This window comes from Clostridium sp. AF34-10BH (genome assembly GCF_003478095.1).
Classification (GTDB): domain Bacteria; phylum Bacillota; class Clostridia; order Lachnospirales; family Lachnospiraceae; genus Acetatifactor; species Acetatifactor acetigignens.
In genome coordinates this window covers 1-57,671 of sequence record NZ_QUEC01000023.1, presented here as the reverse complement: position 1 = coordinate 57,671, position 57,671 = coordinate 1, and the positions used below count along the sequence as shown (strand labels likewise).

General features: G+C 47.1%; 52 protein-coding genes (1 of these 52 running past the window's edge). 48 read left to right on the top strand and 4 right to left on the bottom strand.

The annotated features are described in order from the left end of the window. Nucleotides 1–329: the 3' portion of a stage II sporulation protein M gene (locus tag DWZ61_RS14250; RefSeq protein ID WP_181968708.1), read on the top strand. It extends 271 nt beyond the left edge of the window; only the last 329 of its 600 coding nucleotides appear in the window; its start codon lies off the left edge, out of view; it ends in the stop codon at nucleotides 327–329. 44 nt (nucleotides 330–373) lie between these two features. On the opposite strand, the gene DWZ61_RS14245 is transcribed toward DWZ61_RS14250, so the two are convergent. After that, the gene (locus DWZ61_RS14245; protein WP_117466302.1) at nucleotides 374–1,402 is read right to left on the bottom strand and encodes a 3-deoxy-7-phosphoheptulonate synthase; all 1,029 of its coding nucleotides are present in this window, start codon (nucleotides 1,400–1,402) and stop codon (nucleotides 374–376) included. Nucleotides 1,403–1,639: 237 nt separating this feature from the next. On the opposite strand from DWZ61_RS14245, the gene DWZ61_RS14240 reads away from it, so the two are divergent. Continuing rightward, nucleotides 1,640–3,187 (top strand): Na+/H+ antiporter NhaC family protein, encoded by a 1,548-nt coding sequence (locus DWZ61_RS14240; protein WP_022313226.1) that lies wholly within the window; start codon nucleotides 1,640–1,642, stop codon nucleotides 3,185–3,187. Between the two features lie 43 nt (nucleotides 3,188–3,230). Next, nucleotides 3,231–4,346, top strand: coding sequence for a UDP-galactopyranose mutase (glf, locus tag DWZ61_RS14235; protein WP_118539262.1), 1,116 nt, complete (start codon nucleotides 3,231–3,233; stop codon nucleotides 4,344–4,346). Between the two features lie 99 nt (nucleotides 4,347–4,445). Here the strand turns inward: glf and DWZ61_RS14230 are convergent, their stop codons facing one another. Together DWZ61_RS14230 and DWZ61_RS14225 are read right to left on the bottom strand one after the other, a co-directional pair. Beyond that, nucleotides 4,446–5,129, bottom strand: a complete 684-nt coding sequence (locus tag DWZ61_RS14230; protein ID WP_118504555.1) for a phosphatase PAP2 family protein — start codon at nucleotides 5,127–5,129, stop codon at nucleotides 4,446–4,448. Nucleotides 5,130–5,259: 130 nt separating this feature from the next. Beyond that, the gene (locus DWZ61_RS14225; RefSeq protein ID WP_118504553.1) at nucleotides 5,260–6,219 is read right to left on the bottom strand and encodes a diacylglycerol kinase family protein; all 960 of its coding nucleotides are present in this window, start codon (nucleotides 6,217–6,219) and stop codon (nucleotides 5,260–5,262) included. A gap of 362 nt (nucleotides 6,220–6,581) precedes the next feature. Here DWZ61_RS14225 and glyA point away from each other — a divergent pair, with 362 nt between their 5' ends. The 5 genes from glyA (at nucleotide 6,582) to DWZ61_RS14200 (ending at nucleotide 12,873) form a co-directional block, all read left to right on the top strand. Next, a complete protein-coding gene (glyA, locus tag DWZ61_RS14220) occupies nucleotides 6,582–7,820 on the top strand; it encodes a serine hydroxymethyltransferase (RefSeq protein WP_118504551.1) in 1,239 nt (412 codons plus the stop codon). Between the two features lie 137 nt (nucleotides 7,821–7,957). Next, nucleotides 7,958–9,625: a sulfatase-like hydrolase/transferase gene (locus tag DWZ61_RS14215; RefSeq protein WP_118539260.1), complete on the top strand. Its 1,668-nt coding sequence runs from the start codon at nucleotides 7,958–7,960 to the stop codon at nucleotides 9,623–9,625. Between the two features lie 145 nt (nucleotides 9,626–9,770). Beyond that, nucleotides 9,771–10,214: an ACT domain-containing protein gene (locus DWZ61_RS14210; protein WP_022313220.1), complete on the top strand. Its 444-nt coding sequence runs from the start codon at nucleotides 9,771–9,773 to the stop codon at nucleotides 10,212–10,214. A gap of 85 nt (nucleotides 10,215–10,299) precedes the next feature. Next, nucleotides 10,300–11,511 (top strand): homoserine dehydrogenase, encoded by a 1,212-nt coding sequence (locus tag DWZ61_RS14205; protein WP_118539258.1) that lies wholly within the window; start codon nucleotides 10,300–10,302, stop codon nucleotides 11,509–11,511. Between the two features lie 42 nt (nucleotides 11,512–11,553). After that, nucleotides 11,554–12,873, top strand: a complete 1,320-nt coding sequence (locus DWZ61_RS14200; protein ID WP_117466294.1) for an aspartate kinase — start codon at nucleotides 11,554–11,556, stop codon at nucleotides 12,871–12,873. A 42-nt stretch (nucleotides 12,874–12,915) separates the two neighbouring features. Here the strand turns inward: DWZ61_RS14200 and DWZ61_RS14195 are convergent, their stop codons facing one another. Then, nucleotides 12,916–13,467, bottom strand: a complete 552-nt coding sequence (locus DWZ61_RS14195) for a TetR/AcrR family transcriptional regulator C-terminal domain-containing protein (RefSeq protein WP_022313217.1) — start codon at nucleotides 13,465–13,467, stop codon at nucleotides 12,916–12,918. A gap of 241 nt (nucleotides 13,468–13,708) precedes the next feature. Between DWZ61_RS14195 and DWZ61_RS14190 the strand changes: the two genes are divergently transcribed. From DWZ61_RS14190 to DWZ61_RS14000, 40 genes are all read left to right on the top strand, one after another. Continuing rightward, the gene (locus DWZ61_RS14190) at nucleotides 13,709–14,284 is read left to right on the top strand and encodes a manganese efflux pump (RefSeq protein WP_118539256.1); all 576 of its coding nucleotides are present in this window, start codon (nucleotides 13,709–13,711) and stop codon (nucleotides 14,282–14,284) included. 46 nt (nucleotides 14,285–14,330) lie between these two features. After that, nucleotides 14,331–15,695, top strand: coding sequence for a radical SAM protein (locus DWZ61_RS14185; RefSeq protein ID WP_118539254.1), 1,365 nt, complete (start codon nucleotides 14,331–14,333; stop codon nucleotides 15,693–15,695). 154 nt (nucleotides 15,696–15,849) lie between these two features. Beyond that, entirely contained in the window at nucleotides 15,850–16,242 is a 393-nt protein-coding gene (locus DWZ61_RS14180) for a hypothetical protein (protein ID WP_118504541.1), read from the top strand. A 74-nt stretch (nucleotides 16,243–16,316) separates the two neighbouring features. Then, nucleotides 16,317–17,174, top strand: a complete 858-nt coding sequence (locus DWZ61_RS14175; RefSeq protein ID WP_118539252.1) for a DUF5685 family protein — start codon at nucleotides 16,317–16,319, stop codon at nucleotides 17,172–17,174. Then, nucleotides 17,164–17,907: a J domain-containing protein gene (locus DWZ61_RS14170; RefSeq protein ID WP_118539250.1), complete on the top strand. Its 744-nt coding sequence runs from the start codon at nucleotides 17,164–17,166 to the stop codon at nucleotides 17,905–17,907. The genes DWZ61_RS14175 and DWZ61_RS14170 overlap by 11 nt, the downstream gene beginning before the upstream one ends. Before the next feature lie 207 nt (nucleotides 17,908–18,114). Then, entirely contained in the window at nucleotides 18,115–20,241 is a 2,127-nt protein-coding gene (gene nrdD, locus DWZ61_RS14165) for an anaerobic ribonucleoside-triphosphate reductase (protein ID WP_118539248.1), read from the top strand. A 32-nt stretch (nucleotides 20,242–20,273) separates the two neighbouring features. Continuing rightward, on the top strand, nucleotides 20,274–20,795 hold the full coding sequence (nrdG, locus tag DWZ61_RS14160; protein WP_022313209.1) for an anaerobic ribonucleoside-triphosphate reductase activating protein: 522 nt from the start codon (nucleotides 20,274–20,276) through the stop codon (nucleotides 20,793–20,795). Nucleotides 20,796–20,864: 69 nt separating this feature from the next. Then, a complete protein-coding gene (locus tag DWZ61_RS14155; RefSeq protein ID WP_118539246.1) occupies nucleotides 20,865–23,279 on the top strand; it encodes an HD domain-containing phosphohydrolase in 2,415 nt (804 codons plus the stop codon). A gap of 388 nt (nucleotides 23,280–23,667) precedes the next feature. Then, nucleotides 23,668–24,171: an SEC-C metal-binding domain-containing protein gene (locus DWZ61_RS14150; RefSeq protein WP_022313207.1), complete on the top strand. Its 504-nt coding sequence runs from the start codon at nucleotides 23,668–23,670 to the stop codon at nucleotides 24,169–24,171. A gap of 96 nt (nucleotides 24,172–24,267) precedes the next feature. Beyond that, the gene (locus DWZ61_RS14145) at nucleotides 24,268–24,870 is read left to right on the top strand and encodes a DUF308 domain-containing protein (RefSeq protein ID WP_117466285.1); all 603 of its coding nucleotides are present in this window, start codon (nucleotides 24,268–24,270) and stop codon (nucleotides 24,868–24,870) included. A gap of 31 nt (nucleotides 24,871–24,901) precedes the next feature. Continuing rightward, entirely contained in the window at nucleotides 24,902–25,336 is a 435-nt protein-coding gene (locus DWZ61_RS14140) for a CBS domain-containing protein (protein WP_117466284.1), read from the top strand. A 31-nt stretch (nucleotides 25,337–25,367) separates the two neighbouring features. Continuing rightward, a complete protein-coding gene (locus DWZ61_RS14135; protein ID WP_118539244.1) occupies nucleotides 25,368–25,892 on the top strand; it encodes an adenine phosphoribosyltransferase in 525 nt (174 codons plus the stop codon). A 35-nt stretch (nucleotides 25,893–25,927) separates the two neighbouring features. After that, nucleotides 25,928–28,246 carry a bifunctional (p)ppGpp synthetase/guanosine-3',5'-bis(diphosphate) 3'-pyrophosphohydrolase gene (locus DWZ61_RS14130; protein WP_118539242.1) on the top strand — a complete coding sequence of 773 codons (2,319 nt, stop codon included), beginning with the start codon at nucleotides 25,928–25,930 and terminating at the stop codon, nucleotides 28,244–28,246. Between the two features lie 56 nt (nucleotides 28,247–28,302). Continuing rightward, the gene (locus DWZ61_RS14125; protein ID WP_118539240.1) at nucleotides 28,303–28,968 is read left to right on the top strand and encodes an MBL fold metallo-hydrolase; all 666 of its coding nucleotides are present in this window, start codon (nucleotides 28,303–28,305) and stop codon (nucleotides 28,966–28,968) included. A gap of 68 nt (nucleotides 28,969–29,036) precedes the next feature. Next, a complete protein-coding gene (gene hemZ, locus DWZ61_RS14120) occupies nucleotides 29,037–30,482 on the top strand; it encodes a coproporphyrinogen dehydrogenase HemZ (RefSeq protein WP_118539238.1) in 1,446 nt (481 codons plus the stop codon). A 165-nt stretch (nucleotides 30,483–30,647) separates the two neighbouring features. Next, nucleotides 30,648–31,388, top strand: coding sequence for a LytTR family DNA-binding domain-containing protein (locus tag DWZ61_RS14115; RefSeq protein WP_117466280.1), 741 nt, complete (start codon nucleotides 30,648–30,650; stop codon nucleotides 31,386–31,388). After that, complete coding sequence (locus DWZ61_RS14110; protein ID WP_172594721.1) at nucleotides 31,385–32,674, top strand: sensor histidine kinase; 1,290 nt, start codon at nucleotides 31,385–31,387, stop codon at nucleotides 32,672–32,674. The genes DWZ61_RS14115 and DWZ61_RS14110 overlap by 4 nt, the downstream gene beginning before the upstream one ends. 182 nt (nucleotides 32,675–32,856) lie before the next feature. Then, complete coding sequence (locus tag DWZ61_RS14105) at nucleotides 32,857–33,015, top strand: cyclic lactone autoinducer peptide (RefSeq protein ID WP_117466278.1); 159 nt, start codon at nucleotides 32,857–32,859, stop codon at nucleotides 33,013–33,015. A gap of 3 nt (nucleotides 33,016–33,018) precedes the next feature. Next, the gene (locus DWZ61_RS14100) at nucleotides 33,019–33,606 is read left to right on the top strand and encodes an accessory gene regulator B family protein (protein ID WP_117466277.1); all 588 of its coding nucleotides are present in this window, start codon (nucleotides 33,019–33,021) and stop codon (nucleotides 33,604–33,606) included. Beyond that, nucleotides 33,593–33,763 (top strand): hypothetical protein, encoded by a 171-nt coding sequence (locus tag DWZ61_RS19780; protein ID WP_182427095.1) that lies wholly within the window; start codon nucleotides 33,593–33,595, stop codon nucleotides 33,761–33,763. The genes DWZ61_RS14100 and DWZ61_RS19780 overlap by 14 nt, the downstream gene beginning before the upstream one ends. 30 nt (nucleotides 33,764–33,793) lie before the next feature. Then, nucleotides 33,794–35,788 (top strand): vWA domain-containing protein, encoded by a 1,995-nt coding sequence (locus DWZ61_RS14095; RefSeq protein WP_118539234.1) that lies wholly within the window; start codon nucleotides 33,794–33,796, stop codon nucleotides 35,786–35,788. A gap of 114 nt (nucleotides 35,789–35,902) precedes the next feature. After that, the gene (locus tag DWZ61_RS14090; protein ID WP_117466275.1) at nucleotides 35,903–38,071 is read left to right on the top strand and encodes a transcriptional regulator; all 2,169 of its coding nucleotides are present in this window, start codon (nucleotides 35,903–35,905) and stop codon (nucleotides 38,069–38,071) included. A 42-nt stretch (nucleotides 38,072–38,113) separates the two neighbouring features. After that, the gene (locus DWZ61_RS14085; RefSeq protein ID WP_117466274.1) at nucleotides 38,114–38,542 is read left to right on the top strand and encodes a membrane-associated protease 1; all 429 of its coding nucleotides are present in this window, start codon (nucleotides 38,114–38,116) and stop codon (nucleotides 38,540–38,542) included. Between the two features lie 58 nt (nucleotides 38,543–38,600). Next, nucleotides 38,601–39,029 carry a membrane-associated protease 1 gene (locus DWZ61_RS14080; protein WP_117466273.1) on the top strand — a complete coding sequence of 143 codons (429 nt, stop codon included), beginning with the start codon at nucleotides 38,601–38,603 and terminating at the stop codon, nucleotides 39,027–39,029. A gap of 100 nt (nucleotides 39,030–39,129) precedes the next feature. Then, nucleotides 39,130–39,603 (top strand): DnaJ domain-containing protein, encoded by a 474-nt coding sequence (locus tag DWZ61_RS14075; protein WP_118504522.1) that lies wholly within the window; start codon nucleotides 39,130–39,132, stop codon nucleotides 39,601–39,603. After that, entirely contained in the window at nucleotides 39,572–40,138 is a 567-nt protein-coding gene (locus tag DWZ61_RS14070; protein ID WP_117466271.1) for an FHA domain-containing protein, read from the top strand. Before DWZ61_RS14075 ends, DWZ61_RS14070 begins: the two co-directional genes overlap by 32 nt. Nucleotides 40,139–40,176: 38 nt before the next feature. Continuing rightward, nucleotides 40,177–40,674: an FHA domain-containing protein gene (locus DWZ61_RS14065; RefSeq protein WP_117466270.1), complete on the top strand. Its 498-nt coding sequence runs from the start codon at nucleotides 40,177–40,179 to the stop codon at nucleotides 40,672–40,674. Then, entirely contained in the window at nucleotides 40,671–41,513 is an 843-nt protein-coding gene (locus DWZ61_RS14060; RefSeq protein WP_243026427.1) for a protein phosphatase 2C domain-containing protein, read from the top strand. Before DWZ61_RS14065 ends, DWZ61_RS14060 begins: the two co-directional genes overlap by 4 nt. Continuing rightward, nucleotides 41,514–43,163 carry a hypothetical protein gene (locus DWZ61_RS14055; RefSeq protein WP_118539232.1) on the top strand — a complete coding sequence of 550 codons (1,650 nt, stop codon included), beginning with the start codon at nucleotides 41,514–41,516 and terminating at the stop codon, nucleotides 43,161–43,163. 22 nt (nucleotides 43,164–43,185) lie between these two features. Further along, complete coding sequence (locus DWZ61_RS14050; protein WP_243026426.1) at nucleotides 43,186–45,693, top strand: hypothetical protein; 2,508 nt, start codon at nucleotides 43,186–43,188, stop codon at nucleotides 45,691–45,693. A gap of 9 nt (nucleotides 45,694–45,702) precedes the next feature. After that, nucleotides 45,703–47,019, top strand: coding sequence for a hypothetical protein (locus DWZ61_RS14045; protein ID WP_118539230.1), 1,317 nt, complete (start codon nucleotides 45,703–45,705; stop codon nucleotides 47,017–47,019). Then, nucleotides 47,016–47,726 carry a hypothetical protein gene (locus DWZ61_RS14040; RefSeq protein WP_117466267.1) on the top strand — a complete coding sequence of 237 codons (711 nt, stop codon included), beginning with the start codon at nucleotides 47,016–47,018 and terminating at the stop codon, nucleotides 47,724–47,726. Before DWZ61_RS14045 ends, DWZ61_RS14040 begins: the two co-directional genes overlap by 4 nt. 11 nt (nucleotides 47,727–47,737) lie before the next feature. Continuing rightward, nucleotides 47,738–48,511, top strand: a complete 774-nt coding sequence (locus DWZ61_RS14035) for a hypothetical protein (protein ID WP_118539228.1) — start codon at nucleotides 47,738–47,740, stop codon at nucleotides 48,509–48,511. A 28-nt stretch (nucleotides 48,512–48,539) separates the two neighbouring features. After that, nucleotides 48,540–49,154, top strand: a complete 615-nt coding sequence (locus tag DWZ61_RS14030; RefSeq protein WP_118539226.1) for a hypothetical protein — start codon at nucleotides 48,540–48,542, stop codon at nucleotides 49,152–49,154. A 17-nt stretch (nucleotides 49,155–49,171) separates the two neighbouring features. Beyond that, nucleotides 49,172–50,566 (top strand): contractile injection system protein, VgrG/Pvc8 family, encoded by a 1,395-nt coding sequence (locus DWZ61_RS14025; protein ID WP_118504509.1) that lies wholly within the window; start codon nucleotides 49,172–49,174, stop codon nucleotides 50,564–50,566. 12 nt (nucleotides 50,567–50,578) lie between these two features. Next, nucleotides 50,579–51,979: a phage late control D family protein gene (locus DWZ61_RS14020; RefSeq protein WP_118539224.1), complete on the top strand. Its 1,401-nt coding sequence runs from the start codon at nucleotides 50,579–50,581 to the stop codon at nucleotides 51,977–51,979. 21 nt (nucleotides 51,980–52,000) lie between these two features. Continuing rightward, nucleotides 52,001–52,972 (top strand): pentapeptide repeat-containing protein, encoded by a 972-nt coding sequence (locus tag DWZ61_RS14015; protein WP_118539222.1) that lies wholly within the window; start codon nucleotides 52,001–52,003, stop codon nucleotides 52,970–52,972. Beyond that, on the top strand, nucleotides 52,969–53,490 hold the full coding sequence (locus DWZ61_RS14010) for a DUF1629 domain-containing protein (protein ID WP_117466261.1): 522 nt from the start codon (nucleotides 52,969–52,971) through the stop codon (nucleotides 53,488–53,490). Before DWZ61_RS14015 ends, DWZ61_RS14010 begins: the two co-directional genes overlap by 4 nt. Then, nucleotides 53,491–54,363 carry a DUF4280 domain-containing protein gene (locus DWZ61_RS14005; protein ID WP_118539220.1) on the top strand — a complete coding sequence of 291 codons (873 nt, stop codon included), beginning with the start codon at nucleotides 53,491–53,493 and terminating at the stop codon, nucleotides 54,361–54,363. A 12-nt stretch (nucleotides 54,364–54,375) separates the two neighbouring features. Next, a partial coding sequence (locus DWZ61_RS14000; RefSeq protein ID WP_147354719.1) for a DUF6531 domain-containing protein occupies nucleotides 54,376–57,671 on the top strand: 3,296 nt, incomplete at its 3' end.

Here is a 57,671-nt window from a genome sequence, read left to right as displayed (position 1 = left end):
GAGGAGTCACCGTAAAATACGGATTCTCTGTGGGCTTTTTTCTGAGTACGGCAGTGTTTAGGTATGGAATCAAGGGGATCCTTCTGGGGATCGTGAGCATCTTTCCCCATTATCTGTGTTACCTGCCGGCTATGATCCTGTTACTCAGATGGTGTGAAGATATGCACCGGAGTATTTATTTTTACAATAACACAACCGGGCAGGGAAAAAAATCCCTGCCCGGCAGATTGGGAAAACTGGCGCTCATATGGATCGCACTGGTCTTCGGATGTTTATTGGAATGTTTTGTGAATCCTGCGTTATTAAAAGGATTCCTGCAGTTTTTTTGAAACTGTTTTAACGATTCAGCACCCCATTTGCAAAATCGTTCTTTTTATTCGTACTCAGCGATATCGTAGATCAGACGCTCACTGTCTTCCCAGCCCAGACAGGGATCGGTGATGGACTTGCCGTAGCAGCCGGCACCCACCTTCTGGTTGCCTTCCTCGATGTAGCTCTCGATCATGACGCCCTTGACCAGCTTGTGCAGATCGGGGCTGAGTTTACGGCTGTGCATGACTTCTTTGGTGATTCGGATCTGTTCCCTGAACTGCTTGTTGGAGTTGGAATGGTTCGCATCGATCACGCAGGCAGGATTCTTCAGATCCATTTTTTCATACATATCCCACAGACGGATCAGATCCTCGTAATGGTAGTTGGGGATATTGGCACCGTGCTTGTTGGTAGCACCGCGCAGTACGGTGTGTGCCAGATCGTTGCCGTGGGTATTCACCTCCCATCCGGTATAGATGAAGGAGTGGGGGTGCTGTGCCGCATATACGGAGTTCAGCATTACGGAGAAATCTCCGCTGGTAGGATTCTTCATACCGGCAGCTACATCGAAGCCGCTGACGGTCAGACGATGCTGCTGATCCTCTACGGAACGGGCACCGATGGCCACATAGGAGAGGATATCGGATACATAACCCCAGTTCTCCGGGTATAACATTTCATCTGCGGCAGTGAGACCGGTCTCTTTGATAGCGCGGATGTGCATTTTACGCATGGCCATCAGACCTGCCAGGAAATCCGGTTTCTTCTCGGGATCGGGCTGGCTGGTGATACCCTTGTAGCCTTCGCCGGTGGTGCGGGGCTTGTTGGTGTAGATTCTGGGCACCAGGATCAGCTTGTCCTTAACTTTCTCATTCACTTTGGCAAGACGATTGACGTAATCACATACGGAATCTTCGTTATCGGCGGAGCAGGGCCCGATAATCACCAGAAACTTATTGCTTTTGCCGGTGAGAACGTCACGGATCTCTGCGTCTCTTGCTTCCTTGATCCTGACTAATTCTGCCGGAAGGGGCAGCTCCTTGCGGATCTCCGCAGGAGTGGGCAGTTTTTTGATAAATTCGAAACTCATGGTATTCCATCGTGCGCAGGGCACGTCCTTTCTGCTAAATGTCATTGCTCATTATAGCCCAGATCGTGCGAGGATGCAAGAGAATTTAGCGATTTAAAGCGAAAAAGAGAAATGGAACGGATAAATTGCTGTGCTAAAGCGTTAATTTGGAAAATTATATTGACAGGTATACGGGTTTGCCATAAAGTAAAAATGTATCTGAAATGTTACAAAAAAAGTACGAGAGAGGGCAAAATTATGTACGGAACAATTTGGGCATTGCTGCCGCCTGTGGTGGCAATCGTATTGGCACTGATCACAAAAGAAGTATATTCGTCACTGTTTATCGGCATTGTTACGGGAGCTTTGATTTATACCGGATTTTCTCCTATTGCAACGCTGGATACGGTGATCAATGAAGGATTTATCAATTCCGTGGCGGATGCATGGAATATCGGTATTTTCATGTTCCTGATCCTGTTGGGCACCATGGTGGCACTGATGAACAAGGCAGGAGGCTCTGCAGCTTTCGGCGAATGGGCGAAAAAGCATGTAAAGACCAGAGCGGGAGCGCTGCTTTCCACCTTTTTATTAGGTGTTCTGATTTTCGTGGATGACTATTTTAACTGTCTGACTGTAGGCTCTGTTATGATGCCGGTAACAGACGGACATAAGATTTCCCGAGCAAAGCTGGCATACATTATTGATGCCACCGCAGCACCCATCTGTATGATCGCACCGATCTCTTCCTGGGCGGCCGCAGTATCCGGTATGGTGGATGAAGGTGTTTATTCCGGTATTGAACTGTTCGTAAGAGCTATTCCTTATAACTATTATTCTCTGTTGACCATCGTATTCGTCATCGGTATGGCGCTGATGGGCTTCGACTACGGCCCCATGGTAAAGCATGAGCGCAATGCCAGAGAAAAGGGTGACCTGTTCACCGAGGGAGAGCGCGTGGTCAATGCAGACAATGCACCCAAAGGTTCCACCAGAGGCAAGGTCTACGATCTGTTGATCCCGGTAATCGTACTGATTGTCTGCTGTGTCATCGGCATGATCTATGTCGGCGGCTTCTTTGAAGGCGTGGGCTTTATCGATGCATTCAGCGCAACGGATGCTTCCGTGGGACTTCCCTGGGGATCTTTGATTGCATTATTATTTGCCATTGTATACTATATGTGCAGAAGACTGGTATCCTTCAAGGAGGCCATGAACTGTCTGACGCAGGGCTTCATTGCCATGGTACCTGCAATGCTGATCCTGACCTTTGCTGTTACCCTGAAGACCATGACCGGTCTGCTGGGTGCGGATGTCTATGTGGCTGGTCTGATGCAGGGAGCATCAGCAGGGCTTACCAATATGCTTCCGGCCATCATTTTCCTTGTAGCATGTTTCTTAGCCTTTGCTTCCGGTACCAGCTGGGGAACCTTCGGTATTCTGATCCCTATCGTTACCGGCGTATTTACCGATCCCACGACCGGAGCTATTGTACCCGGAGCCGAGCATCTGATCATCATCGGCGTGGCTGCATGTCTGGCAGGTGCCGTTATGGGTGACCATTGCTCCCCCATCTCCGATACGACCATTATGGCTTCTGCGGGAGCGCAGTGTAATCATATCAACCATGTATCCACCCAGGTGCCTTATGTGCTGACTGTGGCGGCAATCTCTTTTGTGACTTATATCATTGCCGGTTTTGTACAGAATGTGGTGATCTGTCTGGTGATCGGTATTCTGCTGACACTGGCTACGCTGGTGGTTCTGAAACGTGTCTTCGGTGAGAAGGCTGTCGTACGGAAATAACGTAGGCGCAGGAACGCGACTGTGAGAAAGGAAATATATAGAAATGAAATACGACTATCTGGTGGTCGGCTCCGGATTGTACGGAGCGGTGTTCGCAAAAGAAGCGACTGACAGAGGGAAAAAGGTTCTGGTCATCGATAAACGCCCTAATGTGGCGGGAAACATTTATACGGAAACCGTGGAAGGAATTCATGTCCATAAATACGGTGCCCATATTTTTCACACCAATGATACAAAGGTGTGGAAATACATTACGCGATTTGCGGAGTTCAACCGTTTCACCAATTCTCCGGTGGCCAATTATCACGGAGAGTTGTACTCACTGCCTTTTAACATGTACACTTTTAATAAAATGTGGGGCGTGGTGACTCCCGAAGAAGCTGCGGCCAAGATTGAAGAGCAGCGGCAAACTGCCGGGATCACGGAACCGAAAAATCTGGAGGAACAGGCCATCTCTCTGGTGGGTAAGGATATTTTTGAAAAACTGGTAAAGGGCTACACCGAGAAGCAGTGGGGACGTGACTGTAAAGATCTTCCGGCCTTCATTATCAAACGTCTGCCGGTGCGTCTGACTTTTGACAACAACTATTTCAATGCGTTGTATCAGGGCATTCCCATTGGCGGTTACACGAAGCTGGTGGAACATCTGTTAGAGGGCATTGAGGTACGCCTGAACACAGATTATCTGGAGCAGAAAGAGGAACTGGATAAACTGGCAGAGACTGTTGTCTATACCGGCCCCATCGATGCCTATTTCGGCTACTCTCTGGGAACACTGGAATATCGTTCCGTCAGGTTCGAGACAGAGGTGCTGGATATTCCCAACTTCCAGGGAAATGCTGCGGTGAATTACACGGATCGTGAGACTCCCTGGACCCGGATCATCGAGCACAAATGGTTCGAGTTTGGCAAGGACGAACAGGGACAGGATCTCCCGAAGACGGTCATCAGCAGAGAGTACAGTTCCGAATGGAAGCCGGGAGATGAGCCTTATTATCCAGTCAATGATGAAAAGAACGGCGCTTTGTATGCAGAGTATAAAAGGCTGGCAGATACGGAAAAGAACGTGATCTTCGGCGGAAGACTGGCGGAATACCGCTACTATGATATGGATGCGGTCATTGCCTCGGCATTGAAGAAGAGCGAAGAAGTATTGTAATGTAACAGATCATAAATGAGGGCAAAAGAAATGCAGTGGCGTGGGTAACGTCACTGCATTTTTATAGCTGCGCCGTCGGCGCACGTTTTGAAACAACCTTTAGCCGATCTGCGGTTTTGCTTTTCTCTTATTGCGGAACTCTCTGACAGCGATCAGCAGATCATAACGATATACCAGCGTGTACATCACAGCCGCCATGACGAAAGCAGTAAGCACATCAAATACGGAATGCTGTTTGATGAACATGGTTGCCATAATAATGGAGACAGCCAGGATCAGGGAACCGATGCGGATGCCCTTTTTCTTCTCAAAGCATTTGCTGCGGATAATGGCAAAGTGTGCACCCAGAGAATTATATACATGAATGCTGGGCCACAGGTTGGTAGGAGTGTCTGTTCGATACAGAGCGGCTACCATACGGGTGAAGATATTGTCTCTCGGCATAACAGCGGGACGAAGGTGCTGTCCGTTGGGCCACAGGGTGGATACGATCAGGAAAATCGTCATGCCCGTGAAGAGGAAGATACAGGTGCGGTAATAATCCTCTTTGTTCTTGAAAAAGAAATAAATGACCACAGCCGATACATAGGCAAACCACAAAAAGTAAGGGATGACGAACACTTCACAAAAAGGAATATAATCATCCGCCGCCATATGTATGATCCGGTAATGTCCGGTAGTATTTTTCTCCAGCCAGGCGAACCAGGTCATGTAAATAATGCCATATATAATAAGAGGAATGGCATGTTTATATTTCAAATAGAAGATCCGTAATTTTTCCATAAAAACCTCATTTCTCTAAAAACCTATGTTCCAAAATCAATTTTAGTATAGCTATCGGAACAAAAAAATCAAGGCTTTTTTGGAATACTTAAGCATTCTTAAGAAAATCTTTAGAGTGTGTTAAATCTGTTTAAGGTGTGATCATCCGGATGGCACCGGGGAGACATTCCACCCGGAAACCGCGGCTCTTTCTTGTCACTTCTCCGTCTGTATGCACCCACAGAGGAGCGGAAGCTGTTATGGACATCTGTGTGGCGGTATGGGCATTGATGCCTTTGACAAAATAATGTTTGCCGAAAAAGGCAGTGGGCAGGGCCAGCAGAACCAATCCCTTGGAAATATTGCCTACGGAACAGAGATCCAATACCCCGTCATGATCGACAGCGGGAGGGCAGAACATGAAACCGCCGCCCTCGTAACGGTGACTCATACAGGTCACGAACAGAAAACGGGGGAGTTCTACGGATTCCTTTTTGTCATGTACCTTGTCCTCCAGTGTCAGCGTGCAGGAGACCTTGCGGGCAGTGATCAGCTGTTTTAAGGCGATACCCAGATAGGTCAGCTTTCCTAAGCCGATCCGGTTCATGGTATCCTTGATCCGGGAACTCATGGCTTCCGCACAGACAGCGGCATCAAAGCCGATCCCGCAGCTGACGGCAAAAAGCCTGGATTCTTCCGGCTGGTCTTCGTCCAGATAGGTCAGTCTCCCCAGATCCATGGCTCTGGGAGTATTATTATGAAGGATCAGATTGAGAGCAGCCTTTGGATCCTTGGAAATTCCCAGATCTCGGGCCAGATCATTGCTGGAGCCGGTGGGAATGTAGCCGAGGATGACTTTGGAAGGATCTGCAATGCCCTGAAGGGCCTCGTTTATCGTGCCGTCACCCCCCAGAACGATGAGCGTTAAGTCAGGCTCTGCAGCATGCTCTGCGGTGATCTGTGCGGCCAGCTGTCGGACTTCTCCGGCTTTCCCGGAAAAATAGGTCTGATATTCGGTATTGCCTGCTTTCAGAGCCGGCTCCACCTGTTCGGCCCAGATCTTTGCCCCTCTTCCGGAGCGGGAGGCGGGATTGATAATAATATGATACATGAGGATTCCTCATCTTTCGTAGGGTTATATTAAAATGATGTCGGGGTCAAAAGCCCCCGACTTAGATACCTACGGATTGCTTCGTGCTACGCACTACCACAATCCTACCCAATATTCGCATATCGTGGGATTATCATCCCATTTTTATGCTCATATCGGGGCGGGTCCCAAGGTCTTTCACCCACTTATGAGCAAGCTCATGTGGGCTTAGACCTTTTGACCCTGGTATCATTAAAATTTATTCTAACACACCAGGGGGCTTCTGCCAACATTGTTCATTTTCTATCTTTGCAAATAAAAGGTTCTATGCTATACTAAACCATAAGTTTAGCGAATTAACGTAACATAAGGAGGAATGAGGCATGTATTCATTGGATGAAGTAAAAAAAGTAGATCCCGAAGTGGCACAGGCCATTATTGACGAGGAGAATCGTCAGAACAGTCACATCGAGCTGATCGCATCTGAAAACTGGGTAAGTAAGGCTGTTATGGCAGCTATGGGAAGTCCACTGACCAATAAATATGCGGAAGGATATCCCGGCAAGAGATATTACGGTGGTTGTGAGTGCGTGGATGTCATCGAGAATCTGGCGATCGAACGTGCCAAGAAGCTGTTTGGATGTGATTATGCCAATGTACAGCCCCATTCCGGAGCACAGGCAAATATGGCAGTGCAGTTCGCTGTGCTGAAGCCCGGCGATACCATTATGGGTATGAATCTGGATCACGGCGGACATCTGACCCATGGTTCACCCGTTAATATGTCCGGCAAATATTTCCATGTAGTACCTTACGGTGTGGATGACAACGGTTTCCTGGATTATGACAGAATGAGAGAGCTGGCCCTGGAATGCAGACCCAAGATGATCATTGCAGGTGCTTCTGCATATGCACGCACCATTGATTTCAAAAAGTTCCGTGAAGTAGCGGATGAAGTCGGTGCGGTACTGATGGTAGATATGGCACATATCGCAGGCCTTGTGGCAGCAGGCCTTCATCCAAGTCCCATTCCCTATGCGGATGTAGTGACCACCACCACCCACAAGACACTGCGCGGACCCAGAGGCGGTATGATCCTCTGCAACAAGGAAGCCAACGAGAAATTCAATTTTAATAAAGCTATTTTCCCCGGCATTCAGGGTGGCCCGCTGATGCATGTCATCGCAGCCAAGGCTGTCTGCTTCGAGGAAGCATTAAGCGACGACTTTAAGGTATATCAGAAGAACATTGTGGACAACGCACAGGCATTGTGCAAGGGCCTGATGAGCCGTGACATCAAGATTGTCTCCGGCGGTACCGACAATCATCTGATGCTGGTAGACCTGACCCCTTACGGTCTGACCGGTAAGGCAGTGGAGAAGCTGTTGGATGCAGCTCATATCACCGCCAACAAGAACACCATCCCCAACGATCCCCAGTCTCCGTTCGTGACCAGTGGTATCCGTCTGGGAACCCCTGCGGTAACTTCCAGAGGTCTGAACACCGAGGATATGGATCAGGTGGCAGAGGCCATTGCCATGGTCATCAAGGGCGGCGAGGAACAGGTTCCCGCAGCCAGAGCCATCGTTCAGAAATTAACAGATAAATATCCTCTGATCTAGGCAGAAGCTGTTTGCAAAGGTCAGCCCGTACATGCAAATGTGCAGGCTGGCCTTTATTTATGTTGGAGTTGAGTTTATACAGGCGTCGTGTTAAAATGTTGGACGGAATACAAAAGAACAGCAGATAGAGGGAACAGATGAAAAAAGAGAAATGGAAAACCTTTGTGACGGACAGGTGGAAGGTGGCAGCGCCGGGACTGCTGGCAGCTTTTGCTGTCTGTTTTATTTTTTTTATTTATGCACCGTTGGAATTGTATGTTACGAACCAGACAGAATTCTGGTTTGATTTTTATAAGATATTAAAAGCGGTTCTGCAGAATTTTGCACTTTTTTTTGGACTGAATGTGTTGGGAATCCTTTTGGCAGCCTGTATCTCCAAAGTTTTTTGCCGGTTCGTTACGGCAGCGGAACTGGTGGTTTTGCTTACTTTATATGTGCAGGGCAATTTTCTGGTGAATCATATGCCGCCTTTCGACGGCACGGAAATCGTATGGGAGGACTACCGGGGAGAAAATATAAAGACAGCGATAGTGTGTATTCTCATAGCGGCAGCGGTCGTGACCATGGCAAAGCTGCTTGGTGCAAAGAGATTTCAGGGAATCTGTATGGCTGTGAGTGCGGGACTTTCGGGAATCCTCATGATAACGCTTGTGACGATGACTGTGACCACAGGGGCTTACCGGGAGAGAACCACTTATTATGCACTGGAGAACGGACAGTACCGTCTGTCACAGGATCAGAATTTCCTGGTATTGCTGTTGGATGCGGTGGATGCGAAGACTTTTGAAGAAGTGATGGATTCGGATCCGGCCTATACAGAGACATTTGCTGATTTTACTTATTATCCGGATATGGTGGGAGCATATCCCTGGACGGCGTTTTCTGTTCCGTATATCTTATCGGGCAAATGGTATGAAGGAGAAGAATATTATCTGGATTACGCGGCGGCAGCTGTGGATGAATCAGGATTGTTCCGGGAACTGTCTGAGAGGGATTATGACATCGCATTGTATGAGTCTGATCCGTGGGTGACTTCGTATACCTATCAGTTTTCCAATATGGTGGAACTGCAGCATGAGGCATATGTCTGGAAGTATTTCAGGCGGGCAATCTGCAAGCTGGGCGGCATCCGCTACGCACCGTTTTTCCTAAAGGAATACTGTTATCGGGCCATTGTACAGACGCAGGGGCAGCACAATGCCTTTGTGGACGAGAGCAATCCTCTGTATACCTGGGATCTCAAAGAATTTGCCACACATATGCAGGAAGAAGAGGTGACGTATCAGGAGGGAAAGTGTTTCCGGTATTATCATTTGCAGGGAGGGCATGTTCCTTTCCTGTATGATGCGGATCTGAATGCGGTAGGAGATTCTTCGTATACGGAGACGCTGGAGGCCAATATCAGGGTGATCGGTCAGTTTCTTGATAAGCTGAAACAGTCAGATCTGTATGACAATTCGGTTATTATCGTTATGGCAGATCATGGCTTTGATCCTCAGAATGAGGTCTCGGCATATGACAGACAGAATCCTCTGTTCCTGGTAAAAGGTGTGGGAGAGAGCCATCCGTTACAGACATCGCTTGTTCCTGCAGCTTACGAGGATCTTCAGGATGCATATGTGAAACTGATGGACGGAGCGGCGGGAGATGCGATTTTCCCATATCAGGAGGGAGAAAAAAGAGAACGCCGGTACATTTTTTATGAGAATACAGAACACGTCATGTATGAATGGTTACAGACGGGACCGGCATGGGATTTTAACGCATATCGGGAGACGGGGAACAAATATCCCCGCAAGAATTAGAGACAACCCCTGTTTTGAACTTTTTGGAATTTACAGCAAAAGGTTAAAAATGGGGGTTGTCTTTCATACTTTACTGTGCTAGAATATCCCTCAGTGAAAAACAAGTGTCCGCACTACAGATACGAACCGGAAGAAAGGATAACATATGGGAGAAACGACCAAGTATTTTGTGGTGAAGCAGAAGGCGATCCCCGAAGTACTGTTAAAGGTAGTGGAAGCAAAGCGGCTTCTGGAGTCAGAGAAGGTTCTGACCATACAGGAAGCGGTTGATGCGGTAGGTATCAGCCGCAGTTCTTTTTATAAGTACAAAGATGATATATTTCCCTTTCATGACAATTCCCAGGGAACGACCATCACTCTTACCTTTCAGATGGATGATGAACCGGGGATATTGTCGGATGTGCTGAAGATCATCGCAGAGTACCGGGCCAATATCCTGACGATCCATCAGAGTATTCCCATCAACGGAATCGCTTCTCTGACATTGAGTATTCAGGTATTGCAGACCACGGGGGACATTTCCCGGATGATCGAGCAGCTGGAGGGACAGCCCAGTGTACATCATGTAAAAATACTGGCAAAAGAATAAAATTTTTCACACGCAAATTTGTGCCTGCGCAAGGTACGAAAGTACCTGAAAGTTTGCAGGCTATGAGAAAGGCAAGGGTTATGATATGATCAACGTTGCAGTATTAGGCTACGGCACCGTGGGCAGCGGTGTGGTGGAAGTTATCGAGAAAAACAAGGACATGGTGAACAAGAAGTCCGCACAGGAACTGAAGGTAAAATACATCCTGGATCTGAGAGATTTCCCCGGAGATCCTTACGAGGACAAAGTCATTCATGATTTCAATACGATCTTACATGATGACAGTGTGACCATTGTCTGTGAGACCATGGGCGGTGTCGGAGCCGCTTATCAGTTCACGAAGCAGGCTCTGGAACGGGGCAAGAGCGTCTGCACCTCCAACAAGGAGCTGGTAGCCAAGCACGGTCCCGAACTGCTGCAGATCGCCAGAGAACATAATTGCAACTATCTGTTCGAAGCCAGTGTGGGCGGCGGTATTCCCATTATCCGTCCGTTGAATTATTCCCTGACAGCAGAGAAGATTGAGGCTATCAACGGTATCTTAAACGGTACTACGAATTATATCTTAAGTAAAATGGAAAAAGAGGGTGCGGACTTTGCTGCGGTTCTGAAGGAAGCGCAGGACAAAGGCTATGCGGAGCGCAATCCGGAAGCGGATGTGGAAGGTTATGATGCCTGCCGTAAGATTGCAATTCTGTCTTCCCTGATGTTCAGTAAAAATGTGGATTCCGAGAAGGTTCCCACCGAAGGTATCACTAAGATCACAGCAGCGGATTTCGAATATGCCAATGCCACAGATCATACCATCAAGCTATTGGGCAGAAGCAGGGCCATTGATGATAATACCGCAGAGGTTATGGTAGCACCGTTTTTACTTTCCAAAGAACATCCGCTTGCCATGGTACATGGTGTATTCAATGCTGTATTTGTCACCGGCAACATGCTGGGAGATTCCATGTATTACGGACGGGGCGCAGGTAAGCTTCCCACCGCCAGCGCGGTAGTATCGGATGTCATCGACTGTGCAAGACATCAGGGCAAGGTGATCATGTGCTTCTGGGACAAAGAGGAAGTAAAGCTGGCAGACATCGGCGAGGCCGAGAGAAGTTTCTTCATCCGGGCAAAGGCCGGAGCGGAAGATGCGGTTACAGCAGCGTTCCCCGGAGGCCGGGTGGTACATCTTAAGGACCGGAAGGAAGACTTCGGATACTTCACACAGAGTATGAAGGAAAAAGATTTTCAGGCAAAATACGAGGCACTGGGCGAGCACATGCTCGGCAGGATCCGTCTGGTATAAAAAGGATATACTATTATTAGATAGAGTTGAGGAGAAAATGTTATGTCAAAAGTAGTGAAATTCGGTGGAAGTTCTCTGGCGAGCGCAGAGCAGTTCAAAAAAGTAGGAAACATCATCCGGGCAGATAAGGAGAGAAAATATGTGGTACCTTCCGCACCGGGGAAAAGATTTTCCGATGACACCAAGGTAACGGATATGTTGTATGCCTGCTATGATCTGGCAGATCAGGGCAAGAGCTTCAAGGCAGAGCTGGATGCTATCAAAGCCCGTTATCAGGAGATCATCGACGGACTGCAGCTGGATCTGGATCTTGTCGATGAGTTCAAGACTATTGAGAAGAACTTTAAGGCAAAGGCCGGCAGCAATTACGCGGCTTCCCGTGGTGAATATCTGAACGGTATTATCATGGCAAATTATCTGGGCTATGATTTCATTGATGCGGCAACCGTCATCTTCTTCGATGAGAACGGCGAATTTGACGCAGCAAAGACCAATGAAGTACTGCGTGCCAGACTGGCAGAGAGCAAGGAAGCAGTTGTACCCGGCTTCTACGGTGCCATGCCCGACGGAACGGTGAAGACTTTCTCCAGAGGCGGTTCCGACATCACCGGTTCCATCGTGGCCAAGGCTGCCAAAGCGGATGTCTATGAGAACTGGACCGATGTATCCGGTTTCCTGATTGCGGATCCCCGCATCATTGATCATCCCGAGGCTATTGAGACTATCACCTATCGTGAACTTCGCGAGCTGGCCTATATGGGTGCTACCGTTCTTCATGAGGATGCCATTTTCCCGGTACGTCAGGAAGGTATCCCTATCAATATCCGCAATACAAACGCTCCCGAGGACAATGGTACCTGGATCGTGGGAAGCACCTGTCAGAAGTCCAAATACGTGATCACCGGTATCGCCGGCAAGAAGGGCTTCTGCTCCGTCAATATTGAAAAAGATATGATGAACTCCGAGATCGGTTTCGGCAGAAAGGTATTGCAGGCATTTGAAGAAAATGGTATTTCTTTCGAGCATGTTCCCTCCGGCATTGATACCATGACGGTATTCGTACATCAGGATGAGTTCATGCACAAGGAACAGAAGGTAGTGGCAGGCATCCATAGACTGGCCAATCCCGACGCCATTGACATCGAATCCGACCTGGCATTGATCGCTGTCGTAGGCCGTGGCATGAAGTCCACCCGCGGCACTGCAGGCAGAATCTTCTCCGCACTGGCACACAAAAATATCAATGTCAAGATGATCGACCAGGGATCTTCCGAGCTGAACATCATCATCGGTGTGGCAAATGAAGATTTTGAGACTGCAATTCAGGCAATCTATGATATCTTTGTGATCACAAGATTATAAGTTTATCAGATATAAAAAGACAGGTCAGTTCGCCCTGTCTTTTTATGGTTCCGGATATTGGATCATATCCAGTATCGGAGTTCGTATAATATATTGGTAGGCCTCAAAAATTTTCTCCGCAGGGACTTCTTTCGGAGAGGAGAGCCATAACTTTAGAATTTCAATTAATAAGAGGGCATTATAATGTGCCAGTGACTGCGGTGTGATAAGTTCGCAGGGCATTTTCCTCATAGGATGTCTGGACAGAATCCGGAAAAAGGTCTGTTCACAGTAGTGTGAAAAAAATTCTCCGAAGCAATTCTGGCCTGTGGTTTCAAAAAGTCGATGATAATATTCCTTATTTTTTTCAAAACAGATAAACATCAGCTTGATGGCTTCCTGTTCCATATCGTTTTCGATCATGACTTCGACTTTGCTGCCGATGTCCTGGTCGAACAGAAACTCAATCACTTCGTATTTATCCTGAAAATAGTTATAGAAAGTAGGGCGGATCACATGTGCACCATCCGTGATCATTTTGATGGAAATCTTCTGAAAAGGCATGGTAAGCACAAGAGAACGAAAACTGTCTGCCAATAATTCTTTTGTCTTCATCACAGGACTCCTTTTCCTATAAAAGAACCGGGATAGAAATATTATAACCAAAAAACTTTCTTTTCTCAACTTTAAACGACACTTTTGCCAAAATGTCGCGGAATATTTACAGTTATCGAAAAAATGTAAGAGCAGGAAAAACGCTGTGCAAGGGTTGTATCTTACCATATGCCGGAAAATTGTTTAAAGTAAAAAATGAAAAGAGATAAAAACATTATAACGGGAGAAAGGGGTTGCATGGATGGCATGGTATGAAATTTTCATTGTATCGGTGGGACTATCCCTGGATGTCTTTACCTATGCATTATACAAAGGCGCTATGCTTTCCAGACTGGACAAAAAGCAGATCCTGAAAATGATCCTGCTGTTCACAGGATGGCAGAGCGGTGCAATGCTTTTAGGAAGCCTGATTTCGGAACTTCCGTACATTGCAATGAACTATCAGCGGACAGAAAGACTGTTCAGGGCGGCATCGGCAGTTATTTTTTTCCTGATCGGGATATGGCTGATCGTCCGGGCACTACATATGCGGGACCCGCTGGAACGAAGGGAAGATGCCTTCGCCTGGAGACAGCTATGCATTTGGGCCATACTTACCAGTGTGGACAGTTTTCTGACGGGAATTGGCATGGGCTTTTTAGACACCAGAGTAACGGTGCAGATCATTCAGCTGGCAATTATGGCTGCGCTAGCGGTCATCGCCGGCATCTATGCGGGATATCGGATCGGGTGTCATGGAAGAAACCGTGTACTGATCAGTGGAGCGCTGATCTTCCTGCTTGCCGGCGTGGATGTATTGTTTCGATATTACATCTGAAATACCGTGATTCATAGAATAAATAGACAAAAGTGAGGTAAATCGTATGGCAGACGCAAAACACAAAGTTGAGAGAGCTGCATTTGGCGCAGCAATCGACGGAATTCTGAAGTATGTGAATAAGGACGAAACAGACAGAGAAAAGGCATTCTTAAAGCTGGTAGATCTGTCGGAAAAATTTATGGGAGATACCTTCCGCAAGGAAAGCTATGATGCGGCAAGACGTATGATCCAGGATCCGGACAGCAAATGGATGCAGTATGTGAACCGGATCTTAAACGAAGTGGATCCCCATGTCATCAAAATGTCCGCACTGGACTATGGTTTTGAGGCGGCGTTCTGCGGTAAAAAAGAGATCAACGAGATGCGTGTGAAACATCAGTGCAATATCCCCTGGCTGATCCTGGTGGATCCCACCAGTGCCTGCAACCTGCATTGTACCGGCTGCTGGGCGGCAGAGTACGGCAATCGTCTGAACTTAAGCTTTGAAGATATGGATCGCATCGTTACCCAGGGTAAGGAACTTGGTATCTATCTGTATTTCTTCACCGGTGGCGAACCTCTGGTCAGAAAGGATGACATCATCCGTCTGTGCGAGAAACACGATGACTGTGGCTTCCATGCATTTACCAACGGCACGCTGATCGATGAAAAATTCTGCCAGGAGATGAAGCGGGTAGGCAACTTCTCCGTAGCTATCAGTCTGGAAGGCTTCGACGAAGTGAACGACTTACGCCGCGGCAAGGGCGTGTTTGATAAAGTAATGCATGCCATGGATCTGATGAAGCAGTACGGTCTGATCTTCGGAACTTCCATCTGCTATACCAGCAAGAACTATAAAGTAGTCACCAGTGATGAATTCCTGGATATGATCATTGAAAAAGGTGCCAGATTCAGCTGGTATTTCCATTATATGCCCGTAGGCAATGATGCATCTACCGAATTGCTCTTAGATCCGGACCAGAGAGAATATATGTATCACCGTATTCGTGAAATCCGTGCCATGAAGGGCGGAAAACCTATCTTTGCCTTCGATTTCCAGAACGATGGAGAATATGTGGGCGGATGTATCGCAGGCGGCAGAAACTACTGCCATATCAATCCAAACGGCGATGTGGAGCCCTGTGTATTCATCCATTATTCCGGTGCCAATATCAAGGAAGTAGATCTGCTGACTGCGTTGAAGCAGCCACTGTTTATGGCATACCGTGCGAACCAGCCTTTCAACTGCAATCACTTAAAGCCCTGCCCGATGCTGGAAAATCCGGAAATCTTACAGCATATGGTGCATGAGACCGGAGCACATTCCACTGATTTACAGTCACCGGAGTCTGTGGAGCATCTGTGCGGAAAGTGCGCAGAATACGCGAAAAACTGGGATGAACGGGCCCAGGAACTGTGGAATAAATAATAGTTCTTTTACAAAAGTTTATACTTAGTTAATTGCTTTTTGCCTTTCGGCATACCATAATGTAGGTAACATTCAGAGGAGACTTCGCGAAGGAGACTCTGAAAGATTTGGATAATGTGTCCCCTGTATTGTGGCGGACGAAAGGTGGTACTTCATGAAAGAGAAGTTACAGCGTTTCATGTGGGGGCGTTATGGCAACGACCGCTTCAATCAGTTTTTGATGATTGTGGCTCTGGTCTGCCTGGCGCTCTCTTTTTTTGGTCTGAGAATATTTTATGTGCTGGCTCTGGCCCTGTTAGTCTATGCGTATTACCGGATGTTTTCTAAAGATCTGAGTAAGAGGAGTGCCGAGAACCAGTGGTATCTGAAGAAAGAAATGAAGGTTCGCGGATGGTGGCAGCGAAAGAAAAAGGCTATTGCCGGTCGTAAGGAGTACAAGATCTGTAAATGCCCGAAATGCGGACAGAAGCTTCGGGTGCCCAGACATAAGGGGAAGATCGCAATCCGGTGCAGAAAATGCGGTGAAGAATTTATCCGCAAGACCTGACGGGAAAATCCTGTGGCAGGATCACGGGAAATGAAAATTGGAATACAGAAATATAGGAAAGGGTGGTGAGCCAGATGTTCGGATATATTGTGATCAATCAGTCGGAAATGAAATTTAAGGAGTATGATGTTTATCGATCCTATTATTGCGGATTGTGTCAGAGCCTGAAGGAACGTTACGGTGTCCTGGGGCAGCTTTCTCTGAATTACGATATGACTTTTATCCTGATGCTGCTCACCGGCTTATATGAACCGGAGGAGCAGGAGGCCCAGTGCAGATGTGTGGCCCATCCTTTGGAAAAACATCCCACAAGAAGAAATCTGTTTACGGATTATGTGGCAGATATGACGGTACTTTTTTCCTGCTATAAAGCGGAGGACGACTGGGAGGATGAGCATAGTCTGAAGGGACTGGTGTACAGTTATCTGTTGGGAAGAAAATTCCGTAAAAAACCGTTATTATATCAGGAAAAAGTAAGAAATATCTCACTGGCCATGCAGGATTTTGCGGATGCGGAAAAGCAGGGCAATGCGGATATTGATACCATGGCGGGATTGTTTGGCAGAGTCATGGCACAGATTGTATCCTGTCGTGAGGATGAGTGGAAGGACAATCTGGAGAGACTTGGATTTTTCCTGGGAAAATTCATTTATCTGTTGGATGCCTATGAGGATATCGAGCAGGACCTCAAAAAAGGAACCTATAATCCGTTAAAGAAACGGTATGAGGAACCGGGCTTTGAGGAGGAATGCCGGCAGATCCTGACCATGATGATGTCGGAGTGCTGTAAGGAGTTCGAACAGCTTCCTATTTTACAGAATGTGGATATTCTGCGGAATATTCTGTATTCCGGTGTATGGTGCCGTTATGAGATCGTGCGGAAGAAACGGATGAAAGACAGTGCAAAAGAGGTAACGGGAAATGACTTATGATCCATACAGTGTTCTGGGAGTGAGCAGAGATGCCTCCGAGGAGGAAATAAAAAAAGCATATAAGGCACTGAGCCGGAAATACCATCCCGATGCCAATATCAACAATCCCAATAGGGATCAGGCGGAAGAAAAGTTCAAGGAGATCCAGGCAGCCTACCAGCAGATCATGAAGGAGCGGACCGAAGGCTACAGTTACGGTGGCGGATATGGCAGGCAGAGCTATGGTGGTAGCGGAAGCGGCTACGGTGGAAGCCAGGGATATGGCGGCTACGGTCAGGGATTTGGAGACTTCTGGCAGCAGGCAGGCTGGCAACAGCAGACTTCTGGCTATGAAGAAGAGCCCAGACTGCGGGCAGCCGGTAATTATCTCAGAAACGGCTATTACAGAGAGGCCAGAAATACGTTGGACGGCATGGGAGAACATGAGAAGACGGCCAGATGGTATTACTACAGTGCCGTGGCACACATGGGCCTTGGAAATAATGTAGCGGCGCTGGAACATGCAAACAAGGCGGTGGCGCTGGATCCCCAGAATATGGAATACCAGATGCTCCTGCAGAGACTACAGAGCGGGGGACAGTGGTATGAGAGCAGACAGGCAGCCTATGGCTATCCCCATGTGGGTGGCAACGACCTGTGCCTGAAAATTTGTCTGGCCAATCTGTTCTGCAACCTTTGCTGTGGCGGTGGCGGTTTATGCTTCGGCGGTTATGGTGGAAGAGGAATGTTTTAAAAAAGATACTTGCTTTTTCCATGTATCCTCACTATAATATTAGATACAAGATGTAGATACGAAATTGCTTGAAAAACACAAAATCTAGTGAGACACTATGATTTGCAGAAAAAGTCGTGTCGGGAACTTGCTTCCGATGCGGCTTTTCTTTCGGCTTATGCAGAAATTCGTATCTTATGGGAATGATATAAAGTGAGGGAAACAGCAATGAAGATTCAGAAGAGAGACGGCAGAGTAGTGCCTTATGAAGAGGAGAAGATCCGGGAAGCAATCCATAAGGCCAACAATGAAGTGGAGGAGCGGTATCGTGCCAGTGAGGGACTGATCGAGGAGATTCTGGAGGATGTACAGCAGGAGGGCAGACAGACCCAGACCGTGGAGCATATCCAGGATATGATCGAAGAGCATCTGGTAGAGCACAATAAATATACTCTGGCAAAGAAGTATATTGTATACCGTTACCAGAGAAGTCTGCTCAGAAAGTCCAATACTACGGATGAATCTATTTTAAAACTGATCCGGAATGAGAATAAGGAGCTGGCGGAGGAAAATTCCAACAAGAATACCCGTCTGGCTTCCACTCAGAGAGACTATATTGCGGGCGAAGTGTCCCGTGACGTTACCAGACGTCTGCTTTTGCCGGAGCATATTGCCATGGCGCACGACAACGGTGTGCTGCATTTCCATGATGCGGATTATTTCATCCAGCCGATCTTCAACTGTTGTCTGATCAATATCAAGGACATGCTGGACAACGGCACTTCCATCAACGGCAAGATGATCGAGTCTCCCAAGAGCTTTCAGGTGGCATGTACCGTGACCACCCAGATCATTGCGGCAGTGGCCAGCAACCAGTACGGCGGCCAGAGCGTCAATATCAAGCATCTGGGGAAATATCTGCGTAAGAGTAAGGAAAAATTTGCAAAACAGCTGGAGGAAGAATTCGGGGATACCCTGGATCAGGCAGCCAAGGACAAGATCGTGCAGATGCGCCTGCATGACGAACTGAAATCCGGTGTGCAGACCATCCAGTATCAGATCAATACTCTGATGACCACCAACGGACAGTCTCCTTTTGTCACACTTTTCCTGCATATCGATGAGAATGACGAATATGTGGAAGAGACCGTGCAGATCATCATGGAGATCCTGCGTCAGCGGATCGAGGGGACCAAGAATGAGAAGGGTGTCTATGTGACTCCTGCTTTCCCGAAGCTGGTCTATGTATTGGATGAAAACAACTGCTTAAAGGGCGGAAAATATGACTATGTGACAAAACTGGCCGCACAGTGCTCTGCCAAGAGAATGTATCCCGACTATATCTCCGCGAAGAAGATGCGTGAGAATTACGAGGGAAATGTATTTTCCTGCATGGGCTGTCGTTCTTTTCTGTCTCCCTGGAAGGATGAAAACGGAGAGTACAAGTGGGAAGGACGCTTCAATCAGGGCGTTGTCAGCATCAATCTTCCGCAGATCGGTATTCTGGCAAAAGGAAATGAAGAGAAATTCTGGAAACTGCTGGACGAGCGTCTGGAACTGTGTTATGAAGCATTGATGTGCCGTCACAAGGCACTGGAAGGTGTGGTATCCGATGTGAGCCCCATCCACTGGCAATACGGAGCCATCGCCCGTCTAAAGAAGGGCGAGACCATCGACAAATACTTGCACAATGGTTATTCCACCATGTCTCTGGGATATATCGGACTGTATGAGACCACGTATCTGATGAAAGGATGCAGCCAGACCGTGGAACCCGGCAAGGAATTCGCCCTGCGTGTCATGGATTATATGAAGGATCGCTGCGCAAAATGGAAAGAGGAGACCGGTATTGCATTCAGCCTCTACGGAACTCCTGCTGAGACACTGTGTTATCGTTTCGCAAGGATCGACCGGGAAAAATACGGTGATATTTCCAATGTCACCGATAAGGGATATTACACAAATTCCTATCATGTGGATGTCCGGGAGAAGATCGACGCTTTCACCAAGTTCAAGATCGAGAGTGAGTTCCAGAATAAGTCGTTGGGCGGAGCTATCTCTTACGTGGAAGTACCGAACCTGACCAATAATGTGGAAGCCATCGAGGAAGTCATCCGTTTTATTTACGATAATATCCAGTACGGTGAGTTCAACACCAAATCCGATTATTGCCACGTCTGTGGCTATGATGGTGAGATCATGATCAATGATAATATGGAATGGGAGTGCCCTCAGTGTCACAACAAGGATCATGCGAAAATGAATGTCACCAGAAGAACCTGCGGTTATCTGGGAGAGAACTTCTGGAATGCCGGCAAGACCAAGGAGATCAAGGCAAGAGTTCTTCATCTGTAATATGCAGATAGTAAAAGGGAAGGAAATGTCCTATGAATTATGCGACGATCAAGAAAACGGACGTGGCAAACGGTCCCGGCGTGAGAGTATCGCTGTTTGTCAGCGGTTGTACCCATCATTGCAAGGGATGCTTTAACAGTGTGGCCTGGGATTTTCAGTACGGACAGGCTTACACGCTGGAAACAGAACAGGAGATTTTACAGGCACTGGCCCCGGACTATATCCGGGGCTTAAGCTTGCTGGGCGGCGAACCTATGGAACCGCAGAACCGTGCAACGGTGCTTTCTCTGGTAAAGAAAGTAAGGGAAATTTATCCCCGGAAGACGATCTGGTGCTATACCGGCTATGATTTTGATAAGGATCTTCTGGCCTGGATGGAAGCGGGAGATCCGGTGATCACGAAACTTTTACCGCTTCTGGATGTTATCGTGGACGGAGAATACAAGGAAGAGTGCCGTAATTTACGTCTACCTTTTCGCGGATCAGAGAATCAGAGGATTTTGGACGTACCATTGTCTTTAAAGGAAAAATGTGGTATAATTTTACATACATAAGAGGATTCGGGTCGAAAAAGGGATATCGGTTCGAAAATAAAAACAAAAGTGTGAGGGAGTAATACAAGTATGGAGAGCTTTCTGGATATGACATTAGATAGAAATCTCTACATCGGTGTTCCGGTGGGAGCCTTTTTGTGCTCCCTTTTTCTGTTATTCTGCTTTTTCAATACCATGAAGAGCCGGACAGTTCGTAGTCTGAGGGCAGTGCTGACTTCCTGCCTGGTGTGGACCGGTGGGGCGATTCTCATGCGGCTACAGGTATTTCCGGGAATTCGTTTCTGGCATAATTTTGCACTGTTTGGTCTGCTGGTGATTCCAGTGTTTATGTATGCATTTCTATTTGCTTTTCTGGAAATTACGGAGCATGATGCGCTGATCTATATCTATGGAGTCCTGACGACAGCTCTGGTTCTGGGCAATGCCTGGAGTGGTGCGATCCTGCCGGCACCGGAAGTGATGACCCGTGCCGATGGAACTTATGTCTATATGTATCATGCAACATCCGGAATCTGGGTGTTGACGGTATTGGAGGTCTCGGTATTGGTCTATGCCACTTATCTGGCTCATTGCAAGATCGGTGGAGACCTACAGCTGCGTAAAAAACTACAGCCGCTGTTGCTGGGAACCCTGTTTGTTTTGATGGGAAATCTGCTCTGCCTGATTCCGGGAAGCGTCTTTCCGTATGATATGCTGGGCGGCGTTGGTATGGCGGTGTGCATGGTCTATATCATGTACAAGCAGTATCTGTTTGATTTTTCCTATCGTGTAACGGTAGGTGCAGTATATTTTCTGGCAGTTGTGGTGGCATCCCTGCCGTTGGTCATCCTGTCTCATAATCTGGAAAATGTGCTGGGAAGTCTGGAGCGGGCGGTAACGCAGAAACTGCTGATCTATATCGTTCTGCAATGTGCCTGGACGGTGCTGGTGGTAGCTTTTGCCAGAAAGCGTCTGGAGGATATCCTGAACCAGAAGCTGAAGCATATGCTGGAGGGACTGCGGAAATTCCAGGACAGAGCGGCATCCATTTTAAACCGTAAGGAATTGTTTGCCAATATGCATGACATTCTGGATGATGCAATTCCGGGCTGGGAATCCAGAATCTTTGAGAAGAATATAAATGATGACGGTTACCATGAGGTGGTACAGAGCGGACATATCCCGCTGGGCGAAGATGAGGTGGAGAGAGTCTGTGGCATCGTAGAGCAGGAAGAGACAAAAGAGACACCGGAGATCGCCCTGTTAAAATATGATAATATGGTCTGTGGATTTGTATATATGGAGCGTCTGCGGGAGAGTAAGCTCAATTACCGCGAGGCGGACTGCATCCGGCAGATGGCAAATATTGCTTCCGGCAGTCTGAAAAACATTGATGCTTATGAAAAGGTATATCAGGTATCCATTCATGACGAACTGACCGGCCTGTATAACCGCAGCTATTGTGGAGTGTATCTGCGCCGCGATGGTGCCTTGGGAGAAGAACGGGGCTTTTTATACATGGACATGGATAATTTTAAGTTATACAATGACCTGTACGGAGAACAGACCGGCGACCGGATTCTGCAATGGTGCGCGAAGAGATTTTTGGATAATGTGGAGAACGGAGAGGTATTCCGGGTAGGATCCAATGAGTTTCTGGTCTCGGTGCCGGAGACCGGAAAGGACGCACTGGTGGAGCTGGCGGAGAAGCTGACCCGGGCAGTACAGGAGAATGCTACAAATAAACCACAGGTCATGCAGCCCATTACATTCAGCGTTGGTGTGGCATGGTATCCCGGTCTGGCAGCGGATGCGCTGGAATTGTTCCAGCAGTCCAAGCGGGCGGCCTTTTATGCGAAGCGTAATGGTAAGGACCGGATCCAGGTATATGAAGGCGGTATCAATGAGGAGAGCCAGGATAAGGAGACCGGTTACGAGCAGGTGGCGCCTACGGTGTATGCACTGGTGGCGGCTATTGATGCGAAGGATTCCTTTACTTTCCAGCACTCCACCAATGTATCCCAGTATGCGGTATTGCTGGCCCAGAAGCTGGGCTTGTCCAGAAACGATATCCAGACCGTAAAGGTGGCAGGCCTTTTGCATGATATCGGTAAGATCGGTATCCCGGAGAGCATCCTGAAAAAGGCTGGAAAGCTTACGAATGAAGAATATGAGATCATGAAGAGCCATGTGGAGAAATCCATCGAAATGATCCACTATCTGCCGAATATGAACTATGTGATCCCCGCAGTCGTTTCCCATCACGAGAGATATGACGGCAAGGGTTATCCCAGAGGAATCAAGGGAGAAGAGATTCCGTTTCTTGGCAGGATCCTGGCGGTGTGCGACAGCTTTGATGCCATGATCTCCAAGAGAGCATATAAGGAGCCCCTGAGTGTGGAATACGCTATGGGGGAACTGGAGAAAAATAAAGGAACCCAGTTTGATCCGGAGGTGGCAGATGCTTTTATTGAACTGATCAAAGAAGGAAAAGTTCCCCTGTAGGAACTGATAGCAAAAAAAGAGGCACCCACGGGTGCCTCTTTTCAAAAGGGGAGGATTAAGTATTATCGTATCTTTCGTAAGATCAAAGGAGGGGATCCGATGATAGTAGTAGTCTGTCCCGGATTTGTGGGTTTATACATCCCCGATTGATATTTTTTTGTTGTTTTTGAGGACGAGTTGTTATATACTATGATTAATAATTCTGCCAATAGGTGAACTGCCTGACTGCTTGCAGGCAAGGCAGTTCACCTATTGAGCGGATAAACAGACATGAGCATGGAGGACGCCAGTCCGAAATGCGAATGGATGTGACGATTTCGAGAGCCCGAAGGGCGGAGAAATCGTATTATTAAATATTTAATTATTATGTAAGGATGGTATTACAATTATGAATTTAATGGAACAGTGGAGATCAGTAGCATATAATGAGGCAACCGGCAAAGAGAAGCTGCAGCAACTCTGGGCAGCTTATTTCCAGGAGGAGAAGGAAATCTACGCACAGCTTCTGAAGAATCCCGATGAAGTAGTAAAGGGTACCGTGAAGGAACTGGCTGACAAGTTCAAAGTATCTCTGATGACCATGACCGGATTCCTGGATGGCATCAACGACAGCCTGGTAGAGCAGAACCCTATTGATGATCTGGAAGAGGATACTCAGGTAAACTTAGGCTTCGATAAGGCTCTTCTGTACAAGAACATGGTAGCAGCAGAAGCCGACTGGCTGTACAATCTGGAAGAGTGGAACGATATCTTTGACGAAGAGACCCGTAAGGAACTCTACAAAGAGCAGAAGTCTTCCACTACCATTGTGAAGGAGCAGAAGGTTTATCCCAATGATCCCTGTCCCTGCGGAAGCGGCAAGAAGTACAAGAAGTGCTGCGGCAGAAAGTAAATTGAACATAAAGGGGGTTTTCCGCAGGTTTGCAGAGAGCCCCTTTTTCGTTTTCCCTGAGTTTAACATTGTTTTACAGGAAAGGAAGGGTTACATATGAAAATGCTGAAAGAATTGAAATGGGAAGCAATTCTTACCGGTGTGCTGTATATTCTCTTAGGAATCGTGGCACTGGTGATCCCGGAGACCATGCAGAAGACACTGGGGTATCTGATCGGTATCGTATTGATCGTGGCAGGACTGGTATCTATTATCTGCTATCTGCTCAGGGATGCCAGAGAGAACTATTATCACAATGAGTTTGTATTCGGTATTCTCGGAATCGTGTTGGGAGCAGTAGTCCTGTACAAGGTAGAGATCGTCATCTCCCTGATTCCCTTTATTCTGGGAGTACTGGTTCTGTGTAGCGGATGCAGCAAACTGCAGGATGCCATTGACCTGAAAAGACTGGATTACGGCAGCTGGCTGGGACTTCTTATTGTGGCGGCAATCAACATCATTCTCGGAGTGGTACTGATCTACAATCCGTTCAAAGCAGCGATTCTGTTGTTCCGTGTTCTGGGAGTGGTACTGATCCTCAGTGGTGCCGGCGATTGCTTTTCTACGATTTATTTTGCGCGCAAGCTCCGGAGATTCAAACAGGAGCAGGATGCCTTGGACAGTACCTTCGAAGAGGTCGACCCTAAGGAGCAAAATTAACGGACACAAAAGAACAGGCAGGAGGAACATTGTGAATATTGCATCTTTTTTGTCCCCGAAGGAGGAGGTTACTTTTCTTCGGGACGATATGACTATCAGACAGGGGCTGGAGAAGATGAAACGCTACGGTTACACAGCGGTACCGGTGATCGATGCCGAGGACCGGTATGTGGGCGTAGTCAGTGAGGGAGATTTTCTGTGGAATATCTTGAACCACAACAGTGAGCTGGATACTATTACCATGAAGAGTCTGGAAAAGCTGTCCGTGAGGGATATCATACAGAGTGGCAAGATCCGGCCGGTATGTATCGATACCAACATGGAAGAACTGCTGGGACAGGCACAGATGCAGAACTTTGTACCGGTGATCGATGACAGAAATGTATTTATCGGCATTATTACCCGAAGCGAGATCATCAAATATTTTATCAAGAAACAGATTGAAATAGCAGAAAAACAGATATAATTCGTTAAAAAAGAGAAAGGTGTGTAGAAACATGAAAAAGTTGGAAGAATATGTAAGGAGCATTCCCGATTTCCCGGAGAAGGGTATCATTTTCCGTGATGTCACAAGTGTACTGCAGGATGCGGACGGACTGCACCTGGCGATCGATACCATGCAGGAGAAGATCAAGGATCTGGATTATGATGTGGTAGTAGGTCCCGAGTCCCGCGGATTTATCTTTGGAACACCGATCGCATACAATAATCATAAGCCCTTTGTATTGATCCGTAAAAAGGGAAAGCTTCCCAGAGAGACCGTATCTGCCACGTATGATCTGGAATATGGTTCCGCTACCATCGAGATGCACAAGGACAGTATCAAGCCCGGTCAGAAAGTTCTGATCGTGGATGACCTGATCGCTACCGGAGGTACCACCGAGGCTATGATCAGACTGATCGAGTCTCTGGGCGGTGAAGTAGCCGGCGTGGTAGTGCTGATCGAACTGGCAGGACTGAAAGGCCGTGAGCGCATTAACAAATATCGTCTGGAGTCAGCCATCTGCTACGAGGGAAAATAAGACATCGATAAAAATAATATGGAGCTGTTTCGTCTATGACAGAAGAGAAGAACGAAGTCATTTTTGATGATGACAAGATAAGTAAATCAGAAGAATTCGTGAATCCGGAGGAATTATATCAGGAGCTTATTCAATGTGTGCAAAAATATCATCCCAGTGATGATATTTCCATGATCGAGAAGGCCTATAAGGTCGCCAGCGAGGCTCACAAAAATCAGTTCCGGAAGTCCGGAGAACCTTATATCATCCATCCATTGAATGTGGCAATCATTCTGGCGGATCTGAAGCTGGATAAAGAGACCATCGTGGCAGGTATCCTGCACGATGTGGTGGAAGATACCGTGATGACGGAGGAGGATCTTAGGAGAGAATTCGGTGATGATGTTGCACTTCTGGTAGACGGAGTGACCAAACTGGAGAAAATTCCGCTGTCCGGCAGCAACGGAGAACAGTCAGATGCCAAGCTGGAGATGCAGGCAGAGAATCTGCGTAAGATGTTCCTCGCCATGGCGAAGGATATCCGCGTCATTATGATCAAACTGGCGGATCGTCTGCACAATATGCGTACCTTAAAATACAAGACGCCGGAGAGCCAGCAGAGGATTGCCAAGGAGACGCTGGAGATCTATTGTCCCATTGCCCAGCGACTTGGTATCAGCAAACTGAAGATCGAACTGGATGACTTGTCACTGAAGTATCTGGAGCCGGATATCTATTATGATCTGGTGGATAAGATCGCTGTCCGTAAGAGCGTCCGTGAAAAATATATCCAGGGTATTGTGGATGAAGTCAGTGAACATATTAAGAATGCCGGCATCGAAGCCAAAGTCGATGGCCGTGTAAAGCATTTTTTCAGTATTTATAAGAAGATGAAGAACCAGCACAAGACGCTGGATCAGATCTATGATCTCTTCGCTGTGCGTATCATCGTGGAGACGGTGAAGGACTGTTATGCGGCACTGGGTGTGATCCATGAAATGTATAAACCCATTCCGGGGCGCTTCAAGGATTATATTGCCATGCCCAAAGCAAATATGTACCAGTCTCTGCATACCACATTGATTGGCAGTAACGGACAGCCTTTCGAGATCCAGATCAGGACCTTCGAGATGCACCGCGTGGCGGAATACGGTATTGCCGCCCACTGGAAATACAAGGAGGCTTCCGACGGCAAGAAGCCGGAGGTACAGGAAGAAGAGAAGCTGGTATGGCTGCGACAGATCCTGGAGTGGCAGCGGGACATGTCGGATAACAAGGAATTCATGAATCTGCTGAAGAACGATCTGGATCTGTTCTCCGACAGCGTATACTGCTTTACGCCTACCGGTGAGGTCAAGAACCTTCCGGCAGGATCTACCCCGATTGACTTTGCTTACAGCATTCATTCCGCCGTGGGTAATAAGATGGTGGGAGCGAGAGTCAACGGGAAGCTTGTGACCATTGATTATAAGATCAACAACGGAGACCGGATCGAGATCATCACTTCGCAGAACTCCAAGGGTCCCAGCCGTGACTGGCTGAATGTGGTAAAAAGTACCCAGGCCAAGAACAAGATTAACCAGTGGTTCAAGAATGAGTTAAAGGAAGACAATATTTTAAAGGGCAAGGATCTGCTTTCCGGCTACTGCAAAGCCAGAGGCATCAACCTTGCCAGCCTGCAGAAGCAGGAGTATATGGATGCCATTATGCGCAAGTATGGATTCCGGGACTGGGATTCTGTGCTGGCGGCTATAGGACACGGTGCTCTGAAAGAAGGGCAGATCGTCAACAAGATGCAGGAGCTGTACGACCGTGACCATAAGAAAGAGATGACCAACGAGGAAGTTCTGGCAAGCATTGCGGAGAACAATGCGGCAAATGCGCAAAGTGGTGCGAACAAGCCTGTCCTCATGAAGTCCAAGAGCGGTATCGTGGTAAAGGGTATCGCGGATCTGTCGGTGCGTTTTTCCAAGTGCTGTTCTCCTGTGCCGGGGGATGAGATCGTGGGTTATGTGACCCGTGGAAGAGGTATCTCTATTCACCGTACCGACTGTATCAACATCATCAATCTGCCGGAGATGGAGAGGGCGAGACTGATCGATGCGGAATGGCAGCCGGAGGAGGCACATGCGGAGAAATATCTGGCGGAGATCAAGATCTATGCCAACAACCGTAACGGACTGTTAGCGGATATTTCCAAGGCGCTGACGGAGAAAAATATTGATATCATGTCCATGAACACCAGAACCAACAGACAGGGACTGGCAACGCTGCAGACGACCTTTGAGATCAGCGGCAGAGAGGAACTGAACCGTATCATTGACAAGATCCGGGGCATCGAGAGCGTCATTGACATCGAGAGAACCACAGGCTGATAAGGTGATGTCAGGAAAACGGCGGAACCTGTCGGGAAACAGAAAGTGAGATTATTATGAGCAATATCCGTATCGGACATATGACGCTGGGAATCTATCAGACCAACTGTTACTTTGTATACAGAGAGAACAGTGATAAAGTGCTGGTATTCGACCCCGCGGATCATGGAGAGAAAATTGAGGCGGCACTTGGGCAGCACGGACTACATACAGCAGCGATCCTTCTGACCCATGGACATTTCGACCATATCGGTGGCTGTGAGGAATTGAAGGCGGCAGCGGATGCCTATGCCGGGGAGCATGGAGAGAACCCCGTGAAAATATATGCCGGGGAGGCGGAGAAAAAGTTTCTTTTGGATACGAAGAGCAACCTGTCGAAAGATATGGGACGCCCGGTAACGGTCACCGCGGATGTGTATCTGAAGGATGGCGAGGAACTGGATCTGGATGGCATCCGGATCAAAGTTCTGGCAACGCCCGGACATACTGCAGGCGGTGTCAGCTATTATTTCCCAGAGGGAGGGTTCTTAATCTGCGGGGATACCCTGTTCCAGGAATCCGTGGGCAGAACCGATTTCCCCACCGGCAGTATGAGTACGCTGGTGCGTTCGGTGAAGGAGAAGCTGTTTACTCTGCCGGAGGATACGGTAGTCTATCCGGGACACGGCGACAGCACCACCATCGGACATGAGAAGAAATATAATCCGTTTTGCGTTGATTAAATCAAAAAGTATTCGGGCACAGAAAGAGTTATCTCTGTGCCTGTATTTATGTAAATGAGGAAAATACAATGAAAGTAGTGAAATTATCCCATCCTAACTATGAATATGATGTACATTCTCTGGTGAAGGCTTTTTATGCGGAGGACCAGGTCACGGTCATCACCCCGGAGACAAAACCGGAGAAGCTGGCAGAGCTGGAACCGCAGGTCAGTCTGGAAATCGAACTGGGGGACACCGGGGCGAAGATCCGTGTGGGAGAAGAGATTTTTTTGTGGGAGGCAGCATCGGAGGCAATCGCGGATGGCTATAAGAACGGTCTGAAACGTTTCCTGTACCGCACCTTAAGCAAGGTGACCGGGCAGAAACTCCCATGGGGAAACCTTACCGGCATCCGTCCCACGAAGATCGCCTACGGTATGCTGGATGAGGGCAGAAGTGATGCAGAGATTCTGGATTTCATGGAGCAGAGCCATTACGTCAGCGAAGAGAAGGCACTTTTGGGAATCGATATTGCGAAGAGAGAGCGGGATCTGTTAAAAGAGATTCATTATGAGGGCGGCTACAGTCTGTACATCGGGATTCCGTTCTGCCCTACAACCTGTCTCTATTGCTCCTTTACCTCTTATCCGATCGCTGCATTCCGCAGGCAGGTGGACGCCTATGTGGACGCTGTGATCAAAGAGATGGATTATGTGGCGGAGAACTTTCAGGACAAGGTACTGGATACCGTCTATATCGGCGGTGGTACGCCCACCACACTGGAACCGGAGCAGCTGGACCGTCTGATCACGGCATTAAAGTCCAAGTTTGATTTCTCTACCGTGAAGGAATTCACTGTGGAAGCCGGTCGTGCCGACAGCATCACCAGAGAGAAGCTGGAGGTACTGTACCGTCATCAGGTCAGCCGCATCTCTGTGAATCCCCAGACCATGAAGCAGGAGACACTGGATATCATCGGCAGAAAAGCCAGTGTGGAACAAGTGCTTACGGCATATAATCTGGCAAGAGAAGTCGGCTTCGACAATATCAATATGGATCTGATCCTGGGACTGCCGGGAGAACTGGAGGCGGATGTACAGCGCACCATCGAAAAGATCGTGGAGCTGGCCCCGGACAGCCTGACCGTTCATTCCCTGGCCATCAAGCGGGCATCCCGCCTGAACCAGTGGATCCAGGAGAACGGTGTCTCCATGCTCCACAACACAGACGAGACCATGAAGATCGCGGCGGCGGGAGCGGAAAAGCTGGGAATGAAGCCCTATTACCTCTACCGCCAGAAGAACATGTCCGGCAACTTCGAGAACACCGGCTACGCCCGCCCCGGAAAATACGGCCTGTATAACATCCTCATCATGGAGGAGAAACAGACCATCGTGGCTTTGGGAGCCGGAAGCATCACCAAGAGAGTCTTCCCCGACGGAAGAATCGAGCGGTGTGACAATGTGAAGGATGTGGGACTGTATATTGAGAAGATTGATGAGATGATCAAGAGGAAGAGGGAATTGTTTACGTAAAACAGGGGAAATCGTTTGTATAGTAATAATATCAAAAAAATAAGAATAGTTGCTGATGTTGCCAGTGTTTTTGCGGAAAGTCTTGAAAGGAGGAAACTATATTGGGCTGAACAGTTGCATACTGGCATCGTATTATAGCATGCGAAGGAGAAAGGGGAATTCTCAATGTTAAGAGTTGCTATATGTGAGGATGTTTTATCTGAGTTGCAGAAGCAAACACAGATCATACAATCCATCATGGCAAGGCTATCCAAAAATGTGAAATTTTTTTGCTTCCGGAGTGGGGAAGAATTATTAATGGAAACAGACACCACGGGAAATATGGACATCGTTTTTTTAGATGTGGAAATGCTTGGTATCAGCGGAATTGAAACCGCGCGTATCCTTAGGGAAAGAGACAGCAGGGTAATTCTGATTTTTGTATCCTGTCATAACCAGTACTGCAAGGAAATGATTGAAGTGCAGCCATATGCATTTATAGATAAGCCGGTGTCTGAAGAAAAATTGGAGAAGATCCTGAAACGGGTGTTTGAAACACATTTGAATTCCGATGACAGTTATTGCTTTTCTTATAATAAAAGGCAATACAATATTCCACTGAATCAGATCCGGTTTTTCCAAAGTGATAAAAGAATCGTACAGATCAATGCAGTACAGCTGGATATGCCTGAATTGGAATACTTATTTTATGGAAAATTGGAAGAAGTGGAAAGGAATCTGCGGAAAGCAAATGTAAAATTCCTGAGAATCAGAAAATCGTTGCTCGTGAATACTCGTTTTATTAAGGAGTATTCTGCGGACAGGGTTGTTCTGGATAATGGACGGGAAGTAGAAATCAGTAAAAATTACAGAGATCATGTAAGACAGCATTATATTTCAATGTTAAAGGGGAGAAGATGGGAATGATGCTTGTTCTGGCTATTGTGGAGATTTTTTCTGTAATACTGCAGCGTATTTTTTGTGACAGTACATTGAAAAAGAAGAAAATTCGCAGGTATACAGACTATCTGGTATGGGGAGGATATTTTGCGGTCTTCAACGGTGTTACATATGTTTTAACGTATCTGGGAGATGGCACGAGTAATATCTGGCTGAATATATTACTTTTTGTATGTATTTTTTTTGTGACGATCAGAATCCTATATACTGATTCAGTCAGAACATTGATGGCGACGACTATATTTATGTATATGAGCGGCATGTGTGCAGAATTGCTCGTGTATTACGGAAAAGAATTTCTGGCATGGACAGATGATGCAGAAGTAACCTTGCTGTGCACAGTGTTATCTAAAATTGTCTGGTATTTGATTATTAAATTTACCTCTCTTATTATAAAACTGAACAGAAAAGCGGAACTGAATCTTCAGGATTGGTTGGAAGTATTTATCGTTCCGGTCTGTAGTATATGGATCCTGATTTCCGTTTTTATCACAGGAACCCTTGAAAACTATTTCTGGGGATTTATTGTAGTATTCATGATCCTGCTGATCAACGTCTTTACCTACTATCTGTATGATAAAGCAAAAGAAAATATGGAAAAACAAATGCGGGAAGAAATCCTGAAAAATCAGTGTGAGTACTATATTCGCCAGAACCGGGAAAGTAAGGAATGGTGGGAAGAATTAAGGAAGCTGCGTCACAATATGAAGCAGCATTACATATTGGAAAATACTTATTTGGAAAAGGAAGATTATGAAGCCCTGAAAAGATACTGCAGTGAAAATCTGAAGTTTTTAGACAAAAAAGATTTTATTTCCAATAGCGGAAATCTTTATATTGACAGTGTGGTTAATTACAAGGCAGATATGGCGGAAAAGGCAGGAATAAAGGTGACAGCCAATACGGAAGTGCCGCAGGATGCGGAGATGAATGCAGAGGATATCAGCATTTGTCTGGGCAATCTATTGGATAATGCCATAGAAGCTGTAAAGGAACTGACCGAAGATAGGGTGATCAGGCTATGGATCACCACAGACGGTAATAATATAGCCATCAGTATTAAAAACCGGTATAAAAATGCATTGCATAAAAGCGGGGGACGATATCTGACAAGCAAGGAAGACGACAGGATGCATGGAATCGGTCTTTCGATCGTCAGACAGATCGTGGATCAATATGCCGGTGAGATGGAGATACGGGAGGAAGATAATGTTTTTGATGTAATGATATTAATGTATGATTTTTTAACATAAAAAGAATACGGAATATGTGAATACCCGGATTAAGATATGCTTTTCAAGAGAAACGTTTCGAAGCATATTTTAACCCGGGTATTTTTATCCAAAAGTTACATATAACCCGGTCGTTTTTGACATCTACGGTTATGACTTGTCGATATGTGTTATAATCTGCAAAAAATAAGGAGGAAACACATATGAAGAAATTCAAAGAATTTTTCAAGAAGTACGCATGTAATGCATCAGCAATTTTGTTGACGGGAGTGTTGGCCGGAGTAGCAACAAGAGGCTGCTATTTTGTGTACTATCAGCCTGAGGTACCCGAAAATCTGAAAAACTTTTCAAAAAATAAGTAAGCAATGGAACGATTTTTTGAAAAGATAACCAGGGCATTGGTTGAGAACGGTAATATCCGTGAGGAAGAAGAGGAAGTATATCAGTACGCCTTGAAAAGTATGCTGATATTAGGAGGAAATATTCTTCTGAGTCTGATGATAGGAGTTTGTATGGGAATGCCGGGATACTGTGTATTGTTTCTGTGTATGCTTGTTCCCCTAAGATCAGATGCAGGCGGATATCATGCTCCTAACTTGTTTATCTGTTATTTACTTTCTTTTGCATCCTTGATTTTGACAATGTTTTGGGCAAAAGAGACAAGTGTATTTCAACTTGCCATCGTATCAGCACTTGCATTGGGCTCATTATTATTAATTTTTCTGTTTGCACCTTTGGACAGTAAAAACAGACCGCTGGAAGGTCAGGAGAGAAAGTGTATAAGGAAACGAGCCAGAATAGTTGTGTGTCTGGAGTGGATCACAGGGGGACTGCTACTGCTTGTCAGCCCTCCTGCCGCCTATACAGTATGGAGCGCAATTGTGTGGAGTGGAGTGGGATATATAGCATGGTATCTGGAAAGAAAAATAGAGGCAAGAGATGAAAAGCATTAAAGGATATAAAAAGAGATGGTTACCTGTCTGTTTACTGCTTATGCTGTTCATAAATGTTTTGCCTGCTAAGGCAGCCTTGGATGCAGCGAAAAGGGCAGATTACACTGTATCAGAATTTGGTCTTTTTCAGCCTAAGAAGCCTAAAAAACAGAAGTAATAAGTAAGGTAAGAGAAGGGGAGGACGGAGATGAAAAGAATAGGGATATTGCTCTGCTGTATTGTCCTGTGTCTGCTCTTTCCAGAAAAGGTGCATGCAGAAGAGATAGTCTCCGAAAAGGAACCTGTTGATATTATTTTTGTTATTGATTGCAGCGGGTCCATGAAAACCAATGATGTATCACGAATGGGCCTGAGTATGGTACAGGCATTTGTGGATACAGTACAGGCTGAAGATATCCGTATTGGATATGTGGCTTACAATGACAGCATTTTATCTTATTCTGCACCGAAATCCATAGCATTGGCTGAAGAAAGAGAAGCCTTGAAGGAAGAAATAGGAGCAATAACTTATTCCCGGGATACGGATATTGGATTAGGAGTCTCCTACGCCTGTGAGCTGCTGTCTGCGGAGAAAAACACCAGAAAAATCATGGTGTTGATCTCGGATGGAGAAACAGATCTGCCGCAGGGTAAGGAACGTACGGAGGAACAGTCCAATCAGGAACTGGAACAGTGCGTCTGTCAGTGTCAGGAAGAAGGCATACAGATCTATACAGTGGCTTTTGGTCAATATGACGGTAGCAAAACGGTCTTAGAAGAAATAGCAATGCAGACAGAAGCAGAAAGCTATTCTGCACAAGGGCCGGAAGACCTGATAGAAATATTGTATGGAATTTTTCAGGACAATCTTATATACCAAATACAAAAATTTTCCAGTGGAACTTATGCGGGAGGAAGTCAGGAAATCAGGTGTGTGCTGGATGCACTCTATCTGGATGAAATTAACATAGTATTGATTTCCTCAAAACCTATAGGAGAAGCAACCGTTCAATATGGCGGGGAGGAAATCCTGCTGACAGGGCTGTCCCATTATGCCGTAGGAAAGATTGAAAATGTCGGAGAGAATCAGACAGGAAAAGAACTGATTATTCACTCGAAAACAGAGGAAGGACAGGATCTTCAGGTATATGTTATCAGCTACCGGGGGCTTACACCGGTATTGGAGATGACAACGGATGCCGAAAGAAATCAGCATCTGGAATATTGGGTTTACTTTAAAGACCGCAATGAAAACATTATAAAGAACACAGAGTTTTATAACAGCTTTCTTTGGAAACTTGCCGACGATGATGCGGACATGGTACAGGAATATGTGAATGTGTCAGAGGGTGTCCTGAAGGGGAGTCTGCAATTTCCTCATTCCGGTATTTATATGTTGAGAGGAACACTTTCGGATGATTTTGGAAACTATTCATTTTCAGCTCAGGTCAAAGTGATAAATGAGATTCCAAACGGGAGCATACCGGAAGAAGATTGTACGGTTTTAGACGGTGAAAGAATTCTTAATCTGGATGAATTTTTCACAGATCCTAACGGGGATATATTGACCTATTCTGTTACAGGTGTGCAGGAAGGTGTTGAAGTTGGCCTGGAGGGGAATCTCCTGACGATTACTCCAAGGAGTGCAGGGACGCATATTGTCACATTGCAGGTCAGTGACGGTGAAGATGCGATACAGTATGCCTATCGGATAAAGGTAATTCCGATATGGCAGGCATATTGGTGGGTGGTTGCACTTATTCTTATAGTCGGCATATTTGTTTTGTGGAAGATTTTACATAAACCCAGGCCTGAATTGGAGCGCCTGACGGAAGAGAAAAAGCAATACCATTTCTGTGGGAAATTGGATGCCTATTTTGTATTGCAGCCGGAAGATGAGGAGGAGATTCCACCACTTTCTTTTTCCATGAATAAGGTGAAGGACGGCAGGGTATCATTGGGAGCGCTTTTTGGTACTTATCCGGAACAGGCAAAAGCACTCCAGTTGGAAGATATTTTTCTGATTGCTGATGAAAACCGCAACATAATCTTATACCACAGATCAAAATCCGGTGTCATGGTGGGAAATGCAATTGCATGTATGCAGATACAGTACAGTATTAGTTTTGGAGATATCATCTACATTACTTCATCCGATGGGAGATATGATCTGGAGATCCACTATGTTGCAGTATTTGAATGATATTTATAATATTACGGCATTTATTGTACCGAGAAGCAATTGTAGACATCAGTTGTGGACAAAAATTGCTCACAACTTTTCAATAAATCAAAGTAAAAGGAGGATGTGATAGCCATGGAGACAATCACACAGACAAACAGAACAATACTGTTTGCCGAAATCAATCCGGAACGACTCAATCTGCTGACTTTAGTAGGGGATGTGCGGGGAAAGAGCAGTCTGGATGACGACAAGATCAAAGAGATCAACGAAGAGCTGTTGGTCTCAAGCTTTGAGGAATTTCTGGAAAAGTTTACTCCGGTGGTATATTCCTGGTGCGACGCAGCCACAGGAACCATTCAGTACAGTCTGACAAAGCCGGAAAATATTCCCCAGAACTGTATCACGGAAATACCGCTGAATGAATCCAATGATCTTTTAAATATGTTGACGACACTGATGAGCGCAAGAGATGCGCAGGGCGTGGCCAATGCAGATTTCCAGTTCAGCAATATTCTGGAGATGATCTCCCCTAAGAAAATCATGGATGACATCCGGCAGGTCCGCAGGGAAATCCAGTATACCTACAGTAAATATGTAGAACTGGATGAGGAAGATCCCAAACGTCTGGATCTGGGTGATAAACTGAACTATCAGTTTGAACAGGCAAGTCAGAACTACAACAATGTTCTGGCCATGCTGCCGTTGGCGATAGAAGACATTAAGACCCGGTTGCTGCTTGGAGACAGTGAAGCAGGGCAGGGACAGTCTGAATTCAAGGCCGGACTTCTGAGTATGGGAGATGATGGAGAACTAAAGATTCTGGAGATGAAGCAGGAGGAGAGTACCCAGCTTGCGGTGGTGGATGATCAGGTTAATACAAGTCTTATGGAGACCTTCCGGGAGGATTATGATGCATTAAATGATAATCCGTCCGACTATGTGAGGGATCTGGTGGTGCGGACATTCTGCCCGTTAAACTCCACAATGGAGAGCAGCATCGACAGGGAGTTGGAAGTACGCAATTATAACAGCTATCTGGAGTTTTACAAAAAAAGTAAGGATGATTTTATAAAAGTTGTCAAGCCCCTGATGGAAAAAATATTGGGAGTGAAGACCTTTTTTGACCAGTATCAGGTCAAGGAAAGGGGGATGCAGCCGAAGCTTCTGATTACGAACCTGCCCCTTGAGATGATGGTAAAGGCCAGCAATCTGCCCCGCCTGATCACATACCTGAATACCACTAACGACAAGAATGAATTTGACAATACAATCTGGTTTGGAATCGTACCTGATGTGGAGTTGAATCAGACAGAAGGAGGCAGACTTCAGAGAGTTCGTTTTGCAGGCAACAAGCGGGAGGAGAAGAGCGGTAATAATACCATGGAGAACGTGGCAACGCTGATGAATGCGTTGCAGCCCTACCGCATTACAACCTTCTTCAGCTTTTGTTCCGGCGAAGAGTCCACCTTCAGTTATATTGCTACAGAAGGTGTCAACATCTATAAGGAAAAGTGTGCGCCTCTAATGAAGAAGGCATACAGTGAGTTTGCCGTGCCGTGCATTCCCAACGCAACCATCATTCCCAAGGACAAGTCCGGATTGGTTCTCGATAAGCGGATGGTCATGGATGAGGATGGAAATGTTTCTCTCTCTGCGGAGAAAGATGATGTGATGAAGATGTGGCTGGAAGGAGTCTATGTGGGTGCGGCCTATGAAGCGGCAGGCATTGTGGCAGCATGGCAGTGTCCGGAGTATCTGAAGCAGCGTTTCAGAAATACAAGCATGGAATATCCCGGTGTGCGGTTTGATGTGGAAGCCAATGACAATGCGCTTCTGGCGACCACCAGCATGACCAAAGAGATCTCCGGCTTTACCAATACCATCAAGAATGCCATCAACCGCACCGGCTTCGGCTTTGTATTCTCTTCTGACAATGCGCAATACAAGGGCCGGAATGTCAAGAACATAACGGTTTACAAGGCACGCAACCTGTTAAGTAACGGCAATGAGTTTGAACCCATCTATAAGACGCTGGTCGTTACATATATTGAGCGTATGTTGCGATTCTACAGTGGCGATTTTAAGCAGGATAAGATTCTGACATTTTTCAGCAATAATCCCAACAGCCAGAAGAGCAGATGGGATGCAGACCGTCAGTATGTTAATTCTATTCTTCAGGACGGGGATGAACTGGATTTCAGTATTGACGAGAAAAACGGTGTCTGCGATGTATTAGTGACCTTTGCGAATACCACTAAAAATCTGAAAGTACAGCTTACGAGAAAAGCTGGAAATGAATAATCTTGTACATGCCGTACAGATAAAAAATAGGAGGAAACAAAAATGGGAGTACGATTGAGTATCGAAGGAAGCGAGTCTATCAAGTTACAAGAGACCAGCATCACCGGCATTGAGTTTGGAGCGGATATCCCTCATGATTCCAATGCAAGATCTACGGATCTGGGGTCAACGGTATTGATCACGGGGAAGATTCTGGCAGCCGTAGACGGAGAAACAGCGGATGACACCAGCAAGCTTGCAAAGTGGTCTCTGGTTCCTGCTGAGAAATCCGACTGTTACCGTAAGGTGCAGATCAATGTGGTGAGTGCATCTCAGATTGTGCGTCAGATCACCATTCCCAATGCGTTCGTGGTGGGATACGAAGAGGATTTTACGGATGAGAACGGAGCAGGCACTTTCCGCCTTCTGATCAAGCAGAAGAAGGATAAGATGAGCAATCTTAAATTTGAGGGCGGCTTCGGTGAGGAGTAATCGGCAGGCCGGTAAAATAATACATAGATAGCGCATAGCAGATGAAAGGAGACCAATTATGGGATTTACATTAAAGGTGGAGGGAAACACCACGATTGAACTGGGAACCACAAGCATTACCGGAGTAAAGGTCAGCACTGACATTCCGCAGGACAGCAACGCCAGATCCACAGATCTGGGCAGCACGATCACTGTTACGGGAAAGATTCTGACCGCCGTGGACGGAGATCCGTTTGACGCAACCAGACAGCTGGGCTTATGGGCACTGGTTCCTGCAGAAAACTCTGACTGCTACCGTAAGGTCACTGTGGAAGTGATTGCTGCTTCACAGGTGGTCCGTAAGTATTCCTATCCCAACGCTTTTGTTGTGGATTACAAGGAAGATTACGGCGATGTGGAAGGCATCGGCACTTTTAAGCTGATCATGAAGCAGAAGAAGGATAAGATGGCGCAGGTATCCGTAGAAGGTGGGTACAGCATTAATTAAACAGGAAAATTCCGCATGCAGCTTTGGCGGAAAGACATAAAAGGGGGCTGCCTGCTTGCGGGTGGTCCCCATTGATAAATCTACTGACAGGCGGCAGTACATGAAAGATTACTATAAAATATTGGGCGTAGACAGACAGGCATCAACGGAACAAATAAAGAAGGCATATCGCAGTCTGGCTAAGAAATATCATCCGGATGTGGTAAAGGATGATAAGGCAAAGCAAGAGCGCATGTATGAAATTCAGGAAGCCTATGCATGTCTGGAAAATGAAGAACGCCGTAAGAAATATGATGCAGAGTGTCTGAAAAGCCCCCGAAACACTGTGAACGCAGGGGAGAAGGTGAAAAACGGCAGAACCTCTTTTGGAGAGAAGAGTCCGGATATGGGACAGTTCGAACGGTTTTTCGGATTTCAACCCGGCAGGGGGATGGAAACTTATCAGGACCATAGAAGCTCAAAGCCGGAGGGGCCTATCAAACCCGAGGAAATGTTTGCAGCCTTTTTCGGAAGAGGAAGCATGCAGGAGGCAGAAAAAAGAAATGCGGCGGGAAGCAAAAGGAAAAAGAGTTAAACAGACGCTGGATGTTCTGATTATTTTATGCGGAGCAGGTGCTGTTTTCCTTGTCTTTAAGGAAATAGGGACATGGCGCTTTGCACCTGCGGTTTATTTTGTCATTGTTATCGGAATGGCAGCGGCGATATATGATCTTTTCCGGCTCAGCGGCAGCAAGAATACGGAAGAGATCATGCCAGAGGCGGAAAGAATACAGGGGATACAAAGGCTGATTCTGCTGGATGAGGAAGGAAAGCCCATTAAATCATGGGACTTGCAGGGAAAGATTTCCCTGATCATCGGAAAAGCCGGGCGGGATCAGGAGCTGGATATTGATCTGTCAGACTGTGAGTACAGCAGCTTTATTGACTTTCAGCATGCTGTGCTGAATTTCTGTCTGGATCAATGGTATGTGGAGGATCTTGGGTCTCAGAACGGTGTAAAAGTAGGAAAGGTGGAAGACGGGGAATGCTACAGGGTGATCCACCGCCCCTGTAAGGTTGTGGCAGGAGATGTTCTTTACATTGCGAATACGAAGCTGCTTCTGACGTAATGTGAAGTAGAGATAAAAAGGATAGGAGATGGGAGAAAATGGGTTTGGCGAAATGTCCGAATGGACACATTTATAACCCCAGACGTTATGGGAAGATCTGCCCGTACTGCAATATGAAAACGCAGGACGAGGCATTTGCGGAAAAACCGCTGGGATTTGAGCCTCCCGTGGAAATACTGGAGGAGACGGTGCGTCCTGTGTGCGGCTGGATCATCTGCATTGAGGGTGCAAAGGTAGGTATGGATTACAAGATTCATGAAGGTAAGAATTTTGTAGGCCGGGGGGATGAAATGGATATCCAGATTCTGGGGGATAATGAGATCAACCGCAGAAATCACGCTATCATTGTATATGATCCTAAGAACCTAAATACCATGATACTTCCGGGAGATTCTTCCGGTATTGCGTACCTGAACGATAAGCCTGTATATGTACCGCTGGAACTGAATCCCTACGATATCATCAATCTGGGGCAGAGCCGTTTTCTGTTTGTTCCTCTGTGCGGAAATAATTTCTCGTGGGGGGATCTGAAATGACGATGGGTATGCAGGCGTTGTCAGGTCTGGGGCTTGTATACATCATTTTGATCTTCTGCCGCTGCATTTTGAAATGGGGAGATGGATCCTGCGGAACTGATAAGCGGCCGGGGATCGGTATTGCGCAGACTACCGGCAGCCGGCAGGTACAGGCGGACGTTGCCCAGATATGGGACAGCAGTGCCGGGCTGATGGCGGTCATAGCGGATGGAATCGGCAGTGCCAATACGGGTAAAGTCTGTGCACAGGTGGCAGCGGATGCGATTCTGGACCGTTATGAGCCATATTGCGAGCTAAACGATCCGGTATATTTTTTCAGGACATCGTTTCTGGAGGCAAACCAGCGTATCCAGAGAACGATAGGAGAGCGCAGAGGCGGTGCCAGCACCGGCGCAGTGTTTATAAATCGCAGCCACCTGTATTATGCGGTGGCAGGAGATATCCGTGTCGCAGTCATGCGGGGCGGGGAGATGATTCCGCTGAGCAAGGGGCAGACGCTGGATGTTCTGGCGGCGCAGGCCTATGAAGACGGTAAAATATCCAGACAGGATACGCTTTGGAGCATGGAGGAGAAAAAGGTCTGGAGTTATCTGGGACAGGATGGCTTCCATGAGATAGAGGTATGTGAAAAGCCTGTGCTGCTAAAGCCGGAAGATAAAGTGTTATTGATGAGCAAAGGGATCTTTGAGGAACTTTCCTGGAGAGAAATAGAGGATATCCTGATCGACACGGATAATTCCCAGAAATCCGCAGACTGCCTGATCCGTGCAGCAGAGCAGAAGGGAAATCCCCAGAGGGACAATGGAAGTGTCATACTGATACAAAGGTTGGAGGCTTAAATGAGACGAATCAATTCTGATTTTCAGACGCTTCATATATCAGAAGAGGGACAGAAGCTCTCTAACCGAGACTATTTCGGTTATGTGGAGATGGATGATTTTGCCTGCTATGTATTGGCGGACAGTCTGGATGACGAACCGGCCGTTAACAGTGCAAGATTGGTAGTAGACAGTATTATCCGTGACTTTACGGAAGCACCCACGATGGGAAAGGGCACTCTCCGGCGATATCTGCTCAGAGCACATACAGAGCTCCTGAAGCAAAGAGCGGGAATGCATTTAAAGGTTGCTGTGGTGGTGGCAGTGACCGACTACCGGACACTTCGCTATTGTCATGTGGGCAACAGCCGTCTGTACCTGATCCGGAACGCCCGGATTCTGGAACAGACGAAGGACCAGTCGCTGACGCAGAATCTGCTGGAACAGGAACGGATCCTGCTGGATGAGGCCGCAAGGCATGAAGAGCGCAACAATCTTTATTCCTTTCTGGGGGAAAGAGGAAAGCCGGAGATACAGATTTCCCGGAAAAAGAAGCTGGAAGCAGGAGATCTCCTGATACAGCTTACCAGAGGCGTATGGGAACAGTGTGGAGAGCAGGAACTCCTGCGGATCGTCAATGACGCCAAAGAGACAAAGGATATTCTGGATCAGGTGGAAGACTGTATCCTGATGGAGCAGAACAGTAGAAGTATCGACAATTACTCCATGGCTGTGACTGCTGTAAACAAGGTGTATCAGTCTCCGAAAAAACCGGTTTCCGTCAAAAAGGTTCTGATGATCGTCCTGCCTGTTCTGTTGGTGGTGATTACCGTCGGCGTGACCCTGTTTCTGCGGTACCGCAGTATTCAGAACAAAACGCAGTCCCTGTTGCAGTATATGGAAAGCGGTGAGGAGTACCTTGCCTGCAGTAACTTCCAGAAAGTGGCGGAAGAATATGAGGCAGCGAAAAAGCTGGCCGACAGCCTGCATAAGGAGCAGGAATATCGGGAGGCCGATTCCTATACGAAACTGGCAGAGCAGGTGATCTTAGCGGATGAAGCATTGAGCGCAGCGGAATATCAGAAAGCACAGGAACTGTATCTTGCAGCCAGACAGATGGCGGTGGAAAACGGAAATGTGGGACTTTCCTATATTGAGGGACAGCTTAACCGGACGGAAGGGTACATAGAAGTGTTTGATCTGATTGCTCAGGGAGAGAGAAAAGAGGAGTATGACAATCTGACAGGCGCCATTGCACTCTATCAGGAAGCAAAGGAAAAGGCTGCAGCGCTTTACTTCATGGATGGAAAGAAGGAAGCACTGGAGTTACAGATGGCAGCGGAAGAAACGCTGGAAAAGGAACAGTTAGCGGCGGAGAAACGCCTGCAGGAACAGATCGAAGCAGAGGCGGTCAGCCGGGCACTGGATCAGGATCAGAAGACAAATGACCAGCAGAACGCCATAAATATGGAAAATCAGGGAAATGAACTGTTGGCCCAAGGCAGTTATGAAAGTGCCATTACCTTTTATCGTGTGGCCCAGGCCGCCTATAAGCAGCTGGGTCTGACGGAGCTGGCCGACGGAATTGATAAAAAGATGGAAGCTGCCCAGGCCGGAATTGCAGCAAAGGAAGCGCAGGCGGCAGAGGCGGAGAAGCAGAAATCAGAATAAGGATGTGTGGAAGGGGAAACAGATGGGAGAAAGCATGAGCCGGTATACTTATACCCTGAATCCCAGTCAGGGAGTGACGGAGAAACATACCTACAGACAGAGTGAACTGGAAAAGATGACGACATTTCACCTGCGTGAAATATGCAGAAAAGAGCGTCTGGTGGTTTCTTCTGCCAAAAATGACGACAAGGATGGGCTGATCCGTTTGATTATGCGGTTCAGGGGACAGAAGGAATACCGACATATCAGAGAATTCTGTGAAGGCGGAATGGAACGCATACAGGAGTTTTTGAAGCATCAGGTCATCCGTTTTCTGGAGACTCCGGAAGTGGATATACCCGGTACCATTACGATTTTCCATGATACGGAAATGAATGAACTGGACGGCTACCGGATCAAATCTGAGGAAAAGCTTTTCGCCGGAAATCTCCTGCTGGTGGATGAGGCATTTAAAATATATACCTGTTTCTACATAGAGGAAATAGAGGATGTGGCGTATCTGTTTAAGGGAAAAGGGATGCCGGTATGTCCGTTGGAGAAGCATCAGTATTCCATTCTGTATTTCCCGAATGAAGCAATCTCGGAATTTCTGTATGACTGTTATTACGGAAATCATGTCTTCACGCCCGGACATACGGAGGCTGTTCGCATTCCGCTTCTGGATGTTCAGGAAAGACAGATTCCCCAGGCCGATCTGCCGCTGGTGATCGACTTTGGAAGCTCCAATACCACCATGGGAATCTGTCTGCCGGATGGAAGTATGCGGATCGCGACGGCGAAGGGAAAAACGATTATTCCCAGTGTGATCGGTGTGCAGGAAAAAGCGGGCGGAGAAACGGAATTTTTGTTTGGCTATGATGCACAGGAGATGAACAGGCAGAACTACCGGGATGAGGAGGCAGCTGTATTTTATGATATCAAGCGGTGGATCAGCGATGCAGACCGGGTGGAGAGCGTCATATTAAAGAGTGGATATAAATACCAGTTTCCGAGAAAAGAGATGCTCCGTGCCTATCTGGATCATCTTCTGGAAATGGCGCGTCAGCAGTTTAAGTGCAGCTTTACCAATATTCAGCTATTGGCACCGATCCGGCAGAAAGAGAAGTTCCGGCGGGTGTTCAAGGAACTGCTTCCGGAATATACCGTGAACTGCGAGCTGGACGAGGGAATGGCCGTATTGTTCCACAGCATTCACAGCATGATCCGGGCAAAGGCATATGAGGAACGCAGATGGTATCACGCCCTTGTGATTGACTGTGGCGGCGGAACCACAGATTTAACTTCCGGGCGGTTCCGGATTGAGAATAACAGGGTGTCCTATATCATTGATCTGGAAACACGCTATGAAAACGGCGACACAAATCTGGGCGGAAATAACCTGACCTACCGTATTCTTCAGCTTTTAAAGCTGCGTCTGACGGAAGAACTGGGATTTCAGACGAAAGAAGCCTTATTCATAGGGGGCGCAGAGGAAGGCAAATCCGCTTACGAGGAACTGGAGAGACGATACCTTCAGGCAGAAAAGTGGCTGCCTACCCGGTTTAAGGAGTATGAGGGCAGGAGCAGGGAGCAGTATTTCTACGTCAAGAATAATTACTACTACCTTTTTGAACTGGCAGAACAGGTGAAAAAGCTGTTTTTTCAAGCCGGATTCTGTTACAGGCTGAAAATATCCACGAATAAGGGAGAGGATCTCTTCTTAGATAAATGGAAGCTTTCCTTCTGTGGAAAAGGAGATGGCGGATCCGCTGCAGAGCAGCTGGAAACGATTTCCGGACCTTTGGAAATCTGTCTGTATTTACATGAAATAGAGGAACTATTGAGACCGGAAATATATGGACTGATGGAGCGTTTTCTCGATCAGAAATTTGAAAAAGGACAGCTTGCGGAATATGAGATGATCAAGCTGACGGGGCAGTCCTGCAAATCGAGACTGTTTCTGGAAGCGCTCAAACAGTATGTTCCGGGAAAGCGGATACAGGGTGTCCGGCGGGACGATGCAGGGACGGAACTGAAAATGTGCTGTCTGGAGGGAGCACTTGCTTACTTTATGAACTGCAAGCTGGGATACATGAAGGTAAACGAGAACTATAGAGTAGGCAGCCTGCCCTATGAGATTATGGCGTATACCCATGAAAAGGAAGAGAAAACCCTGATTAAGAGTCAGGATACGCAGAATGTGATCGGATACATTTCCCGTTTCCACATCGGAAATCAATTGGATCTGTATCTTAATGATGAACAGGGGGAATGGCTCAGGACATACCATTTTGCCTATGACACTTCTAAATTTGAGAAGACTACCCAGAAGGAGATCGACGAGGATTATGCGGGTACGGTGATTCAGGAAGAAACAGATATCATTTTAGAGGGAGAGATGAAGTTCTTTGTATGGGTTTCCAAGGAACGTTGGGGATTTGTGGTGCTGCCCATCCTGAGAGATCAAGAGGAACTATATAAAGGTGCAGAAACCTTCTTCGATTTTGAAGACGATACCTGGGAACTGAATTTCTTTGACGGAAGGAAGTAGGTGTGCATTATGGGGTGGTCAGGTCAGGAAGACGGCATGGACGTAATGAAAGAGATAATCCAGAAGGAGATACAATCCATAAGCAGTCTGGAAGAAAGGGTGATCTTCAAGAATCTGATGGAAGGAGTCTTTTTATCCCTGTATGACACGAATCGGGAGATGTACGAGGGATTGGAGCGCCGCATCAAAGAAGAATTGGACTATGACAAAAACCGCTATTATGTAAAGACAGGCATTGTGGAGAGGGAATTTTTCGATGCCTCCCACCATCTGCTGTCACCAATGGATGAAAGTGATCTGGCAGAAAAACTGTATGATATGAAGGAAATTCTGCGGGCGGTGGAAGAAGAGGGAGCGTTCCGGCTGATGAAAGTCATGTTACGCTGCGATTTTCTGGAACAGCAGAAACTGCTGGCATTGCAACCTGTGTTTGAAGGCGTCATCGAGACCGAAGAACCGGAGAAGGAATGGAAGGTGGAGATCCGTCTGCGGGAAAATCGGGAGTATCTGAAAAAAATAGAATACCTGTATCTGTTGTTTACCAGAAACGGCATACCCTGGCAGACCGCCAATGCACCCTATCTGTATAAGATGGCGGACATGATCGTGACCGGGCTCCCGGAAGGAATTACCGGCAAAGAGAAAATCAGGCGGGTAACCATCCAGTTTGGAGAATACAGCAGTATGATTCAAGAAGATGTCATTCCGGTATGGAATATTCAGAGACTTGAGCTGGACAGCATCGGTTTCCCCATACCCTGCGGAGACCATCAGAATTATGAACACAGCGTTTCCCTGAAGAAGCATGGAATAAATCATGCATATCTGGTGGAGGATGACAGGAATGTGCAGAGTGTCAGTCAGGAAGGGGAAAGATTAAGAATCGTATGCAAAACCGGTGAAGCAAAAAAATGGGGGATCTATCAGATCCGTTCTTCCCAGGAGCAGAAGATAGACCGCTATACCTTTCCCATCATGGGAAACGGCCGGGAAGAAAACTTTGCAGAGAAATACCAGAGAAAGTGGAACCAGCAGATCAGGACCAAAACAGAGCTGGCGCATTTCATAAAGGGATTCGGGCTGGAGGATTATGTACGTTATCAGGACTGTCAGGTAGAGGACGACTTTCCGGGCAATAGGGAGACATACGCGGTGAACTGCTTTATTCCGGATGAGATCCGGCTCAGATCAACGCAGAAGAAACTGGTTCTCTATTTCCAACCGGGAAAACAGGAGAGGTGGCTGCAGAGAGATATTCTGAGTTTTCTGGTATCTGAGGTACAGCGGATCTATCCGGAATATGACTGTGGGGGAATATTGGTATGAGGTACCTCTGGGAAGTACTATTGGAAGCGAAAAAGGAACAGATTCCGGAAGAGAGACTTCGGTTTGTCCATGCGCCACAGGGCAGCGGGTATATGGAACTGTCCCTGCCCTGTCTCAACCAGACCTGGCTGGGAGAAGAGGAGCAGCCGGAAGACATCAACATAGAGGTGAATACCTATTATCGCTTTTATGACATATTCTGTGAAATGTTTCCACCGGATGAGGCAGAGTTCCCCTCACTGCGGGAAAGTCTGACAAATTTATGCCTGCATATGCTGGCACAGAATGATATCAGGATGGGCATGACAAGGGAAGATTACCACAAGAGACTTCTTGCAAAAGAGATTCTGGACGGAAACTTCGGAGAAATAGCAGGAAACGTATTCCGGTCAATGAGCAGCAAAGAGCAGGAGATATTGCTGGGCGGATGGCTGAACAGCTTCCGGACAGGCAGTGTCCTGCCGGTTTTTCTGGATATGGTTCATGGTCTGGTGGCGGATAGCATCGTCTATCACAACAACGCCTATCCGGATGAGATTCTGATCTATACCGGATGGAAGAGAGAGCGGAACCTGGAGCAGAGGATCCGATTCCTGATCGATACGTTTCTGGACATCCGGTATCGGGTGGAAATCTTTTATGAATATCATTTCGGGATAATCGGAGTAGAGGAGACGATGCGGATCGGGGAGATCGCGATCTGCTGAAGGGAGAGAAAATGTTTCAGAATATTTATCCTGTGTTTGAACCCAAAAGACTTTTAAAAAAAGAGATGTTGGAAAATCTCAGGGATTTTCCCAGAAGCCTGTTTGGATTGCAGTATCAGAATTACAGCGATGGAATTCTGTATGGATGTGACATTACGGGAACGGAGACAGGGATGATTCTTCTGCCGGGAATATTGTGTTACAAAGGTGTGCCCTATTTTCTGGAGAGACCATATCCTGTTTCGTGTAAAGCAGAAGGAAAAATGGCATATGTAAAGGTACATTTCTGGGATAAGACCATCGGCAGCGGCGGTGAAGAGTATTTGTCACAAATCATTGTGGATGAACAGGAGCCGGATGCAGAACAGGAACTGGAGCTGGCACGGTTTAAACTTCAGGCGGGAGCAAGACTTCGCTCAGACTATGTGGACTTTTATGATTACGAGACCGAATTTGATACGGTGAATCGTATTTACGTGCCTTATGCCGCACCGGATCATCCCGGCATCTGGCCGCAGATTTTAAAGAGCTTTGCAAGAGAATTATTAAAGTATGCTGTGACAGATCCGTGGGATTGTGCATTCTGTCTCCAATGTCTGCAAAGGAAGGAGGCCATGCCTTATGAGGCGGTCCGTGCCTATCTTCATGCAAGGCTGGGGCAGAGTAAGGAATACACAAATATGCAGATGTATGGCGCATTGAAGAGAATTCTGGGTGAAGCGGGCGGAAGGGAAGAGATTCCCGGACAGACCCGAAAGAAAGAGGGAACATTGCTCATGCTTTAACGGTGTGAGGGAAAAGGAGGCGGCAGGCATGGAAAACGAAATGGATTTGTCCATAGCACGGTTTATCAGAGAGCAGCGGGAACGGGAAGAACAGGAGGAAAGAGAACGCCTGCGGAAACAGTATGATCCCAGGGAGCGGATTACTTATACGCTGGAGGAGATGATGGAGGGGATACGAAGCGGACGACAGTATCTCTATACATTGTTGCTGGAGTTTGAACCGAAGGACCTGTTGGAAGGACGGTTGACGGTTCCTTTTATTAAAAATTTCTATGATGTGGAGCAAAATGAAGCCGGAATGATTCTTTTGGCAAGCAATACACGCAAGGTTGTTTTTAATGTATCTGATGCACCTTGCACAAAAGTGAAGATGCCTCTGAATAAATGGATCGAGCAGACCAAAGAAGCCATGAAGGATATGCACATATATATTAAGCCCGGGAAAAAGGCGGTGGTAGGAAATATGGAATATTTCTGCTATACGGCGCCTACATCCAGAGGACGTCTTTTTAACATCGTCTTTCGGTTGAAAAAAGGCGGCAGGATATATGCGGGAAACCTGAATTGCCCGGAGGAAGAGCAAAAAGGCATGGGACTGTTGCTGGAGGCAATGGTGCATGTGATTGAGGAAATGAACCGTTAGAAGGGAGGGAGCAGCGTATGGATGCGATTACCTATGGGAGTCTTTTTCTGATACTGGGAAGTACGCGTCTGTCGGTTTTGACATGCTGCATCAGTGAAAATCCCGGGAAGCACGGATTCCTTTCCGCAGATGCAGAGACGCAGGAGGAACTGAAGGATTATCTTCTGTACGAGGAAGATGGTCATATCGGATTATTTGTAATGCTCGGAGAGACCATAAAACCGTTGTTTTACGGCACGGTGACCTGTATGGAAGTAAAGGCTCAGGGAGGAAGGTGTGTGCTGCATCTGGAGGCACTGACGGAAAGCTATCAGATGGATCTTACAGTAAGGAACCGGTCTTTTCAGGACGTAGCCATGACCTCCCACCAGTTAATTCAAAAGATATTGGAGCCTTATTCGCAAAGTCAGATTCTGTTCTCCATAGAAGATAAGGCATTAGGGCAGATTATGGTGCAGTATCAGGAAACGGATTGGGAATTTCTGAACCGTGTTCTTTCCGCGTATGGTGCCAGTGCGTATATTGCAGGCAATGAACCGGGGATTTATCTGAGAGTAGGATTGATGGATACAGAGGAGGATGCAGACTGGGATCTGCTTCCCTATGTTCTGCATCGTAATGCTGCGCCCAGAGAGACAAAAAAAGGACTGAAAGGGCAGATCTGCTATCAGATAGAGACATATGACATTCTTCCATTGGGAGAAAAAGTGCTTTTCAAAGGGAAAGAACTGTATATCGGAAAAATCGAAAGATTTTTCCGGCAGGGACTTTTTGTCAGCAGATATTATCTGTATTTTGCAGAGGGACTGAGGAAACTGAAATATTACAATCCGTTCCTCGGTGGAGTATCCATAAACGGGGTGGTTACGGCCGTCAGCAGGAATCGGCTTCAGGCACAATTAGAGACGGATGCTTTGGCAAATTACAGGAAAAAGTATTTTTTCCCCTTTTCTACAGTGGCAGCATCTCCGGATGGAAGTGGATGGTATTGCATGCCCAGACCGGGGGATCAGGTAAGGATTTTCTTCCCCACCGCAGATGAGAAGGAAAGCTATGCGATTGCAAATATTCAGGGAGATTCGTCGCCTGCATCTGACAGTCCGATGAGCAGGCCTGATCTGAAGGATATTACCATGCCGGATGGAAAGGCTGTCCGGTTTATAGAAGGCGGAATACAACTGGCCGTTGGCGGAAATAAAGGAACTGTCACTCTGACAAATGATGGAAACGCCGAAATTGTTACCGATGATGACATTGAAATCAGCGCGGCGGAGGCAGTGTGTTTCAGCACGGATGGAATGATGAGTGTGACAGCGGGATCCCGGATACAGTTTATCAATGATGCGGGGGGAAATATTACCGTAACAGACGAAACAGTGAAAATCGATGCTGCTATGATTATCAACAATTAGCGGAGGGATATTATGTACAGTTTGCATGATATAGAAGTAAACGGGCTGGATCTGGCAGAGGTGTTGGAGTGTGAAATAGAATCCCGGGCAGGAGAGCATAGTACGCTGGTGATCCTTGCCCGTGTGACAGAAGAAGAGTTTGTATTTGAAATCTCAGATTGTCAGGATCTTGAAGTACTTCTGCGCGAAGGAGAAGGCAGGAAGATCCTGTTCTCCGGCATCCTGACGGATATTCAGATAACGGAAAGCGGTCAGGTGAAGACTGTACGAATAGAAGGAAAGAGCCGCAGCTGGCTTATGGATCGGGAGAAACATTCCCGTTCTTTCCAGAACGCTAAGATGACTTTTCAGGAGTTAGCACAGGAAATACTGGCAAATTATAAGGATGCTGATCTGATCTATGCTGCTGCGGGAAAGGCGGTTGGAAGTCTGATCGTTCAGTATGAGGAGACGGATTGGGAATTCCTGCAGAGAGTGCTTTCCAGGGAAGGTATTATGATCACTCCGGACTGCCGACAGCCCGGCTTAAAATTATATGCGGGAGTTCCGGAGCTTATGGAGTCAGCATTTCCCTGTCATATTCTGGATATGGAAAAGGATATGGACGGATATTATGAGCTGAAGGCAAACGGCAGAGAGGTGCATGCATCGGATTTTACCCGCTATACGGTCGTTTCAGAACAGCTTATGGGAATCTTTGATCCGGTCCGGATACAGGGAAATCCTTTTGTGGTTTATGCATGCAGATATTCCTTTGAAGATCAGGAGATGCAGGGAACTTATAAATTACAAAGTGCAAAGGGGCTTACAAGGCCTGTGATCTATCCCATGCATTTGATCGGGGTAGCGCTGAATGGCAATGTGGTGAACGTATCAGGTACAAAAGTGCAGGTAGCAATGGCAATTGATGGAAACAGCAGGAAACGTGCATTGTACTGGTTCCCCTATTCCACCCTGTCTGCATCCTCAGATGGCAGCGGATGGTATTGCATGCCGGAGGTGGGAGATGATGTGCGGATATATTTTCCTTCCAAGGCAGAATCTGAGGCAATTGCACTGAGTGCTGTAAGTAATTACGATGCACCGCAGAGTGGAGAAGATCGGATGAGCGATCCGGACAACCGGTATCTGCGCACCAAATCCGGGCAGGAGCTTGCACTGGCCCCGGAGTATATAAAGCTTTCCTGTGGAAAAGCAGCATCCGCAGTGACAATTCAGACGGATGGAAAGGTCAAAATACAATCTCAGTCTATGGTGAAGGCAATGGCACAGGAAGAGATTGCGATTCATGCGGAGGAGCAGGTGACGCTTCATGTATCGGAACAATTTATTATGCATAGTCTGAGCGGCGGACAGATTGTATCCAGCAAAGGCAACGTTATTATGCAGGGAACAGAAGTAATCGTGGATTAACATGTTTTGAAGGAGAGACAGATGGACAGAGAAACGGCTTTGCAGAATTACAGAGAAGCGGTATCGGGAAAAATAGCAGCATTCCGCAGCCATATGGGGGATTCTGTTCTGGAACATGCCAAGGATTGGGAGGCTGTGGTAGAAAAAGCCATGAAGCTTCTGGGAGAGCAGATGGAAAAACAGGGAAAGGAGTATGTATGTTTTTTGTATTTTTCTCTGTTGAAGTCAGATACGATCAACAGAAACTATCGGGTTCAGCTTCACGGTCTCGATATGAGCTGGTATATGGATAAGGAACCGGTTGAGGTGTATGTGGATGTAAAGGAATTGCTTACACCTTTGGATGAACTTTGGAATGAGTTAGTTTGTGCCAATCAGGGATATGGTGTCTCTGTCAATGAATATGACATTCAGAATCTGCTGTTTGATGAACTGACCATTATGGACAATATGATCTGTCAGGTGCTTCGCTATCGTCTGCGGGACTGGGAGAAAAAGGGAATCTTTGAGCCTGTTACCCGTTCTCCCTATTGGGTCCTGAGGTGGGGGGAATATCGTGATCAGACCGAAATACTGGTTCAGACGGACCGGGTGGAAAAGGATCCCGGCGTCTGGAAGACCGAACTGTCAAAGGCAGCCAGAGAGCCGGAAAAGATGGTGTTCAGTTATTGGTATAAAGGCACCTATGCAGACAGAACGATCCGGGACATGGATATGCGCTTTATTACGTTTGAGGAAAGCACCGTACAAAACATTGTATTTCAGAACTGCAATCTGGAAGGAAGCCGTTTCCCCGGAACCAGACTGACGGGATGCAGCTTTGAAGGGTGTAATCTGTGGGGGGCAGATTTTCGGGAGTGCACGTTTGAACAGACATCTTTTGCCGGAGCTGAACTTACTGCCGCTGTGTTCCCCGCAGAAAGTGTTCCGTTTCTGGATATCAGTGCAGAGCAGCTTCAGGTAATCCGTCTGGACAGGGAGGAAGAATCATGAGGTATTTCTTTATTACGCAGGACAAAAATCTGCCGGGATCTATTCAGTATCGTGATTTTGATATCAATGGGAGCCGTCATGTGTTTTCTAAAGAGGACAGCAGCCAGTTGGACAGTGTTGTGGCATTGTATCTGGCAGGGGATGGCAACGAGGCCAGATGGGATTTTCTACAGCATCCGGTAACCATGTTCTCCAGAAGATTCCGGAATATTCTGGATGCGTATGAACCGGGATTGTTCTTCCAGGAGGTAGTTCTAATCCACAAGGAGAGTTCCCGGCAGTACCGGTATGTACATACGTTAATGGATCAGCTGGATGCGGTGGGAAGTCAGACGGAATATTATCCCAACGGGACGGTAAAGCGTCTGGTTTTAGACAGCGGGAAAATTGGACAGCATAACCTGTTCCTGCTGAAAGGGAACCAGAGAAAGGATCCGATTGTCAGTCTGCCTCTGGCAGAGAGCCTGCTGCGGCGCAGGCCGATGGGAATACACTTTGAAGAAGTGGAGGTGCAGTAAATGAGTGAGATACAGCCAAGTCTGGGAGAACTGGAGGATGCACAGAATACTGCCTATGAGAATTTCTTCACAGCGCGGGATGCTGTTACGGCGGCTGGGGAAAGAGTTGCTGCCGCCGATGAAGCGGTATGTCTGGCAGAGAAAAAGTATATGAACGGTGAAATCAGTGTGGAAGAGTGGGAGGCAACGTTACAGGAATTAAGCGATGCACAAGTGGCTGAGACAGCGGCAAATGAGAACTATGAAGCTGCGGCAGCGGGGGCGCAGGCGGCAGCGGAAGCGGTGGAGGCCAAAAAACAGGAACTTCGTGACAGCCGTGTAAATGACACCGCTTATGTGGTACATTGTGCCCGGATCGAGTGCCCTTTTGGTATGCGTGAAAGCTATCTGGCACTGGATGCTACCCATGGGGTACTGACGCACCAGATACCGCAGATGACGGTAAAAGATATGATTCTGAATACAAATATCATTAACTTCGGTGGATGCCACAGCAGGGAGAACCCTGATGTTCAGGCGGAGATTGAAAAAACCAACGCCATCATAGAATCCAAAAAAGACTGGCGGGACGATGTGGTGGGCTATTTCACAAAGAAATGGAATGAGCGTGTAACAATCATAAAAGCAGGGATCGGTCTTGCAAAAAAACTATTAGGGATGAAAAAGAAAGAAAAGACCGAAGAAGAAAAGCTGGAAGAAATGAGTTCAGATTTTGTTGGTGAGTGCAAGGCCCAGTTCCCCGCGGACGGAGAATGGCTGGAAGGGCATGAAAAGGTATTTATTAATGGGGAACCGTTGCTGTTGCGCAGATGCAGTATCATGTGCAGTTACGGAGGATGTGTAACGATCTTGCTTTCGGGACAGCCGGAATAGGAGGAAAAAGGTATGGAGCTTGCTTATCAGGGTCTTTTCATTCGACTTCCCTTTGAAGGTGCGGTTGGAGTAGAAGCATTTGAAATGAATGCGTCATTTAATGACCATGTCACATTAAGGCTGTTACTTCTGGTGGAAGAAGAAAAGATAGAAGCTCTCATTCATGGTATTGGGGATGGGGATGATATAGAGGTATATAAGGCGGAGGCTGATGGGCTTTTATATGCCGGAAAGATTACAGACGCTAAAATGGAGCAGGATCGCAGCCTGCACCTTTTGCAGCTGGAAGCAGCTTCTTATACCATGGAATGGGGGCTTGCACCGGTAAGCCAGAGCTTTCTGAACTTAGACACAACATACAGGCAGGTTATGGACAAGGTCCTTAAGAATCAGAAGGATGCGGAAATTCTGGACTGTGCTACCAAAGGTGCTGTGATTCCTGATTTCCTGCTTCAGTATGAGGAGAGCGACTGGAATTTCCTCGTGCGTCTTGCCAGTCATTTTCATACCTTTATGGTACCGGACTGCCGTGCGGCGCATGGACGGGCCTATTTTGGAATTCCGGATCTGGGGGAAGAATATGTCCTGAGCGATGAAGAGTTTACAGAGATCAAGGATATGGACCAGTATTATCGTCTGGGCAGAGAACAGAAAATCCTTCCGCAGGAAACCCTTAAATGGAAAGTGACTGCCAGGCAGGATTTCTGTCTGGCACAGAAGGTACGCTTCCGGGGGATCAGTGCCATTGTCACAAGGATACAGTATCAGACGGTAGAAGGAGAACTTGTACGGACTTATGAACTGAGCCGGAGAAAGGGTGTGTTATGTGCCCCTGAAAAGAATCCTCATATTTTCGGTATGAGCATCCCCGCTACGGTAAAAGAGCGTTCGGGAAATTGTGTCAGGGTGCATTTCCATATTGATCCGGAATATGATAATTCCCCTAATGTAAAATACTTTACTTATGCGATCGAGAGCAGCTTTATCTACTGTATGCCGGAGGTGGGAAGTCAGGTACATATTTACTTCCCCGGGGATGATGAGAAAGATGCTATTGCAGTTCATGCCATCCGGACATCCGGCGGTTCCTCCGCATCCGGTTATGCACAGATACCGGACAACAAATCTTTTTCCAATGTAAATGGGGCGGAACTTTTGATGACTCCATCTAAGGCTATCGTATCTGCCGATCAGGAAAAGCAGACCTGTGTCTATCTGGATACAGATGGAAATGCCCTTATCACAGGGAAGAAGATTTGTCTCCATGCGGAAAAGAATCTGATTGTGGGTGATCCTGCAGAGGAAGACGGACAGGCTTCCAGACAAATGGTGCTGGAGGCGGAGGAACTGACGGTTCAGGTCGGAGGGAACGGTTCTCAGATCAACTTAACGGATGAGGCACGGATTATAGCAGCCTTTGTAAAGATGGATGCATCGGACCGGTCGCCTGCTGCAAATCCGTCTCTGGAAGAACTCAGATCATCTGTAACAGCAAATGATGAGACCAACAGAAAAAATATCAATGAAGATGTCAGCAATGAACTGGTGGAGAAATTCGAGGAAGGCAGAACCGGTATTCTGAAAGGGATCGTAAAAGTGGCTGCCACAGTTGCAACTGTGGCGGTAGCGGTAGCGCTGACCGCAGCAACCGGCGGTGCTGCGGCAGTTATTATTGCAACCGTGGTGTTGGGAGCAGCTACGGCTGCATATGCTGTAGCAGATGTGGGAGAAGGAATAGACAATTACAAAAAGGCCCAAAGCGGTGATTTAAGTCAGGGACACAATTTCATGCGGGATGACGTATTCGGTGGAAACGAGCTCCTGTATGAACTGGTGAGAGCGGGTACGGAGATTGCCTTCGGTGTTGTATCCGGCTGTGCAATAGGTAGTGCATTTAATAAATTGATGACAGCAGAAAAATTCATACATCTTGCTAAGGAAGCAAAATGTCTGAAGGCAGTCATGCAGATAGGGGGAAATGTCCTGGATGGTATTTTTGATGATCTGGCACGGACAGGAGAGATCAATCCTGCCAGGACACTATGGAATATCGGGATAGGATTTGCACAGGGCAGTACCGGCAGTGGCATCCGTGACGGACTATTGAGTAAATTAGGTATTGAAGGATGTTCCTTCGGAAACCATCTCATTAAGACATTTCTGGGCGGTTTTATTGATACCGGCATAGATGGGGTGGGTTCTGCTCTGAGTGAACAGGACTTTGATCTGAAGAGCAGCCTTATCCAGAATCTTTTCTTTAATGGACTGGACGCTTTTATCAGCGATCCTGTGGACGCAGTCACGGGAATCTATGTCATTCAGGCTACGGATTTCCTGCTGGCCAGCGTGCCCTTTGCCCTGAAACTGGAACGGTCCTATTATTCTACCAATAATACGGTCTCTGTACTGGGGCTGGGATGGAAATTCCCATATGCCAGCAGGATATATCGGGATACAAGGGATGTGGAGCATACCCGGGTTCATCTGGAGACCATCACGGGTCATTCTGTGTGCTACGAGGAGCAGGATGGCCGTTGGGTGAACCAGAGCAAGGGAGCATCCAGATTCCTGATGGAAGTACAGGAGGCAGAGATAACCGGACAGGAGCGGTATGTGCTTACGGATGTGGTGGACCATACCCTGAGTGTTTATGATGCCAGAGGACTGCTTCAGTCTGTGGAATATCCAAATCAGCAGCGCTTAAGCTTTGCCTATGGAGAAGAGGGGCTGGAACGGATCGTTACGCCCCTGGGCAATGTACTTCAGGTAGAGTGCCGGGGTGGGCGTATTCTGCAGATTACGGATGAGATCGGACGCAGGACCCAGTATCGCTATGAGGGCGATCTTCTGGTGGATGTGGTGCATACGGACGAGGGGATTACCCACTACGAATATGATGAAAACGGACATATTTCTTCCGTTACGGATCAGAACGGAAGTTGTTATCTGGAGAACGAGTATGACGTGAAGGGCAGGGTCACCCGTCAGAACTTTTCAAGCGGTGTGTACCAGACCTTTACTTATGATGATATTCATCACAGGAATACCATTTATTACAGCGAAACGGGCAAGACGGAGATCTATGAATACAATAACCGGTTTCTGAAGGAACGGGTAATTTATGAGGATGGTTCGTTTCAGACCTATCAGTATTCGGATGACAACTTAAAGGTGGAAGAAATCAGTCGTCTGGGCAGCAGGAAAGAGTGGGAGTACGATGCCTATGGAAGAAGCATCCGGGAAAAATTCCCGGATGGCTTTGAAGTGCACCATGAATATAATGAGCACCATGATCTGGTACATACATG

Bases quoted from the DNA above. Each gene is read 5' to 3' on its own strand.
- DWZ61_RS14245 (WP_117466302.1), bottom strand. From the start codon at position 1,402: ATGAGTTTCGAATTTATCAAAAAACTGCCCACTCCTGCGGAGATCCGC.
- DWZ61_RS14240 (WP_022313226.1), top strand. From the start codon at position 1,640: ATGTACGGAACAATTTGGGCATTGCTGCCGCCTGTGGTGGCAATCGTA.
- glf (WP_118539262.1), top strand. From the start codon at position 3,231: ATGAAATACGACTATCTGGTGGTCGGCTCCGGATTGTACGGAGCGGTG.
- DWZ61_RS14230 (WP_118504555.1), bottom strand. From the start codon at position 5,129: ATGGAAAAATTACGGATCTTCTATTTGAAATATAAACATGCCATTCCT.
- DWZ61_RS14225 (WP_118504553.1), bottom strand. From the start codon at position 6,219: ATGTATCATATTATTATCAATCCCGCCTCCCGCTCCGGAAGAGGGGCA.
- glyA (WP_118504551.1), top strand. From the start codon at position 6,582: ATGTATTCATTGGATGAAGTAAAAAAAGTAGATCCCGAAGTGGCACAG.
- DWZ61_RS14215 (WP_118539260.1), top strand. From the start codon at position 7,958: ATGAAAAAAGAGAAATGGAAAACCTTTGTGACGGACAGGTGGAAGGTG.
- DWZ61_RS14210 (WP_022313220.1), top strand. From the start codon at position 9,771: ATGGGAGAAACGACCAAGTATTTTGTGGTGAAGCAGAAGGCGATCCCC.
- DWZ61_RS14205 (WP_118539258.1), top strand. From the start codon at position 10,300: ATGATCAACGTTGCAGTATTAGGCTACGGCACCGTGGGCAGCGGTGTG.
- DWZ61_RS14200 (WP_117466294.1), top strand. From the start codon at position 11,554: ATGTCAAAAGTAGTGAAATTCGGTGGAAGTTCTCTGGCGAGCGCAGAG.
- DWZ61_RS14195 (WP_022313217.1), bottom strand. From the start codon at position 13,467: ATGAAGACAAAAGAATTATTGGCAGACAGTTTTCGTTCTCTTGTGCTT.
- DWZ61_RS14190 (WP_118539256.1), top strand. From the start codon at position 13,709: ATGGCATGGTATGAAATTTTCATTGTATCGGTGGGACTATCCCTGGAT.
- DWZ61_RS14185 (WP_118539254.1), top strand. From the start codon at position 14,331: ATGGCAGACGCAAAACACAAAGTTGAGAGAGCTGCATTTGGCGCAGCA.
- DWZ61_RS14180 (WP_118504541.1), top strand. From the start codon at position 15,850: ATGAAAGAGAAGTTACAGCGTTTCATGTGGGGGCGTTATGGCAACGAC.
- DWZ61_RS14175 (WP_118539252.1), top strand. From the start codon at position 16,317: ATGTTCGGATATATTGTGATCAATCAGTCGGAAATGAAATTTAAGGAG.
- DWZ61_RS14170 (WP_118539250.1), top strand. From the start codon at position 17,164: ATGACTTATGATCCATACAGTGTTCTGGGAGTGAGCAGAGATGCCTCC.
- nrdD (WP_118539248.1), top strand. From the start codon at position 18,115: ATGAAGATTCAGAAGAGAGACGGCAGAGTAGTGCCTTATGAAGAGGAG.
- nrdG (WP_022313209.1), top strand. From the start codon at position 20,274: ATGAATTATGCGACGATCAAGAAAACGGACGTGGCAAACGGTCCCGGC.
- DWZ61_RS14155 (WP_118539246.1), top strand. From the start codon at position 20,865: ATGGAGAGCTTTCTGGATATGACATTAGATAGAAATCTCTACATCGGT.
- DWZ61_RS14150 (WP_022313207.1), top strand. From the start codon at position 23,668: ATGAATTTAATGGAACAGTGGAGATCAGTAGCATATAATGAGGCAACC.
- DWZ61_RS14145 (WP_117466285.1), top strand. From the start codon at position 24,268: ATGAAAATGCTGAAAGAATTGAAATGGGAAGCAATTCTTACCGGTGTG.
- DWZ61_RS14135 (WP_118539244.1), top strand. From the start codon at position 25,368: ATGAAAAAGTTGGAAGAATATGTAAGGAGCATTCCCGATTTCCCGGAG.
- DWZ61_RS14130 (WP_118539242.1), top strand. From the start codon at position 25,928: ATGACAGAAGAGAAGAACGAAGTCATTTTTGATGATGACAAGATAAGT.
- DWZ61_RS14125 (WP_118539240.1), top strand. From the start codon at position 28,303: ATGAGCAATATCCGTATCGGACATATGACGCTGGGAATCTATCAGACC.
- hemZ (WP_118539238.1), top strand. From the start codon at position 29,037: ATGAAAGTAGTGAAATTATCCCATCCTAACTATGAATATGATGTACAT.
- DWZ61_RS14115 (WP_117466280.1), top strand. From the start codon at position 30,648: ATGTTAAGAGTTGCTATATGTGAGGATGTTTTATCTGAGTTGCAGAAG.
- DWZ61_RS14110 (WP_172594721.1), top strand. From the start codon at position 31,385: ATGATGCTTGTTCTGGCTATTGTGGAGATTTTTTCTGTAATACTGCAG.
- DWZ61_RS14105 (WP_117466278.1), top strand. From the start codon at position 32,857: ATGAAGAAATTCAAAGAATTTTTCAAGAAGTACGCATGTAATGCATCA.
- DWZ61_RS14100 (WP_117466277.1), top strand. From the start codon at position 33,019: ATGGAACGATTTTTTGAAAAGATAACCAGGGCATTGGTTGAGAACGGT.
- DWZ61_RS19780 (WP_182427095.1), top strand. From the start codon at position 33,593: ATGAAAAGCATTAAAGGATATAAAAAGAGATGGTTACCTGTCTGTTTA.
- DWZ61_RS14095 (WP_118539234.1), top strand. From the start codon at position 33,794: ATGAAAAGAATAGGGATATTGCTCTGCTGTATTGTCCTGTGTCTGCTC.
- DWZ61_RS14090 (WP_117466275.1), top strand. From the start codon at position 35,903: ATGGAGACAATCACACAGACAAACAGAACAATACTGTTTGCCGAAATC.
- DWZ61_RS14085 (WP_117466274.1), top strand. From the start codon at position 38,114: ATGGGAGTACGATTGAGTATCGAAGGAAGCGAGTCTATCAAGTTACAA.
- DWZ61_RS14080 (WP_117466273.1), top strand. From the start codon at position 38,601: ATGGGATTTACATTAAAGGTGGAGGGAAACACCACGATTGAACTGGGA.
- DWZ61_RS14075 (WP_118504522.1), top strand. From the start codon at position 39,130: ATGAAAGATTACTATAAAATATTGGGCGTAGACAGACAGGCATCAACG.
- DWZ61_RS14070 (WP_117466271.1), top strand. From the start codon at position 39,572: ATGCGGCGGGAAGCAAAAGGAAAAAGAGTTAAACAGACGCTGGATGTT.
- DWZ61_RS14065 (WP_117466270.1), top strand. From the start codon at position 40,177: ATGGGTTTGGCGAAATGTCCGAATGGACACATTTATAACCCCAGACGT.
- DWZ61_RS14060 (WP_243026427.1), top strand. From the start codon at position 40,671: ATGACGATGGGTATGCAGGCGTTGTCAGGTCTGGGGCTTGTATACATC.
- DWZ61_RS14055 (WP_118539232.1), top strand. From the start codon at position 41,514: ATGAGACGAATCAATTCTGATTTTCAGACGCTTCATATATCAGAAGAG.
- DWZ61_RS14050 (WP_243026426.1), top strand. From the start codon at position 43,186: ATGGGAGAAAGCATGAGCCGGTATACTTATACCCTGAATCCCAGTCAG.
- DWZ61_RS14045 (WP_118539230.1), top strand. From the start codon at position 45,703: ATGGGGTGGTCAGGTCAGGAAGACGGCATGGACGTAATGAAAGAGATA.
- DWZ61_RS14040 (WP_117466267.1), top strand. From the start codon at position 47,016: ATGAGGTACCTCTGGGAAGTACTATTGGAAGCGAAAAAGGAACAGATT.
- DWZ61_RS14035 (WP_118539228.1), top strand. From the start codon at position 47,738: ATGTTTCAGAATATTTATCCTGTGTTTGAACCCAAAAGACTTTTAAAA.
- DWZ61_RS14030 (WP_118539226.1), top strand. From the start codon at position 48,540: ATGGAAAACGAAATGGATTTGTCCATAGCACGGTTTATCAGAGAGCAG.
- DWZ61_RS14025 (WP_118504509.1), top strand. From the start codon at position 49,172: ATGGATGCGATTACCTATGGGAGTCTTTTTCTGATACTGGGAAGTACG.
- DWZ61_RS14020 (WP_118539224.1), top strand. From the start codon at position 50,579: ATGTACAGTTTGCATGATATAGAAGTAAACGGGCTGGATCTGGCAGAG.
- DWZ61_RS14015 (WP_118539222.1), top strand. From the start codon at position 52,001: ATGGACAGAGAAACGGCTTTGCAGAATTACAGAGAAGCGGTATCGGGA.
- DWZ61_RS14010 (WP_117466261.1), top strand. From the start codon at position 52,969: ATGAGGTATTTCTTTATTACGCAGGACAAAAATCTGCCGGGATCTATT.
- DWZ61_RS14005 (WP_118539220.1), top strand. From the start codon at position 53,491: ATGAGTGAGATACAGCCAAGTCTGGGAGAACTGGAGGATGCACAGAAT.